General features: G+C 72.8%; 54 protein-coding genes (1 of these 54 running past the window's edge). 36 read left to right on the forward strand and 18 right to left on the reverse strand.

All coding sequences use genetic code 11. The annotated features are described in order from the left end of the window. Positions 1–90 precede the first annotated feature (90 nt). The 3 genes from ACZ4VW_RS31065 to ACZ4VW_RS31075 all read right to left on the reverse strand — a co-directional run bounded on the left by ACZ4VW_RS31065 (position 91) and on the right by ACZ4VW_RS31075 (position 2,524). A complete protein-coding gene (locus ACZ4VW_RS31065) occupies positions 91–1,023 on the reverse strand; it encodes an ADP-ribosylglycohydrolase family protein (protein WP_467968221.1) in 933 nt (310 codons plus the stop codon). Between the two features lie 83 nt (positions 1,024–1,106). Further along, a complete protein-coding gene (locus ACZ4VW_RS31070) occupies positions 1,107–1,538 on the reverse strand; it encodes an ABA4-like family protein (RefSeq protein ID WP_467968223.1) in 432 nt (143 codons plus the stop codon). Next, a complete protein-coding gene (locus ACZ4VW_RS31075) occupies positions 1,535–2,524 on the reverse strand; it encodes a hypothetical protein (RefSeq protein WP_467968225.1) in 990 nt (329 codons plus the stop codon). The genes ACZ4VW_RS31070 and ACZ4VW_RS31075 overlap by 4 nt, the downstream gene beginning before the upstream one ends. 114 nt (positions 2,525–2,638) lie before the next feature. On the opposite strand from ACZ4VW_RS31075, the gene ACZ4VW_RS31080 reads away from it, so the two are divergent. Beyond that, positions 2,639–3,271 carry a MerR family transcriptional regulator gene (locus ACZ4VW_RS31080; RefSeq protein WP_467968227.1) on the forward strand — a complete coding sequence of 211 codons (633 nt, stop codon included), beginning with the start codon at positions 2,639–2,641 and terminating at the stop codon, positions 3,269–3,271. A gap of 52 nt (positions 3,272–3,323) precedes the next feature. Here the strand turns inward: ACZ4VW_RS31080 and ACZ4VW_RS31085 are convergent, their stop codons facing one another. Together ACZ4VW_RS31085 and ACZ4VW_RS31090 are read right to left on the reverse strand one after the other, a co-directional pair. Then, complete coding sequence (locus ACZ4VW_RS31085) at positions 3,324–4,160, reverse strand: siderophore-interacting protein (RefSeq protein WP_467968229.1); 837 nt, start codon at positions 4,158–4,160, stop codon at positions 3,324–3,326. A 290-nt stretch (positions 4,161–4,450) separates the two neighbouring features. Beyond that, entirely contained in the window at positions 4,451–5,383 is a 933-nt protein-coding gene (locus ACZ4VW_RS31090) for a 5'-3' exonuclease (RefSeq protein ID WP_467968231.1), read from the reverse strand. A 245-nt stretch (positions 5,384–5,628) separates the two neighbouring features. Here ACZ4VW_RS31090 and ACZ4VW_RS31095 point away from each other — a divergent pair, with 245 nt between their 5' ends. The 4 genes from ACZ4VW_RS31095 (at position 5,629) to ACZ4VW_RS31110 (ending at position 9,987) form a co-directional block, all read left to right on the forward strand. Continuing rightward, on the forward strand, positions 5,629–6,702 hold the full coding sequence (locus tag ACZ4VW_RS31095) for a quaternary amine ABC transporter ATP-binding protein (RefSeq protein WP_467968233.1): 1,074 nt from the start codon (positions 5,629–5,631) through the stop codon (positions 6,700–6,702). Then, the gene (locus ACZ4VW_RS31100) at positions 6,695–8,500 is read left to right on the forward strand and encodes an ABC transporter permease/substrate binding protein (protein ID WP_467968235.1); all 1,806 of its coding nucleotides are present in this window, start codon (positions 6,695–6,697) and stop codon (positions 8,498–8,500) included. Before ACZ4VW_RS31095 ends, ACZ4VW_RS31100 begins: the two co-directional genes overlap by 8 nt. 166 nt (positions 8,501–8,666) lie before the next feature. Further along, a complete protein-coding gene (locus ACZ4VW_RS31105) occupies positions 8,667–9,218 on the forward strand; it encodes a helix-turn-helix domain-containing protein (RefSeq protein ID WP_467968237.1) in 552 nt (183 codons plus the stop codon). 37 nt (positions 9,219–9,255) lie between these two features. Continuing rightward, positions 9,256–9,987: a helical backbone metal receptor gene (locus ACZ4VW_RS31110; RefSeq protein WP_467968239.1), complete on the forward strand. Its 732-nt coding sequence runs from the start codon at positions 9,256–9,258 to the stop codon at positions 9,985–9,987. Here the strand turns inward: ACZ4VW_RS31110 and ACZ4VW_RS31115 are convergent. Then, positions 9,914–11,083 carry a TDT family transporter gene (locus tag ACZ4VW_RS31115; RefSeq protein WP_467968241.1) on the reverse strand — a complete coding sequence of 390 codons (1,170 nt, stop codon included), beginning with the start codon at positions 11,081–11,083 and terminating at the stop codon, positions 9,914–9,916. The genes ACZ4VW_RS31110 and ACZ4VW_RS31115 overlap by 74 nt on opposite strands. A 70-nt stretch (positions 11,084–11,153) precedes the next feature. On the opposite strand from ACZ4VW_RS31115, the gene ACZ4VW_RS31120 reads away from it, so the two are divergent. After that, positions 11,154–12,089 carry a LysR family transcriptional regulator gene (locus ACZ4VW_RS31120; RefSeq protein WP_467968243.1) on the forward strand — a complete coding sequence of 312 codons (936 nt, stop codon included), beginning with the start codon at positions 11,154–11,156 and terminating at the stop codon, positions 12,087–12,089. Between the two features lie 107 nt (positions 12,090–12,196). On the opposite strand, the gene ACZ4VW_RS31125 is transcribed toward ACZ4VW_RS31120, so the two are convergent. The 3 genes from ACZ4VW_RS31125 to ACZ4VW_RS31135 form a co-directional block, all read right to left on the reverse strand. Next, positions 12,197–12,886, reverse strand: coding sequence for a gamma-glutamyl-gamma-aminobutyrate hydrolase family protein (locus tag ACZ4VW_RS31125; protein ID WP_467968245.1), 690 nt, complete (start codon positions 12,884–12,886; stop codon positions 12,197–12,199). 29 nt (positions 12,887–12,915) lie between these two features. After that, positions 12,916–14,358, reverse strand: a complete 1,443-nt coding sequence (gene eat / locus ACZ4VW_RS31130) for an ethanolamine permease (protein WP_467968248.1) — start codon at positions 14,356–14,358, stop codon at positions 12,916–12,918. Positions 14,359–14,522: 164 nt separating this feature from the next. Next, positions 14,523–15,251 carry a FadR/GntR family transcriptional regulator gene (locus tag ACZ4VW_RS31135; RefSeq protein WP_467968250.1) on the reverse strand — a complete coding sequence of 243 codons (729 nt, stop codon included), beginning with the start codon at positions 15,249–15,251 and terminating at the stop codon, positions 14,523–14,525. Between the two features lie 78 nt (positions 15,252–15,329). Here ACZ4VW_RS31135 and ACZ4VW_RS31140 point away from each other — a divergent pair, with 78 nt between their 5' ends. The 5 genes from ACZ4VW_RS31140 to ACZ4VW_RS31160 all read left to right on the forward strand — a co-directional run bounded on the left by ACZ4VW_RS31140 (position 15,330) and on the right by ACZ4VW_RS31160 (position 21,390). Continuing rightward, entirely contained in the window at positions 15,330–16,700 is a 1,371-nt protein-coding gene (locus ACZ4VW_RS31140) for a glutamine synthetase family protein (RefSeq protein WP_467968252.1), read from the forward strand. Positions 16,701–16,708: 8 nt separating this feature from the next. Continuing rightward, positions 16,709–18,082 carry an aldehyde dehydrogenase family protein gene (locus ACZ4VW_RS31145; RefSeq protein ID WP_467968254.1) on the forward strand — a complete coding sequence of 458 codons (1,374 nt, stop codon included), beginning with the start codon at positions 16,709–16,711 and terminating at the stop codon, positions 18,080–18,082. Between the two features lie 5 nt (positions 18,083–18,087). After that, positions 18,088–18,873 (forward strand): 3-oxoacyl-ACP reductase, encoded by a 786-nt coding sequence (locus tag ACZ4VW_RS31150; protein ID WP_467968256.1) that lies wholly within the window; start codon positions 18,088–18,090, stop codon positions 18,871–18,873. Positions 18,874–19,178: 305 nt separating this feature from the next. Further along, positions 19,179–20,435 carry a haloacid dehalogenase-like hydrolase gene (locus ACZ4VW_RS31155; protein WP_467968258.1) on the forward strand — a complete coding sequence of 419 codons (1,257 nt, stop codon included), beginning with the start codon at positions 19,179–19,181 and terminating at the stop codon, positions 20,433–20,435. Between the two features lie 22 nt (positions 20,436–20,457). Next, positions 20,458–21,390 (forward strand): DUF2510 domain-containing protein, encoded by a 933-nt coding sequence (locus ACZ4VW_RS31160; protein WP_467968260.1) that lies wholly within the window; start codon positions 20,458–20,460, stop codon positions 21,388–21,390. A gap of 7 nt (positions 21,391–21,397) precedes the next feature. Here ACZ4VW_RS31160 and ACZ4VW_RS31165 read toward each other — a convergent pair whose 3' ends face one another. Further along, positions 21,398–22,600, reverse strand: a complete 1,203-nt coding sequence (locus tag ACZ4VW_RS31165; RefSeq protein ID WP_467968262.1) for an amino acid deaminase/aldolase — start codon at positions 22,598–22,600, stop codon at positions 21,398–21,400. Between the two features lie 139 nt (positions 22,601–22,739). Here ACZ4VW_RS31165 and ACZ4VW_RS31170 point away from each other — a divergent pair, with 139 nt between their 5' ends. The 3 genes from ACZ4VW_RS31170 to ACZ4VW_RS31180 all read left to right on the forward strand — a co-directional run bounded on the left by ACZ4VW_RS31170 (position 22,740) and on the right by ACZ4VW_RS31180 (position 26,181). Beyond that, positions 22,740–24,194 (forward strand): hypothetical protein, encoded by a 1,455-nt coding sequence (locus ACZ4VW_RS31170; protein WP_467968264.1) that lies wholly within the window; start codon positions 22,740–22,742, stop codon positions 24,192–24,194. Further along, on the forward strand, positions 24,191–25,372 hold the full coding sequence (mycP, locus tag ACZ4VW_RS31175) for a type VII secretion-associated serine protease mycosin (protein ID WP_467968266.1): 1,182 nt from the start codon (positions 24,191–24,193) through the stop codon (positions 25,370–25,372). The genes ACZ4VW_RS31170 and mycP overlap by 4 nt, the downstream gene beginning before the upstream one ends. A gap of 74 nt (positions 25,373–25,446) precedes the next feature. Next, entirely contained in the window at positions 25,447–26,181 is a 735-nt protein-coding gene (locus ACZ4VW_RS31180; RefSeq protein WP_467968268.1) for an SseB family protein, read from the forward strand. A gap of 75 nt (positions 26,182–26,256) precedes the next feature. Here ACZ4VW_RS31180 and ACZ4VW_RS31185 read toward each other — a convergent pair whose 3' ends face one another. Then, positions 26,257–26,625, reverse strand: coding sequence for a DUF1844 domain-containing protein (locus ACZ4VW_RS31185; RefSeq protein ID WP_158985620.1), 369 nt, complete (start codon positions 26,623–26,625; stop codon positions 26,257–26,259). Positions 26,626–26,942: 317 nt separating this feature from the next. On the opposite strand from ACZ4VW_RS31185, the gene infC reads away from it, so the two are divergent. The 10 genes from infC (at position 26,943) to ACZ4VW_RS31235 (ending at position 38,036) form a co-directional block, all read left to right on the forward strand. Further along, positions 26,943–27,659, forward strand: a complete 717-nt coding sequence (gene infC, locus ACZ4VW_RS31190; protein WP_467968333.1) for a translation initiation factor IF-3 — start codon at positions 26,943–26,945, stop codon at positions 27,657–27,659. Between the two features lie 122 nt (positions 27,660–27,781). Beyond that, positions 27,782–27,976, forward strand: a complete 195-nt coding sequence (rpmI, locus tag ACZ4VW_RS31195) for a 50S ribosomal protein L35 (protein ID WP_019884943.1) — start codon at positions 27,782–27,784, stop codon at positions 27,974–27,976. Positions 27,977–28,083: 107 nt separating this feature from the next. Beyond that, on the forward strand, positions 28,084–28,470 hold the full coding sequence (rplT, locus tag ACZ4VW_RS31200; protein WP_043227974.1) for a 50S ribosomal protein L20: 387 nt from the start codon (positions 28,084–28,086) through the stop codon (positions 28,468–28,470). A 154-nt stretch (positions 28,471–28,624) separates the two neighbouring features. Continuing rightward, positions 28,625–29,464, forward strand: coding sequence for a TrmH family RNA methyltransferase (locus ACZ4VW_RS31205; protein ID WP_467968270.1), 840 nt, complete (start codon positions 28,625–28,627; stop codon positions 29,462–29,464). A gap of 81 nt (positions 29,465–29,545) precedes the next feature. Further along, entirely contained in the window at positions 29,546–30,703 is a 1,158-nt protein-coding gene (locus ACZ4VW_RS31210; protein WP_467968272.1) for a sensor histidine kinase, read from the forward strand. Between the two features lie 135 nt (positions 30,704–30,838). Continuing rightward, entirely contained in the window at positions 30,839–31,966 is a 1,128-nt protein-coding gene (gene pheS / locus ACZ4VW_RS31215) for a phenylalanine--tRNA ligase subunit alpha (RefSeq protein ID WP_467968274.1), read from the forward strand. Continuing rightward, complete coding sequence (gene pheT, locus ACZ4VW_RS31220; RefSeq protein WP_467968275.1) at positions 31,966–34,479, forward strand: phenylalanine--tRNA ligase subunit beta; 2,514 nt, start codon at positions 31,966–31,968, stop codon at positions 34,477–34,479. The genes pheS and pheT overlap by 1 nt, the downstream gene beginning before the upstream one ends. Before the next feature lie 285 nt (positions 34,480–34,764). After that, complete coding sequence (locus ACZ4VW_RS31225) at positions 34,765–35,850, forward strand: PP2C family protein-serine/threonine phosphatase (protein ID WP_467968277.1); 1,086 nt, start codon at positions 34,765–34,767, stop codon at positions 35,848–35,850. Between the two features lie 260 nt (positions 35,851–36,110). Continuing rightward, complete coding sequence (locus ACZ4VW_RS31230) at positions 36,111–37,454, forward strand: transcriptional regulator (RefSeq protein ID WP_467968279.1); 1,344 nt, start codon at positions 36,111–36,113, stop codon at positions 37,452–37,454. 51 nt (positions 37,455–37,505) lie between these two features. Next, the gene (locus tag ACZ4VW_RS31235) at positions 37,506–38,036 is read left to right on the forward strand and encodes an NUDIX hydrolase (RefSeq protein WP_467968281.1); all 531 of its coding nucleotides are present in this window, start codon (positions 37,506–37,508) and stop codon (positions 38,034–38,036) included. Positions 38,037–38,103: 67 nt separating this feature from the next. Here the strand turns inward: ACZ4VW_RS31235 and ACZ4VW_RS31240 are convergent, their stop codons facing one another. Further along, on the reverse strand, positions 38,104–38,964 hold the full coding sequence (locus ACZ4VW_RS31240; protein WP_467968283.1) for a 3-hydroxybutyryl-CoA dehydrogenase: 861 nt from the start codon (positions 38,962–38,964) through the stop codon (positions 38,104–38,106). A 169-nt stretch (positions 38,965–39,133) separates the two neighbouring features. Between ACZ4VW_RS31240 and ACZ4VW_RS31245 the strand changes: the two genes are divergently transcribed. Further along, positions 39,134–40,453: a glycoside hydrolase family 10-like protein gene (locus ACZ4VW_RS31245; RefSeq protein WP_467968285.1), complete on the forward strand. Its 1,320-nt coding sequence runs from the start codon at positions 39,134–39,136 to the stop codon at positions 40,451–40,453. 10 nt (positions 40,454–40,463) lie between these two features. On the opposite strand, the gene ACZ4VW_RS31250 is transcribed toward ACZ4VW_RS31245, so the two are convergent. Then, complete coding sequence (locus ACZ4VW_RS31250) at positions 40,464–40,658, reverse strand: DUF1918 domain-containing protein (RefSeq protein WP_467968287.1); 195 nt, start codon at positions 40,656–40,658, stop codon at positions 40,464–40,466. An 85-nt stretch (positions 40,659–40,743) separates the two neighbouring features. After that, positions 40,744–41,676, reverse strand: coding sequence for a DMT family transporter (locus tag ACZ4VW_RS31255; RefSeq protein WP_467968289.1), 933 nt, complete (start codon positions 41,674–41,676; stop codon positions 40,744–40,746). On the opposite strand from ACZ4VW_RS31255, the gene ACZ4VW_RS31260 reads away from it, so the two are divergent. From ACZ4VW_RS31260 to ACZ4VW_RS31275, 4 genes are all read left to right on the forward strand, one after another. Continuing rightward, positions 41,675–43,111: an aminotransferase-like domain-containing protein gene (locus ACZ4VW_RS31260; protein ID WP_467968291.1), complete on the forward strand. Its 1,437-nt coding sequence runs from the start codon at positions 41,675–41,677 to the stop codon at positions 43,109–43,111. The genes ACZ4VW_RS31255 and ACZ4VW_RS31260 overlap by 2 nt on opposite strands. A 178-nt stretch (positions 43,112–43,289) precedes the next feature. After that, the gene (locus ACZ4VW_RS31265) at positions 43,290–43,739 is read left to right on the forward strand and encodes a GNAT family N-acetyltransferase (RefSeq protein ID WP_467968293.1); all 450 of its coding nucleotides are present in this window, start codon (positions 43,290–43,292) and stop codon (positions 43,737–43,739) included. A gap of 83 nt (positions 43,740–43,822) precedes the next feature. Next, on the forward strand, positions 43,823–44,401 hold the full coding sequence (locus tag ACZ4VW_RS31270; RefSeq protein WP_467968295.1) for a histidine phosphatase family protein: 579 nt from the start codon (positions 43,823–43,825) through the stop codon (positions 44,399–44,401). Positions 44,402–44,693: 292 nt separating this feature from the next. Continuing rightward, entirely contained in the window at positions 44,694–45,866 is a 1,173-nt protein-coding gene (locus ACZ4VW_RS31275; protein ID WP_467968297.1) for a methyltransferase, read from the forward strand. On the opposite strand, the gene ACZ4VW_RS31280 is transcribed toward ACZ4VW_RS31275, so the two are convergent. Next, positions 45,838–46,278: a VOC family protein gene (locus ACZ4VW_RS31280; RefSeq protein WP_467968299.1), complete on the reverse strand. Its 441-nt coding sequence runs from the start codon at positions 46,276–46,278 to the stop codon at positions 45,838–45,840. The two genes, ACZ4VW_RS31275 and ACZ4VW_RS31280, sit on opposite strands and share 29 nt — an antisense overlap. 259 nt (positions 46,279–46,537) lie before the next feature. Here ACZ4VW_RS31280 and ACZ4VW_RS31285 point away from each other — a divergent pair, with 259 nt between their 5' ends. From ACZ4VW_RS31285 to ACZ4VW_RS31310, 6 genes are all read left to right on the forward strand, one after another. Continuing rightward, the gene (locus tag ACZ4VW_RS31285) at positions 46,538–47,278 is read left to right on the forward strand and encodes a VOC family protein (RefSeq protein ID WP_467968301.1); all 741 of its coding nucleotides are present in this window, start codon (positions 46,538–46,540) and stop codon (positions 47,276–47,278) included. 484 nt (positions 47,279–47,762) lie between these two features. After that, the gene (argC, locus tag ACZ4VW_RS31290; protein WP_467968303.1) at positions 47,763–48,791 is read left to right on the forward strand and encodes an N-acetyl-gamma-glutamyl-phosphate reductase; all 1,029 of its coding nucleotides are present in this window, start codon (positions 47,763–47,765) and stop codon (positions 48,789–48,791) included. 180 nt (positions 48,792–48,971) lie between these two features. Then, the gene (gene argJ / locus ACZ4VW_RS31295) at positions 48,972–50,123 is read left to right on the forward strand and encodes a bifunctional glutamate N-acetyltransferase/amino-acid acetyltransferase ArgJ (RefSeq protein ID WP_467968305.1); all 1,152 of its coding nucleotides are present in this window, start codon (positions 48,972–48,974) and stop codon (positions 50,121–50,123) included. A gap of 20 nt (positions 50,124–50,143) precedes the next feature. After that, positions 50,144–51,067, forward strand: a complete 924-nt coding sequence (argB, locus tag ACZ4VW_RS31300; protein WP_467968335.1) for an acetylglutamate kinase — start codon at positions 50,144–50,146, stop codon at positions 51,065–51,067. After that, positions 51,064–52,263: an acetylornithine transaminase gene (locus ACZ4VW_RS31305; RefSeq protein ID WP_467968307.1), complete on the forward strand. Its 1,200-nt coding sequence runs from the start codon at positions 51,064–51,066 to the stop codon at positions 52,261–52,263. The genes argB and ACZ4VW_RS31305 overlap by 4 nt, the downstream gene beginning before the upstream one ends. Before the next feature lie 7 nt (positions 52,264–52,270). After that, positions 52,271–52,810, forward strand: coding sequence for an arginine repressor (locus tag ACZ4VW_RS31310; RefSeq protein WP_467968309.1), 540 nt, complete (start codon positions 52,271–52,273; stop codon positions 52,808–52,810). Positions 52,811–52,824: 14 nt separating this feature from the next. Here ACZ4VW_RS31310 and ACZ4VW_RS31315 read toward each other — a convergent pair whose 3' ends face one another. Genes ACZ4VW_RS31315 through ACZ4VW_RS31325 form a run of 3 tightly spaced genes read right to left on the reverse strand, consistent with a single transcriptional unit; the run spans position 52,825 to position 55,437 of the window. Further along, entirely contained in the window at positions 52,825–53,523 is a 699-nt protein-coding gene (locus tag ACZ4VW_RS31315) for a L,D-transpeptidase family protein (RefSeq protein WP_467968311.1), read from the reverse strand. A 37-nt stretch (positions 53,524–53,560) separates the two neighbouring features. Continuing rightward, on the reverse strand, positions 53,561–54,157 hold the full coding sequence (locus ACZ4VW_RS31320; RefSeq protein ID WP_467968313.1) for a pyridoxamine 5'-phosphate oxidase family protein: 597 nt from the start codon (positions 54,155–54,157) through the stop codon (positions 53,561–53,563). A gap of 5 nt (positions 54,158–54,162) precedes the next feature. Beyond that, positions 54,163–55,437, reverse strand: a complete 1,275-nt coding sequence (locus ACZ4VW_RS31325) for a hypothetical protein (protein WP_467968315.1) — start codon at positions 55,435–55,437, stop codon at positions 54,163–54,165. 293 nt (positions 55,438–55,730) lie between these two features. Here ACZ4VW_RS31325 and ACZ4VW_RS31330 point away from each other — a divergent pair, with 293 nt between their 5' ends. After that, positions 55,731–55,826: the 5' end (the start) of an argininosuccinate synthase gene (locus tag ACZ4VW_RS31330; protein WP_467968317.1), read on the forward strand. The gene runs 1,098 nt beyond the window's last position; only the first 96 of its 1,194 coding nucleotides appear in the window; it begins with the start codon at positions 55,731–55,733; its stop codon lies beyond the right edge, outside the window.

The following is a 55,826-nucleotide window of genomic DNA, read 5'->3' on the forward strand; positions in this document are numbered from 1 at the left end:
AGCGGCTCGATCCGGTCCCACATCGCATCAGTGATCACTAACCGGACAGACACATCCGATCAACTGATCAACCCATCAAAGAGACACGGCCTAGGAGGCGGGGGCGTTCAGGCCGGTTGCCAGGTCCCGCAGGTCCTCGGAGCGCAGGACGCGGTCGTCGAAGCCCGGCAGGGGGACGTGGAGGGAATCCGTCCAGCGTGTGGGGATGGCGCAGCCGCCGTACACCGCGCCGGCGAGCATGCCGGTGACCGCGGCGACGGTGTCCGTGTCGCCGCCCAGGTCGATCGCCACGCCGACGGCGTCCTCGAACGAGTCCGTCGTCCGCAGGGCCCAGACCGCGGAGCCCAGGCAGGGCCAGACAGCGCCGTTGAACTCCGTGGCGTCGTCCGGGTGCCAGTCGGGGGAGAGGACCGTCGACCAGCGCTCACGGTGGGGCGCGGCGACGGCGGCGAGCGCGGCCGGTACGGCCGCGAGCGGGTCGTCGCCGAGGAGGGCGACCCGGACGAGGTCGTGGAGGACGGCCGTACCCTCCCACGCCGCGGCGTCGCCGTGGGTGAGGGCCGCGATGCGGCGGGCGGCCTCCATGGTGGCCTCGCGCCCGGCCGCCGCGAAGTACACCGCCGAGGTGGACGCCCGCATCAAGGAACCGTTGCCCGCCGCGCGGTTGTTGACCTGAAAGTGGAGGGCGGCCGCCCTGTCCCAGGGGTCGCCGCTCGTCAGGACGTCCTCGGTCTGCAGGCCGATGTCCTTCGGCTCCGACACCGCCCAGCGACGGAAGCGGTCGAAGACGTCCGGCAGGTCCAGGCCGCCCCGGTCGAGCAGCGACTCCCCGACCAGAACGGCCATCTGCGTGTCGTCGGTGGCCTCACCCGGGTCCCAGCCGCCGCCCCCGCACATCACGCCGACGCCGTCGGGAAAGCGCTCCCGGAAGACACCCGGCAGCCCGAACTCGAAGGGAGCGCCCAGCGCGTCGCCCACGGCGGAGCCCAGCACGGCGCCGACGGCGCGGTCGATCGTTCGCATCCCGACACCCTAGGGTCTCATGTCGATCTTGACGATCTTGACGATCTTGCCGGGCTCGCATGCCGGGGCAGGGCGGCCGGATCTCACGCCGGCACCGGAACCGGCTTCCTCGTGGCCCGTAGCGCCAGGAAGACGAGCAGCCCGAGCGGGGACAGCAGGATCGTCAGGATCAGCAGCGGGCCCATCACCAGCGGCGAGACGCCCAGCCTGCGCGCCTCCCGGTACATCCACTGGCCGAGCAGCAGGTCCCAGGCGATGACCTGCGCCCAGATCGCTCCCGCGCCGTTCGCCAGCGCCGTGAGGTCGCGGAACGTGTCGATGTCGGGGCTGCTCACCGCCGCCCACAGCTCGGGGACGACGGGGACTGCCATGACCAGGTAGACCGCCAGGATGGGTACGACGGTCAGCGGCGAGGCCGCGAGCCGCTCCGTTCCCCGCCACCTCGGCGCGAAGATCATCAGGAGCCAGACGGGTGCGGCGAGGATGAAGCTGAGCTCGAAGAGGAAGCCGGTCATGCGGTGAACTCCTTGTCGCGGAGGCGGGTTTCGGTGTGAGCCGAGGTCGTGGAGGGGGACGGGCCCGGGCTGCGCAGGGCCGCCCAGGTCGCCGCCGCGGAGAAGAGCACGGTCGCGCCGGCCGCGGCGAGCGTCGTGCCGTCGGGGTCGAGCAGCGCCTGCCCGCGCAGCGCCTGCCAGGTGGTCAGGGCGAACACCGCCGCGTACGTCCCGGAGGCCACGAGCGTCAGCCGCAGTCGCACCCGCTCGTCGCCCAGCCGGGCGAACCTCGGAGCGAGGGCGACCAGCGCCAGCAGCAGGAGCGGGATCACCTGCAGGGCGTGCATGCCGAAGAAGTGGGCGATGCGCAGGTCGCCGCCGGTGGTGGACCAGCCCGTCACGGGCATGGACGGTCCGCCGTCGGGCACGCCGACGCTGTGCGCGCCGACGATCCCCGCGTCGTCCCCGGACGCCCGCTGCTCGGGGGTGGGCTGGACCATCAGGAAGCCGACGGCGGCTCCCGCGAGGGCGATCAGCGAGCCGAGGCGTACGGACCAGGCGGTGGCGCGGTCCAGGATCCTGGCGCGCAGCAGCAGGACCGCGATGACCAGGGCGGCCAGCCACAGGACGACGACCGTGATGCCCATCGCCTGGAAGAGGGCGCTGTCGAAGGGGGTCTCGTTGTTGAAGTGGCTCTGCCTGCCGCGGACGACCTGAGTGGTGATCAGCACCATCTCCACGGCACTGGCCGCGGCCAGTACGGTGCCCGCCCACCAGCCGGCGCGCCGGCCGCGGGGCAGCAGGGTGAGCATCCAGGCGAGCGTCATGCAGTACGCGACGAAGGAGACCGCGAACTTGAACGGCTTCGTCCAGATCGGTACGCCGACCAGCATCCGGTCGTCGAAGATCAGGCCGCCGACCGAGACCAGGGCGAGTAACGCCATGGAGGCGGAGAACCAGACCAGTGGGCGGTGCAGGTCACGGACCCGCGGAAACGTTGAGGACATGGGTACCCCCGTTTGAAATAGATAGTGGCGCTTGCTGCTATCTGATAGCGCCACTATCTATGATGGAGGGGCCGGTCGGCAAGACCGAAGCAGGATCGGGAAGGTGAACGCGGAGTGCGCATCGGAGAGTTGAGTCGCCGGACCGGAGTGTCCGTGGCGACGATCAAGTACTACGTACGGGAAGGGCTGCTGCCGGCCGGGCAGTTGACCAGCCCGAACCAGGCCTCGTACGACGAGACGCACGAGCGGCGCCTGCGGCTGATCCGGGCGCTGCTGGATGTCGGGGGGCTCTCGGTCGCCGCGATCGGCGAGGTGATCGGCGCGATCGACGACCAGGAGCGGTCGGTGCACACGATGCTCGGCACGGCCGCGAACCGGGTGGTGCCGCGCTACACCGAGGAGCCGGGGGAGGGCGTCGTCGAGGCGCGGAAGACGGTGACCGAGCTGATCGCGCGGCGCGGCTGGCACGTACACCCGGGCAACCCGGCCGGGGAAGCGCTAGCGGTGGCCCTGGCGGCGCTGGAGGCCGTGGGGCACGGGGGCTTCGCCGAGGTGCTCGACGCGTACGCGGCGGCGGCGGAGCAGGTGGCGGGAGCGGATCTGGAGTACGTGGCGCGGAAGGTGGAGCGCGAGGACCTGGTCGAGGGCGTGGTGGTGGGGACGGTGCTGGGGGACGCGGTCTTCGGGGCGCTGAGGAGGCTGGCGCACGTGGACGCCTCGGAGCGGATCTTCGGCACCGGCGAGTGACCTCGATCGTCGGGTGGGAGGCGCCCTGCGGCGGCTCCCACCCGACGAGCGCTCACTTCTCCTGTTCGCGTTCCACCTGGTCGTTCCACTCGCGCTTGATCGCGCGCCATGCCTCGTCCGTCTTGCCCAGGCGCCAGTAGCCCGAGATCGACAGGCGCTCGCGCGGCACCCCGCGCTCCAGGCGCAGATGGCGGCGGAGGTCCTTCACGAAGCCCGCCTCGCCGTGGACGAAGGCGTGGACGTCGCCCGCCGGGAACTCCAGGCCCTTCACCGCGTCCAGCAGAGCCTCGCCGGTCGGACGGTCGCCCCGGTGGAGCCAGGTCACCTCGACGCCCGCGGCCGTCGCGAACTTCTGCTCCTCCGTCGCGTCCGCGACCTCCAGGAACGCATGCACCGTCGTGCCCTCCGCCAGCCGCTCCAGGGCCACCGCGATCGCCGGCAGCGCGCTCTCGTCGCCCACCAGCAGGTGCCAGTCCGCCGCCGGGTCCGGCGCGTAACCGCCGCCCGGGCCGAGCAGGTGGATCGTGTCGCCCGCCTGGGCCCGCGCCGCCCACGGCCCCGCCAGGCCCTCGTCGCCGTGGACCACGAAGTCGACGGTCAGCTCGCGCTGCTCCGGGTTCCAGTCCCGCACCGTGTACGTCCGCGTGGTGGGCCACTGCTCGCGCGGGAACTCCTCGCGGATCCGGTCCATGTCGAACGGCTCCGGATAGCTCACGCCCTCCGGCGCGAACAGCAGCTTCACGTAGTGGTCGGTGTACTCGCCCAGCTCGAACGCACCGAGGCCGTCCCCGCCCAGCACGACCCGCACCATGTGCGGCGTGATCCGCTCCGTGTGCAACACCCGCGCCTCGTGGGCCTTCGGTGCCTTGCGCGCCGGCTGCTCTGCCACGACGGTCTCCCCTGACTCTGCGAACTTAGGTATGCCTAAGCTAGCATCCCGGCGCGTCCAGGGCCCATGACGCTCTCAGTGGCCCGGGCAGCCTCGGCGACCCGGAACGGCTCGGCGAGGCTGCCCGGAACGGCTCGGCGACGCGGAACGCCTTCGCGGTCCCGAACGCCTCCCGGACCCAAACCCTCCGCGACCCGAACCCCTCCGCGACCCGAACCCCTCCGCGACCCGAACCCCTCCGCGACCCGAACCCCTCCGCGACCCAGAACGGGGCAGAGCTCCGGAACGGCTCAGCGCTCCAGTACCGGCAGCAGCCGGCCGACCGCGCCGCCCAGGCCCCACCGCGTCACGAGCGCCGCCAGCATCTCCCGGTCCCGCGGCCCGCTCGGCAGTGCCGGGTCGAAGTCCGGCAGCGGTACGTCCCCGGCGACCCGGACGACCTTCGGCGCCACGTCCAGGTACTCCGCCGCCTCCACGATCCCGCGCCGCTTGGCCGGGGTCAGCTTCGACGTCCGGTCCACGGCGGCCGCGCGCACGCCCGCCAGATCGCCGTACTCCGTGATCAGCTGCGCGGCCGTCTTCTCGCCGATGCCCTTCACCCCGGGCAGTCCGTCGCTGGCGTCGCCCCGCAGGGCGGCGAAGTCGGCGTACTGGTCGGCCCGCACCCCGTACTTCGTACGGATCAGCTCGCCGTCGACCAGATCGCAGTCGCCGACGCCCTTGCGCGGATAGAGCACCCGCACGCCGCGCTCGTCGTCCACCAGCTGGAAGAGGTCCCGGTCGCCCGTGACGATGTCGACCGGCCCCTTCGCCTGCCCGGCCAGCGTGCCGATGACATCGTCCGCCTCGTAGCCCGCCACACCGACCCGGGCGATACCGAGGGCGTCAAGGACGGCCTCGATCACCGGCACCTGAGGGGCGAGCGTGTCGGGGATCTCCTCCTCGTCCGGCCCGGTCACGGTCTCCACGGCGACCCGGTGCGCCTTGTAGGAGGGGATCAGGTCCACCCGCCACTGCGGCCGCCAGTCGGCGTCCATGCAGGCGACGAGGTCGTCGGGGTGGTGGTCCTGGACGAGCCGGGTGATGAAGTCGAGCAGCCCGCGCACGGCGTTCACCGGCGTGCCGTCGGGCGCGCGGACCGAGTCCGGCACACCGAAGTACGCGCGGAAGTAGAGGGAGGCGGTGTCGAGGAGCATCAGGCGTCGCGTCACACCCCCGATCATGCCGCACCCCCCCGACAACGCACGCGATCGGTGGTGACCCCCGTCACCTTTCGGTTTGCGCCGGGAGGCCAAGGGCAGGCGCGGGCCCGGAGCGGACCCGGTACGGGATTCAACAATGAATCGTCGTACGTCAACGGGAGTCGCGGGCCGAATCCGCCCCGCTCCACGGCCCGGCTGCGGGGTGGGTGTCCCCAGGACGACGTCCTGGGGCGTGGGCCGTTCTCGTTCCAACACGTGAGGTATATGTGTCCAGGCTCCAGGCCGACCATCTCTACAAGGTGTTCGGCAGACGACCCGACGAGGCCGTGAAGAAGCTCGCCGACGGCGCGGACCGCGACGAACTGCGCGCCGACGGCACGACGGCCGCCGTGATCGACGCGTCCTTCGTCGTCGAGCCCGGTCAGATCTTCGTCGTGATGGGGCTGTCCGGATCCGGCAAGTCCACCCTGCTGCGGATGCTCAACGGCCTGCTCGAGCCCACCGCGGGCCGCGTCCTCTTCGACGGCAAGGACCTCACCGCGCTCAGCCCCCGCGATCTGCGCACCGTGCGGTCCACGAAGATCAGCATGGTCTTCCAGCACTTCGCGCTCTTCCCGCACCGCAGCGTCCTCGAGAACGCGGCGTACGGCCTGGAGGTCCAGGGCGTCCCGCGCGCCGAGCGCGAGACGCGGGCCGCCGAGGCCCTGGAGATGTGCGGACTCGCCGGCTGGGAGAAGTCCTGGCCCGACGAGCTCTCCGGCGGCATGCAGCAGCGCGTGGGCCTCGCCCGCGCCCTCGCCACCGACGCCGACCTGCTGCTCATGGACGAGTCGTTCAGCGCCCTCGACCCGCTGATCCGCCGCGACATGCAGGACCAGCTCCTCGAACTGCAGAAGCGCCTGAAGAAGACCATCGTCTTCATCACCCACGACCTCAACGAGGCCATGCGCCTCGGCGACCGCATCGCGGTGATGCGCGACGGCCGGATCGTCCAGCTCGGCAGCGCCGAGGACATCCTGGTGCGTCCCGCCAACGACTACGTCGCCTCCTTCATCCAGGACGTCGACCGCTCCCGCGTGCTCACGGCCGCCGCCGTGATGACCACCCCCGAGCATCCCGCGCCCGACGCCTGCGACTGCGAGACCGTCGGCCCCGACACCCTCGTCGCCGACCTGTGCGCGGTCAGCGCCCGCGTCCCGCACCCGGTGGCCGTCAAGGACACCGACGGCGCCGTCCTCGGAGTCGTACCGCAGTCCCGGCTGATCGGCTTCATCGGGGACGAGCAGCGCCCGCCCCTTGCCTGCACCACCGGCACCGAGGAGGTGGCCACCCATGCCTAGGCTTCCTCTCGGCCAGTGGGTCGACAGCTCCGTCGACTGGCTCCAGGCACAGCTCTCCTGGCTCTTCGACGCCATCAGCGCCGCCGTCACCGGTCTGTACGACGGCATCGACGCGGTCCTCGCCGCGCCCGAGCCGCTGCTCTTCGCCGGCATCCTCGCCGTCGTCGCCTGGTGGCTGCGCGGCCTGACCGCCGGTGTCCTCGCCTTCGCCGGATTCGCGCTCGTCGACTCCATCGAGCTGTGGGACGACGCCATGTCGACCCTCTCCCTGGTGCTCGTCGCCACCCTGGTGACGCTGGCGATCGCGGTCCCGCTCGGCATCTGGGCGGCCCGCTCCAAGCCGGTCAGCGCCGTGCTGCGCCCCGTACTGGACTTCATGCAGACCATGCCCGCCATGGTCTATCTGATCCCCGGCATCATCTTCTTCGGCGTCGGCGTGGTCCCCGGCATCATCGCCACGATCGTCTTCGCCCTGCCGCCCGGCGTCCGGATGACCGAGCTCGGCATCCGCCAGGTCGACGGCGAACTGGTCGAGGCGGCCGAGGCGTTCGGCACCACCCCGCGCGCCACACTGCTGCGCGTCCAGCTGCCGCTCGCCCTGCCCACGATCATGGCCGGCATCAACCAGGTCATCATGCTGGGCCTGTCCATGGTCGTCATCGCCGGCATGGTCGGCGGCGGCGGACTCGGCGGCGCCGTCTACCGCGCCATCGGCAACGTCGACATCGGCCTCGGCTTCGAGGCCGGCATCTCCATCGTCATCCTCGCCATGTACCTGGACCGGATGACCGGCGCGCTCGGCCACCAGGTCTCGCCGCTCGGCCGCCGGGCGCTCGCCAAGGCGCGGGCCGCCCTCGCGGCACGCGCCGGGGCGAAGCTCTGGGGCCACCGCCCGCAGCCCGTCACCGCGCTCGTCGGCGTGGTCGTCCTCGCGCTCGTCGCGGGCGGCATGGGCTTCCTCGGCGGCGGCAAGGCGTCGACGGCCGCGGACGGCAAGGACATCGGCCACGGCAAGAAGATCAGCCTCGGCTACATCCCCTGGGACGAGGGCATCGCCTCCACCTTCCTGTGGAAGGAACTGCTCGAGCGGCGCGGCTACGAGGTCGACACCAAGCAGCTGGAGGCCGGCGCGCTCTACACCGGTCTCGCGGGCGGCCAGATCGACTTCCAGACCGACTCCTGGCTCCCCGTCACCCACGCCCAGTACTGGGAGAAGTACCGGAACAAGCTCGAGGACCTCGGGTCCTGGTACGGCCCCACCTCCCTGGAGCTGTCCGTGCCCTCCTACATGAAGGACATCGACTCGCTCGACGACCTCAAGGGCCGGAGCGACACGTTCAAGGGCCGGATCATCGGCATCGAGCCGAGCGCCGGAATGATGGGCATCCTCAAGGACAAGGTCCTGAACGACTACGGCCTCAAGGGTGAGTACAAGGTCGTCGACGGCTCGACGCCCGGCATGCTCGCCGAGCTGAAGCGCGCCTACGACAAGAAGGAACCGGTCGTCGTCACCCTCTGGTCGCCGCACTGGGCCTACGCCACCTACGACCTGAAGAAGCTCAAGGACCCCAAGGGCAGCTGGGGCACCGGCGACGGCGTCCACACCCTCGCCCGCAAGGGCTTCACCGCCGACAACCCCGAGGTCGGCGCCTGGCTGAAGAACTTCGAGCTGACCGAGAAGCAGCTCACCGATCTCGAAGCGGCCATCCAGGCCACCGGCAAGGGCAAGGAGCAGGAGGCGGTCCGCGGCTGGCTGGACGAGAACCCCGGCCTCGCCGAGAAGCTGGCTCCGCAGTAGGGCGCGCGAACAAAGGGAATCCCGACTCCTGTCCGAAAAGGGGTGGTCGCCGAGCGTGTTCGGCGGCCACCCCTTTTCGCCACGACGCGAAACCCCGGCCGAAAGCTGCGTAAGGTTCAGGTAACCGACCAGTACACAGGGACGAGGCACGAGGGAGGGAGCCGACATGGACGACAAGGAATCACTGCGCGTGGGCGCGGCCGTCAAGAGGCGCCGCAGAGCGCTCAAGCTCACCCTGGCCGTCGTCGCCTCGCGCTGCGGCCTGTCCGTGCCCTTCCTCAGCCAGATCGAGAACGAGCGGGCCCGCCCCAGCACGCGTTCCCTGCAGCTCGTCGCCGGAGCCCTGGAGACCACGGCCGCCGAACTGCTGGCCGCGGCGGAGGCGGCCCGTACCGTCGACGTCGTACGGGCCGACGAGCAGGTGCACGAGATGCCCACCGGGGTACGCCCCCTGGTCCGCGGCCGGCAGCAGCTGCACGCGCTCGAGTTCACCGGCGAGCGCGACGCGGGCCGCGAATTCCAGCACCGCAACGACGAGTTGCTGTTCGTCGCCGACGGCGCCGCCGAGGTCGAGGCCGAAGGCCGGGCGTACCGCCTGGAACGCGGGGACACGCTGTACCTCTCCGGGGGGGTACGGCACCGGTGGCGCGCCACGGAGTCCGGCACCCGCCTGCTCGTCGTGGCCGTCGCCGAGCACATCGAGGCCGACGACACGTGACGGAGAGCGGCCGGCGACACGTGAGGGAGACCGGCACATGAGTGCGGCGCTCCGGGTCGTCTCCCTCGTCCCCTCGCTGACCGAGGCGGTCGCCGTCACCGCCCCCGGCCTGCTCGTCGGCGCCACCGACTGGTGCGACCGTCCGGCGGATCTCGACGTCGTACGGATCGGCGGCACCAAGAATCCCGACGTGGCCGCGATCATCGCCCTGCGACCCGACCTCGTGATCGCCAACGAGGAGGAGAACCGCGCCCCCGACCTGGCCGCGCTGCGGGCCGCCGGGATCGAGGTCCTGGTCACCGAGGTCCGTACCCTCGACCAGGCGTTCCACGAGCTGGACAGGACGCTCCGGGCCTGCGGCGTCCCCGGCCGGCCGCGCTGGCTGGACGAGGCGGAGCGCGCATGGGCCGCCGTCGAGACGCCGGGCCCGCCGCTGACCGCCGTCGTACCGATCTGGCGCCGGCCCTGGATGGTCCTCGGCCGTGACACCTTCGCCGGTGACCTGCTGGCCCGTCTCGGCGTACGGCACCTGTACGACGGCCACGTCGAGCGCTATCCGCGCGTGCCGCTCGACGAGCTCCGGGCCGCCGGAGCCGACCTGGTCGTCCTGCCCGACGAGCCGTACCGCTTCACGCCCGACGACGGCCCCGAGGCGTTCCCCGGGACCGCCGCCGCACTCGTCAGCGGGCGTCATCTCACCTGGTACGGGCCGTCGCTGGCCGAGGCCCCGCCGGTGCTGTCCCGGGCGCTGCGAGCAGCGCGCCGCTGAACAGCCCGCGCACGGTGTGGAAGCCGGCCACCAGCCAGGCCGCGAGCAGGAACCCGTACAGCGCGATCGCGAGCCCGCCGAAGGCGGCCACGCCCGTGTGCCGGGCGAGCCCCTCCGCGCCGGTCACACAGGTTCCGACGGGGAAGGTGAGGGCCCACCAGGTCATGGTGAAGCCCATGCCCCGCCGCCGCGCCCGCAGGATCAGCGCCCCGGCGAGCGCCAGCCACAGCAGGGCGAAGCCCATGACCGGCACGCCGTAGAGGACCGCGAAGGCGGCGAAGCCGTGCGCGTACGGGGCGGGGAGCACGCCGGGGGCGGCGTCGGCGAACGCGTTCGCGGCGGTGGTCGACTGGCCCAGCGGGCCGAGGACCAGGAAGAGGGTGGGGGTGAGCGCGAGCGGCAGAGGTCCGCCGGTGACGAGCCGGCCGAAGACCAGGGGCAGCATCACGAGGGTCGCGAGCAGGCTGACGCCGAACATCGCGTAGCAGGTGATCAGCAGCGTCTGCTGCGCCTGCCCGGCCGGCAGATGGGGCACCAGCAGCGGGCCGAGCGCGGCGGAGACCATCGGGGCGACGACCGGCAGGAGCCAGACCGGCGACGCGCTCTCGATCCTGTGGTGCACCACCATGAGGTACGGGATCGCCACCGCGGCGGCCAGACCGACGACCGTACCGGCGGCGAACAGGACGGTGTCGACCACCACCGCGGCCGGCAGCCCGATCCAGTCCCGGCCGACGAGCAGGGTGCCCCCGCCGACCGCGAGCAGCGCCATCGACAGACAGCCGTAGAACGGGGCCACGGCCGGGTCCATGAGGTGCTCCCTGGCCCGGTCGCGGTGGTGGATCCAGTGCAGGGAGCGGGCGGTGAGCACGGCGAGCAGCATCGCGAAGGAGAGTGCCCAGAGCGCCGCGCAGGCGGTCCGCAGCCCCGGAACGTGCACGGAGAGGGCGCCGGGGAGGGTCGCTCCCGCGTTGGCGACGATGGCGGTGCCCATGACCGGGGCGTACCAGTTCGGGCCGAGATGACGGACCGCGGCCGCCCGGACGCCGGGGGTGGTGGCGAGGGGGGCCGGACGGGGAGGAGCGAGGGTTGCCATGGTTCCACCGTCGTGCGGATCGGTCGCCTCGACCAGGGATCTTGGCGCTATGACGTCATAAGCTGACTTTATGAGCAGCGAGCCGACGGAATCCTCACCCCTGTCCCACCGGGTCCCCGACCTCGGCGCGCTCGAACTGCTCCTGGCCGTCGCCCGGCACGGCAGCCTGGGCCGGGCCGCCCGCGAGGTGGGCATCACGCAGCCCGCCGCCAGCAGCCGGATCCGGTCGATGGAACGGCAGCTCGGAGTCGCCCTGGTGGACCGCTCGCCGCGCGGCTCGCGCCTCACCGACGCGGGGGCGCTCGTGACCGACTGGGCGCGGAGGATCGTGGAGGCGGCGGAGGCGTTCGACGCCGGGGCGCAGGCGCTGCGGGGCCGGCGGGACTCGCGGCTGCGGGTGGCCGCGTCGATGACCATCGCCGAGTACCTGCTGCCGGGCTGGCTCATCGCCCTGCGCGCGGAGCGGCAGGACACGGCCGTGTCGCTGATGGCGGGAAACTCGGCCGCGGTGGCGGAGCGGCTTCTCGCCGACGAGGCGGACCTGGGATTCGTGGAGGGCCTGGCCGTGCCCGACGGACTGGACGGCGCGGTCGTCGCCCGGGACCGGCTCGTCGTGGTCGCGGCGCCGTCCCACCCGTGGGCCCGGCGCCGGCGGCCGCTGGACCCGGGCGAACTGGCGGCGACCCCGCTGATCCTGCGCGAACGCGGTTCGGGCACGCGTCAGGTCCTCGACTCCGCGCTCTCCGCCCACGGCGGCCTCGCCCAGCCGCTCCTGGAACTCGCCTCCACCACCGCCGTGAAGGCGGCGGCGGTCAGCGGTGCGGGCCCCGCCGTCCTGAGCGAGCTCGCCATCGCGGAGGAACTGGCCTCGCGCCGCCTGGTCGAGATCCCCGTCGAGGGAGTCCTGCTCCGCCGCGACCTCCGCGCGGTCTGGCCCACCGGCCACCGCCCCACGGGTCCCGCCCGCGACCTGCTGTCGCTGACGAGGGCGAGGCCGACGGGGTGAGGGGCGGGCCGGGCGGGCCGGTGCGGCGAGTTCCGCGCGCGCGTCGTGGCAGTGTCCGGCCCTGATGTCCGGCGGGTCCGTCGCGCCTACGCCGCCGCCCGGCGCCCCTACGGGGCCTCAGGCATCGCCGCCGTGACCAGGCCCCGCATCACCCGCAGGTCCTCGCCCATCTCCGGGTGCCACTGCACGCCCAGCACCCAGTCGGGCTCGGTCAGCTCGATCGCCTCGACCGTCCCGTCCTCCGCGTACGCCGAGGCCGTCAGGCCCGCGCCCAGACGGTCCACGGCCTGGTGGTGATAGGTCGGCACCGAGGTCAGCTCGGGGACCAGGGAGGCGTACCGCGTGCCCGGGACCGGCTTCACCGCGTGGCGGCCGATCACGCCGATCTCCTCCACGTGGCCGTCCAGGTGCTGGACCAGCGTGCCGCCGAGCGCCACGTTGAGCAGCTGCATGCCCCGGCAGATCCCGAGCACCGGGGTGCCGGACGCCAGCGCCGCCTCGATCAGCGCCAGCTCCCACGCGTCCCTGGCGCGGGCGGGCGGACCGGTCCGGGGGTCGGGCGCGGCCCCGTACCGTACGGGCTCGACATCCGCGCCGCCCGCGACCACCAGACCGTCGAGCCGGGCCACCACCGCGGTCGCGGCGGACGGCTCGTCCGGCGGGAGCATCGCCGCGAGCCCCCCGCTCGCCTGGACCAGGCGCGGGTACTGCGCGGGCAGCAGGGCCGCGGGCATGTCCCACACCCCCCACCGGGCCTGGTCCAGGTAGGTCGTCACGCCGATGAGCGGCTTGGACACGGAGCACTCCTCCTGCAGGACGGGTGTGGTCAGTCGCGTTCGAGTTCGGCCTCGGCCGCCGCCAGCGCCGCGAACTCCTCCTCCGGCGCCTTGGCCACCAGATGGTGCCGACTGTAGAACGCGAAGTAGGCGAGGGCGATCACATAGACACCCAGCGCGATGAACGCCGCGTCCTTGTCGACCAGGAAGGTCGCCACCAGCGCCGACAGCGCGAGCACGAAGGCGACGGACGAGGTCACCACACCGCCCGGCGTCCGGTACGGGCGGTGCAGCTCCGGCTCGCGGCGGCGCAGCACGATGTGGGAGAGCGCCATCAGCGCGTACGAGATGGTCGCGCCGAACACCGCGATGTTCAGCATCCGCGCGCCGTTCCCGGTTCCCGCGGCGAGCGCGAAGCCGATCGCGCCCGGGATCAGCAGCCCCAGGTACGGGGACTTGCGGCGGCTGGTCAGGGAGAGGAACCGGGGCAGATAGCCGGCCCGGGACAGGGCGAAGAGCTGGCGCGATCCGGCGTAGATGAGCGAGAAGAAGGAGGCCACCAGGCCGGCGAGCCCCGCGTAGTTCACGAAGCGGCTCAGGGTGGTCGGCTCCCCGTCGCCCTGCAGCGCCACGACCAGCGGGTTTCCCGCCTCCTGGAGGGCCGCCGAGCCGCGCGCCCCGGTCGAGGCCAGGAAGGTCATCACGGCGAGCAGCACCAGGATGCCCATCGAGATCGCGAGCGCCTTCGGCATCGAGCGGACCGGGTCCTTGGCCTCCTCCGCGGCGAGCGGCACGCCCTCGACCCCGAGGAAGAACCACATGCCGAAGGGGAAGGCCGCCCAGATGCCGAGGAGACCGTAGGGCAGCCAGGAGTTGGCACCGAGGGCCTCGCCGTCGACCGGGATGTCGTTCAGGCCGTCGACGTGGAAGTCGCTGAGCGCGCCGAGCGCGAAGATCACGAGCGCGGCGACCGCGATCGCGGTCACGATCAGGCTGAAGCGCAGCGCCTCGCCCACGCCGTACAGATGGATCCCGATGAAGATCACGAAGCAGGCGAGATAGACGGGCCAGCCCGACTCCAGGCCGAAGAGACCGAGCGACTCGACGTAGTCGCCGATGAAGATGGAGATCGCGGCGGGCGCGAGGATGTACTCGATCAGGATGGCGGTGCCGGTGAGGAAGCCGCCCCAGGTGCCGAGCGCCCGGCGCGCGAAGCCGTAGCCGCCGCCCGCGGTGGGCAGGATCGCGGAGAGCTCGGCGAGCGCGAAGACGAGACAGGCGTACATCGCGCCCATCAGGACCGTCGCCACGGCGAGCCCGCCGAATCCGCCCTTGGACAGGCCGATGTTCCAGCCGGAGAAGTCGCCGGAGACGACATAGGCGACGCCGAGTCCGGTGAGCAGCAGCCAGCCGGCGCTGCCGCGGCGCAGGGCCCGGCGTTCGAGATAGTCGTCGGGCGCGGTCTTGTCCCCGGTGGTGTCTTCGAGCGTCATGGCAGCGTCAGCTCCCGCGTCGGGCCCAATGGATTGGCCCCATACCTTTGCGCCGGGTCGGCTGTAACGCAACCCCCGTGCGTTACTTTCGCGTTACGGCGGCCCCTTCTCTCCGGGCTCGGGGTCCCCTCCCGTGCTCGGCGTGGACGGCCTGCGACGGAGCCCTACGTCAGGAAGCCCCGCAGCAGCGCCGCGGTGCCGCCGCAGTGTTCGCGCATGACCTCGCGGGCCGCGTCCGCGTCGCCGTCGAGGACGGCCTCCACCAGCGCGGTGTGCTGGTGCTGGGAGTGCTCCAGGTTCCGTACGAGCAGCGGGATGCAGTCCAGGAGGTCGTTGACCGTCGCCCGTACGGCGGCGTACTGGGCGGTCAGCGTGGGGGAGCCCGAGAGCTGGGCCAGGGTGAGGTGGAGCAGCGTGTCCTGGCGGCGGTAGTCGGCCAACGGGGCGTCGTGCGTGGCCGTGAGCGCCGCCCGCAGCCGCTCCGCGCCCTCCTCCGTCAGCCCGTGCGCCGCGCAGAGCCCCGCCGCGCCGACCTCCAGGACCTCACGGAAGCGCAGGGTGTCCTCGACGTCGATCGTGGCGATCCGGCGGCGCAGCTCGTCCTCGTCCGCCGTCTGGGGGCGGTGGAGCACGAACGTTCCGCCGTACCGGCCGCGCCGGCTCTCCACGAGCCCCTGCTCCTGGAGCACCTTGAGGACCTCGCGCAGGGTGACCCGGCTGATCCCCATCCGGTCGGCGAGCTCCCGCTCCGCGGGCAGTCTCTCCCCGCCGGGGACGAGTCCGAGCCGCACCACCTGCAGGATCTGCTGCAGCGCCTCCTCGAAGCCGTTGCCCGCGCGGACCGGCCGCAGCACGGGCGTCAGCCGGTCCGCCGGTTCACTCGTCCTGGACACGTTCTCGTTTCCCCTTCCCAAGCAATGGTCTTCCGCAATACCTTATGGCTCCCGGCTGGCCGAAGGAGGAGTAATCCCGTGGCAGACCGCCAAGCCCCGCTCTCCGTCGAGGAGCTCCGTGCCCTCGTCGCGAGCGGTGAGATCGACACAGTCGTCCTGGCCTTCCCCGACATGCAGGGACGGCTCCAGGGCAAGCGGTTCGCCGCACCGTTCTTCCTCGACGACGTCCTCGACCACGGCACCGAGGGCTGCAACTATCTCCTGGCCGTCGACGCCGAGATGAACACGGTCGACGGATACGAGATGTCCTCCTGGGACCGCGGCTACGGCGACTTCGCCATGCTCCCCGACCTCTCCACCCTGCGCCGCGTCCCCTGGAACGAGGGTACGGCGATGCTCATCGCCGACCTCGCCTGGAGCGACGGCTCGCCCGTCGTCGCCGCGCCCCGCCAGATCCTCCGCCGCCAGCTGGAACGGCTCGCCGAACACGGCTTCACCGCCCACGTCGGCACGGAGCTGGAGTTCATCGTCTTCAAGGACACCTACGAACAGGCCTGGGACGCGAACTACCGGGGCCTGACCCCCGTCAACCAGTACAACGTCGACTACTCCGTCCTCGGCACCGGCCGCGTCGAGCCCCTCCTGCGCCGCATCCGCAACGAGATGGCCGGCGCCGGGCTGACGGTCGAGTCCGCCAAGGGCGAGTGCAACCCCGGCCAGCACGAGATCGCCTTCAAGTACGACGAGGCCCTCGTCACCTGCGACCAGCACGCCGTCTACAAGACGGGCGCCAAGGAGATCGCCGCCCAGGAAGGCGTCTCGCTCACCTTCATGGCGAAGTACAACGAGCGCGAGGGCAACTCCTGCCACATCCACCTCTCGCTCCAGTCCCTCGACGACCCGGGCACCAACGTCATGGCCGGCGACGGACCCGGCGGCATGTCGGACGTCATGCGCCACTTCCTGGCCGGCCAGCTCGCCGCCCTGCGCGAGTTCTCGCTCCTCTACGCCCCCAACATCAACTCCTACAAGCGCTTCCAGCCCGGCTCCTTCGCCCCCACCGCCGTCGCCTGGGGCGTCGACAACCGCACCTGCTCCCTGCGCGTCGTCGGCCACGGCCGCTCGATGCGCTTCGAGAACCGCCTCCCCGGCGGAGACGTCAACCCCCACCTCGCCGTCGCGGGCCTCGTCGCCGCCGGCCTGTACGGCATCGAGCAGCGGCTCGAACTGCCTCCGGCCTGCGACGGAAACGCCTACACCGCCGAGTACGCCCACGTCCCCACCACCCTGCGCGAGGCCGCCGAGCTCTGGGAGACCAGCGAAATCGCCAAGGCCGCCTTCGGCGACGAGGTCGTCTCCCACTACCGCAACATGGCCCGCGTCGAACTGGACGCGTACGACGCCGCGGTGACCGACTGGGAGCTGCGCCGCTCCTTCGAACGCATGTGAGGAAAGAGTTGCTCCAGGAACTCCAGGTACTCAACCCGGCGACCGAAGAGGTCGTCGCGACCGTCCCCGCCACCACGCGGGCCGACGTCGACGCCGCCGTCGTACGGGCCACCGTCGCCCAGCGGCACTGGGCCGCCGCCGCGCCCGCCGACCGGGCCCGGCTGCTGCGCCGCTTCGCCACTGTCGTCGACACCCACCTCGAGGAGCTCGCCCTCCTCGAAGTGCGCGAGGCCGGCCACACCCTCGGCAACGCCCGCTGGGAGGCGGGCAACGTCCGCGACCTGCTCGACTACGCGGCCGGGGGAGTGGAGCGGCTGAGCGGCCGCCAGATCCCCGTCGCCGGCGGCCTCGACGTCACCATCCTCGAACCGCTCGGCGTCGTCGGCGTGATCGCGCCGTGGAACTTCCCCATGCCGATCGCCGCCTGGGCCACCGCCCCGGCCCTCGCCGCCGGCAACGCCGTCCTCCTCAAGCCCGCCGAGACCACCCCGCTCACCGCCCTCCGGCTCGCCGAACTCGCCCTGGAGGCCGGACTCCCCGAGGGCCTGTTCCAGGTCCTCCCGGGCGAGGGCGCCGTCGCGGGCGACGCGCTCGTCGAGCACCCCGGCATCGCCAAGATCGTCTTCACCGGCTCGACGCGGGTCGGCAAGAGCATCATGGCGAAGTGCGCCGACCAGGTGAAGCGGGTGACCCTCGAACTCGGCGGCAAGAGCCCGAACATCGTCTTCGCCGACGCGGACGTGGCGGCCGCCGCGGCCGCCGCACCGATGTCCTTCCTCGACAACAGCGGCCAGGACTGCTGCGCCCGCACCCGCATCCTCGTCCAGCGCTCCGTGTACGACCGCTTCCTGGAGCTGCTCACCCCCGCCATCGAGGAGATCGTCGTCGGCGACCCGGCCGCCGAGACGACCCAGATGGGCCCGCTGATCTCGAAGGCCCAGCTGGAGCGCGTACGGGCCTACGTCCCCGACGCCCTCCCCGGCATCCGGGGCAAGGCTCCCGAAGGCCCCGGCTTCTGGTTCCCGCCGACCGTCCTCACCGACATCGCCGAGGACGCGCCCTGCGCCGTCGAGGAGGTCTTCGGACCCGTCGCCGTCGTCCTGCCCTTCGAGGACGAGGCCGACGCCGTCCGCCTCGCCAACGCCACCGAGTACGGCCTGTCCGGCTCCATCTGGACCCGCGACGTGGGCCGCGCCCTGCGCGTCTCGCGCGCCGTCCGGGCCGGCAATCTCTCCGTCAACTCGCACTCCAGCGTCCGCTACTGGACCCCGTTCGGCGGCTACCAGCAGTCCGGCCTCGGCCGGGAGCTCGGCCCCGACGCACTCACCGCCTTCACCGAGACCAAGAACGTCTTCATCAGCACGGAAAGCACGGAGGCCTGAACCGCATGAGCACCGAAGAGATCGTCTGCCGCCGTCTGGTCGGCCGCACCGCCGTCATCACCGGGGCCGGCAGCGGCATCGGCCTCGCCACCGCCCGTCGCCTCGCCTCCGAGGGCGCGAACGTCGTCTGCGGCGACATCGACGAGACCGCGGGCAAGGCCGCCGCCGAGGAGGTCGGCGGGACCTTCGTGAAGGTGGACGTCACGGACCCGGAGGAGGTCGAGAACCTCTTCAAGGTCGCCTTCGACACCTACGGTTCCGTCGACATCGCCTTCAACAACGCGGGCATCTCCCCGCCCGACGACGACTCCATCCTCACCACGGGCCTGGAGGCGTGGAAGCGCGTCCAGGACGTCAACCTCACCTCGGTCTACCTGTGCTGCAAGGCCGCCCTGCCCTACATGCGGCGACAGGGCCGCGGCTCCATCATCAACACCGCCTCCTTCGTGGCCGTCATGGGCGCGGCCACCAGCCAGATCTCCTACACCGCCTCCAAGGGCGGCGTGCTCGCCATGTCCCGCGAGCTCGGCGTCCAGTTCGCCCGCGAGGGCATCCGCGTCAACGCGCTCTGCCCGGGCCCCGTGAACACCCCGCTCCTGCGGGAGCTGTTCGCCAAGGACCCGGAGCGGGCCGCGCGCCGGCTCGTGCACATTCCGGTCGGCCGGTTCGCCGAGGCCGACGAGATCGCCGCCGCCGTGGCGTTCCTCGCCAGCGACGACTCCTCCTTCATCAACGCCACCGACTTCCTGGTCGACGGCGGCATCGCGGGCGCGTACGTGACCCCGCTCTAGGCCGTGTCCGGAAAGTAGCGCCGTCTGCCCGCAGGGCAGGGCCCGCGGCGTCTGGTGCGTGCGATCGCAAGGCGGAGGGCTGCCCTCGTACTGGGCGTACTGGGGCGATCCGACAACGCGGCGTGGGGGCACCTCCCGTGCCCGAAGGGCTACGGGGGAGGGCGTGCCAGGCGTCGCGTGCCAGGCGGGACTTTCCGGACACGGCCTAGGACTCCGCCTCACCCCCCACCCGGCAGCCGGGCGTCGCAAGGCGCCCGGCTGTCGCGCATCCGAACGTCCGGACCTTCCCCGTCAGGAGCGCGCCCATGAACCCCCGACTCCGCCGGATCGCGGCCACCGCCGCCGCGGTCCTCGCCCTCGCCGGCCTGGTCACCGCTTCTCCCGCCCAGGCGAAGCCAGAGAAGTGCCCCACGTTGAGGATCTCCGAGGGCTGGTACGGCGACAACCGCGCCCGACTGCAGCGGCTCATCGACGCCCACTGCGGCGACCGGGGCGCCGACCGGCCCGTCGCCGTCTTCGACTGGGACAACACCGTCATCAAGAACGACGTCGGCGACGCCACCTTCTTCTGGCTCCTGCGCAACAACGGCATACGCCCGCCCGAGAACGACGACTGGAGCACCACCAGCCGTCATCTGACCCCGCACGCGGCCGCCGCCCTGCGCGCCGCCTGCCCCACCGGCGTCCGTACCCTGCCCACGGCCACCGACACCCGCTGCGCCGACGAGATCCTCTCCGTGTACGCGGAGGGCGCCACCACCACCGGCGGCGAGGCGTTCACGGGCTTCGACCACCGCCGCATGGAACCGCAGTACGCCTGGCTCGCCCAGCTCCTGCGCGGCTGGACCACGCGCCAGGTCGAGTCCTTCGCAGCGGCCGCCCGCACCGAGAACCTCGCCGCGCCCGTCGGCGCCACCCAGCGGGTCGGCACCAGGGAGGTCACCGCCTGGGTCCGGTACTACGAGCAACAGCGCGACCTGCTCCGTACCCTCCGGCAGGTCGGCTTCGACGTCTGGATCGTCTCGGCCTCGCCCGAACCGGTCGTCGACGTCTGGGCCCGGGGCGTCGGCATCGCGCCCTCGCACACCCTCGGCATCCGCAACACCACCGAACACGGCCGGCTCACCGCCCGGCTGAGGGGCTGCGGCGGTGTCCGGGACGGCGAGGACACGATGATCACGTACATCGACGGCAAGCGCTGCTGGATCAACCAGGAGGTCTTCGGCGTGCGCGGGCCCGACGCCGAGCGCGTCCGACCCGCCTCCCAGCGGCAGGTGTTCGCGGCCGGCGACTCCGACACCGACATCTCCTTCCTGCGCGACGCGACCGGTCTGCGCCTGGTCCTCAACCGCAACAAGAACGAGCTGATGTGCCGGGCGTACGACAACAGCGACGGCCGGTGGATCGTGAACCCCATGTTCGTCGAGCCGAAGCAGCGGAAGCCGAGCCCGTACCCCTGCGCCACGACGGGGTACACCGCCGCCGACGGCACGCGGCAGCCCGTCCGGCGGGCCGACGGCAGCGTCGTGCCCGACCAGTGGGACTCCGTGTCCGGCTCCTGAACCCGCCCTCTAGGCTTGCGGAATGAGCATGACGACCCCGGCCGGCTGGTACCCGGACCCGGCCACCCCCACCGTCGAACGCTGGTGGGACGGTACGAACTGGACCGCGCACACCCGGCCGGTGACGGCGCCCACCACTGCCTTCGCCGCTCCTCCCGCCACCACGGCCTTCGCCGCTCCCGCCACCGGCGGGCGGAGCCGGGCCGTCGTGATCGGCGCGGGCGCGGTGGCCGTCGTCGCGGCGATCGTCGCCGGTGTCCTGGTCGTCGGCGGCGGGGACGAGGAGGACGGCACGGACACGGCCGGTCCGGCCGCCGCGACCACCAGCACCTCGGCGCCGACGTCGTCCGCCACCACCGGCAGCCCGCCCGCCGAGGACCCCACGAAGGTCGTCGACCAGCTCAACGGCATCACGCTCCCGGTCATCCAGGGCTGGGAGAGGCCGACGTACCGCTCGGGCGGCGTGCCGACGGTCACGACCGTCGGCGAATATCCCTGCCCCGGCGCCACCAACCAGGACTGCCGGCACGGCACGGTGGAGTCCCGCACGGCATCGAGCACGGACGCCACCTCGCCCGAGGCCCTCGCCAAGGAGGACATCGCCCGGGCCGCCGACGCCTTCTACGAGGACGACGTCCTCGGAACCCAGCTGTACGGCGGCATCCTCTCCCACAAGGAGATCGCCGCCCGCCCCACCGTCGTCGCCGGCCGCACCGGCTATCTGGTCCGGTGGCAGGTCACCACCGCCAAGGGCCCCGGCGCCTACGTCCAGTCGCTCGCCTTCCCGTCCCCCACCGGCAGCGAGTCGCCGGTCGTCGTGCGCTTCGCCTTCGACGCCGGCCCCGCGGGCCCGCCGCTCACCGCGATGGACGAGATCACGAAGGGCATCCTCCCCATCGGCAGCGCGACGGGCGGGGGAGTGGGCAGCTCGCTCACCCCGGGCCCCGGTTCCTGACCGGCGGTCACAGGAAGGTGCGGCCCTCACCCCGGTACGTCGGGACGGTCGCCGTGATCCGGTCGCCCTCGATCAGCCGGAGGCTGTCGAACCGCTCGCACAGCTCCCCGGCCTTCGCGTGCCGGAACCACACCTTGTCCCCGATGAGCAGATCGTCGGCGGGCGACCCGAGCAACGGCGTCTGCACCTCGCCCGGACCCTCCTGCGGGTCGTACCGCAGCCCTTCCGGGAGGTAGGGAACGGGCAGCCGGTCCACGCCCGCCGCACCGGACGCGGGATAGCCGCCACCGAGCACGGTCACCACACCGACCCCCGGCCGCCGCACGACGGGCTGGGCGAAGAGGGCGGCGGGGCGACCGGTGAAGGACGTGTAGTTGTCGAAGAGACGCGGCACGTAGAGACCCGAACCGGCCGCGATCTCGGTCACCGCCTCCTCGGCCGCCGTGTGCTGCACGCTGCCCGTGCCGCCGCCGTTGACGAACTCCAGGTCCGGCGCCACCGCCCGTACGGCACGGACCACCGCCGCGCGCCGGGTCTCCAGCTCCTTGCGCGCCGCCGACTGCATCAGCCGGATCGCCCGGGACCGCAGCGGCCGCCCGGCCACCGCGTCTCCCACACCGGCGACATGCCCCTCGTACGCCATGATCCCGACGAGCCGGAAGCCCGGCCTGCGGGCCACCGAGCGGGCCACCTCGGCAAGCTGGGCGGGCTCGCGCAGCGGCGAACGCAGGGCGCCGATCCGTACCCGACCGCCGAGCAGCCGCAGCGAGGTGTCCAGCTCCAGACAGACCCGGATCTCCTCGGCGCCGCCGGCGCGGGCCCCGTCGATCAGGTCCAGCTGCGCAGGGTCGTCGACCATGACGGTCACGGCGGCGGCGAGCTTCGGGTCGTTCGCCAGCTCGCCGAAGGCCGTACGGTCGGCGGACGGGTAGGCCAGCAGGACGTCCTCGAACCCGGCCCGGGCCAGCCACAGCGACTCGTCGAGCGTGAACGACATGATCCCCGCGAAGCCCTCGCGCGCCAGCACCCGCTCCAGGAGCGCACGGCACCGCACGGACTTGCTCGCCACCCGGATCGGCTTGCCGCCCGCGCGGCGCACGAGATCGTCGGCGTTGGCGTCGAACGCCTCCAGATCGACGATTGCCACGGGCGCGTCGAGATGGGCGGTGGCCCGGTCGTACCGGGCCCGGTCGGCGGCGCGGGGAGTCATGGCCCGAGCTTGCCAGACGGGTTTACGGGTGGGTAGCCCCTGAGTTCCCGCGCCACGGGGAACAGCCCGTAGAGTGGCGGGCATTGCCGGGACCGGCGGCACGACGGAACAACCGGTCGGGACGACCAGGGGGACGGGGATGAGCACCGACGCGCACCACCCCACGTCCCGCATCACCGACGCGCTGCTCCCGCCCCCGGCACCGAGGAGCGAGGCCGCCGCCCCCGCCGGCCCCCGCGCCGCGAGCGCCCCCGCGCCCTCGGACGCCTCGCCGGAGGGCGGCCAGGACCGTCCGACAGCGGCCGCACCCGGCCGGGACACCAAGCCCGCCGCACCGCCTCCGCCGGCCGGCCGGCCGGGCGGAAAGACCGCTGCCCGCCCGAGCGTGGCACCGCCCCGGCCTCCCGCGTCCCCGCCTGCCCAGGCCCCCCACGCCCGGCCCCCGCACGGCGTCCCCCCGAGTCCGCCCGAGGCGCCCCGCACGCCGGCCGCGCCCGCGCCCCGCACGCCTGCCGCGCCCGCGCCCCGCATGCCGGTCGCCACCCCGGCCCCGGCCGCCCCTGCCGCGCCCGCGCCCCGCACGGCGAACGTCCGGCCCCCGCACGGCTCCGACGTGCCCGCGGTCGAGACGACCACCCGCCTGCGACCCATCCGCGGCACCGAGCCCGCGCGCCCCCCGGCACCGCGCCCCCCGGCACCGCGCCCCGCAACACCCCGCCCCGCTGCGGCACCGGGGCCCCTCCCGCCGGCACGTCCTCCGGCGGACCACGGCGCGTACCGGCCCTACACCGTCCCGCCCGAGACCCCCGCCGAGACCACCACCCGGCTGCGCCCCGTCCGCGAGCGCCGCACCGGGCGTCTCGTCGCGGCCGGAGCCTGCCTCGTCCTGGGGCTCGGCCTCATCGGCGGGGCCGTCGCCGGAGCCGTACTCGCCGCCACGGACGCCGGCGAACCGGCCCAGCCTCCGGGGTACGAGGAGGCCGGGACCCTCTGGCACGACGTGCCCGTCGACACCCTCTTTCCCCGCACCCTCGCCGGCCCGGGCACCGGCCCCGGCGCGGCCGACCGCACCTGGACCCGGATCGTCGTCGCCCCCGACGCCCCCTGCTCCGCCGCCGTCCTCCAGAAGAGCCTCCTCACCGCCGTGCGGACCGTCGGCTGCGCCCGCGTCCTGCGGGCCACGTACACCGACGCCACGGCCAGCAGCGTCGTCACCGTCGGCCTCGTCTTCACCCAGGCCGACCCCGAGGCCACCCGCTCCCTGGCCGGCGAAGGAGCCGCCCGGATCGCCACCGACGTCCCCCCGGCGCTCGCCGCCCCCGGCACCGTGGCCGCCCGCTTCGGCGCCGCGCAGCGCGCCAGCTGGTTCACGCGCCCCCTCACCGACCTCCCCGTCGTCGTCACCTCCGTCGCCGGATTCGCCGACGGCCGCCCCGTCGACCGCCCCGAGCCCGCCGCACGCGCCATGGCCGCAGGCCAGACCAGTGCCCCGGCGCAGGCCGGTCTCGGCCACGAGGCGAAGGGCGTCGCCGACCGCATCGAACGCGGGCTGCGCACAGCCGTCACCGCGGCCGCGAAGGACGGTGACGTGTGACCCGCCCCCGTGCGCTCGCGGCCCTCCTCGCCGCCTCCTTCGCGGTCCTCCCGGCCCTCACCACCCCCGCGTACGCCGACACCATCCGCGCCCGCCAATGGGGCCTCGAAGCCCTGCACACCACGCAGGCATGGCGCACCACCGAGGGAGAGGGCATCACCGTCGCCGTCCTCGACACCGGGGTCGACGCCGACCACCCCGACCTCGCGGGATCCGTCCTCACCGGCAAGGACCTCGTCGGCTTCGGCGCCGAACGGGGCGAGCGCGCCTGGGCCCGGCACGGCACCGCCATGGCCGGCATCATCGCCGGCCACGGCCACGGCCCCGGCCGCCAGGACGGCGTCCTCGGTGTGGCGCCCAAGGTCAAGATCCTGCCCGTCCGCGTCATCCTCGAAGGCACCGACAAGGCCCGGGACAAGGCCCGCAAGACCCGGGGCACCGCCCTCGCCGAGGGCATCCGCTGGGCCACCGACCACGGCGCCGACGTCATCAACCTCTCCCTCGGCGACGACTCCAAGTCCGCCCACCCCGACGCCGGCGAGGACGCCGCCGTCCAGTACGCCCTCGCGAAGGGCGTCTCCGTCGTCGCCTCGGCCGGCAACGGCGGCGAGAAGGGCGACCACATCTCGTACCCCGCCGCCTATCCCGGCGTCGTCGCCGTCACCGCCGTCGACCGCTACGGCACGCGGGCCTCCTTCTCCACCCGCCGCTGGTACGCCACCGTCAGCGCCCCCGGCGTCGACATCGTCATCGCCGACCCCGACCGCCGCTACTACGAGGGCTGGGGCACCAGCGCCGCCGCCGCCTTCGTCTCCGGGGCCGTCGCCCTGGTCCGCGCCGCCCACCCCGACCTGACCCCCGCCCAGGTCAAGCGGCTCCTGATCGACACCGCCCGCAACCGGCCCAAGAACGGCCGCAGCGACGCCAAGGGGTACGGCACCGTCGACCCGGCCGCCGCGATCGAGGCCGGGCACCGGCTCAAGGGCGCCGACCCCAAGAGCGCCTCCTCCGGCTACACCGGCCGGTACTTCGGCCCCGGACCGCAGGCCGCCCCCGAGGACAGCGAACCGGTCGGTGTGCTGGCCCCCGTCGCCGGCGGCCTGGGGGCGGTGCTGCTCGCCGTGGCGGTGGTCCTCTGGCGCGGCGGCCGCGCCACCCGGCCACGCCCGCCTCGGTGACTTCCGCGGGCCGTCCGCAGCCCGCGGGCCACCCGCCGGGCGGGCGGCCCCGGAGCGGCGGTTAGGCTCGGGGCGTGGCGCTCAAGAACATCCCTGACCCCGGTTTCTCCGACGACGACGGCACCGCCGACCCGCGGCTCGCCGCGGCCCTCGCGGCCTGGGCGGAGGACAGAACCGCCCACGGCCCGGTCCTGGCGGCCCTGCGGGACGCGCGCCTGCTCGTCCCCGTCGTCGCCGTCCTCGGCGAGGTCGAGGAGGACCCCGAGACGGGTCTGCGCCGCGAGAAGACCAGCGACATGGCCGTGCCCACGCTGACCGCGGGCGACCGGCGGGCGCTCCCCGCGTTCACCTCGATCGCCTCGCTCGCGCTCTGGGACCCGGCGGCCCGGCCCGTCGCCGTCCCCCTGCACCAGGCGCTCCAGGCCGCCGCGCACGAGAAGGCCGACACCGTCGTCCTCGACCTGGCCGGCCCCGTCCCGTACCAGCTGAGCGGCCCCGCCCTGCTGGCCCTCGCCGAGGGCCGCACGAGCACGGACCCGCTGGACGACCCGGCGGTACGGGAGGCGGTACGCAACGCGGTCGCGTCCGAGCCCGCGGTCCTGCGCGCCCATCTCGGCCCCGGCAGCGCGGACGGCACCCTCGCGCTCGTCCTGGCCGGAGACGCGGCGCCCGCCGAGGCGGCCCAGCGGGTGGCCCGCTCGCTCGCGGCCGACGAAACACTGAGGGCCCGCCTGGTGCGCGGCCTCGACCTGGCACTCCTGCCGGCCTCGGCCACGCCACCCGGCGAGCCCTTCTACGTCAAGCGATGAGCGGGGGCCGGGGGAACGTGCGGTCTCCCGGGGGGCGACCCCCGTACTCCCGTACTCCCGTACCCCCGTGCGGCCTTATCCGTACACCGGACCCGTGTACTTCTCGCCCGGGCCCTGGCCCGGCTCGTCCGGGACGAAGGATGCCTCACGGAAGGCCAGCTGCAGGGACTTCAGGCCGTCCCGCAGCGGGGCGGCGTGGAAGGAGCTGATCTCCGTCGCGCCGGCGTCCAGCAGACCCGCCAGCGCGTGGATCAGCTTGCGGGCCTCGTCGAGGTCCTTGTGCTCGTCGCCCTCCTCGGTGAGTCCGAGCTTCACCGCGGCGGCGCTCATCAGGTTGACGGCGACCGTCACGATCACCTCGACCGCCGGGACCTCCGCGATGTCGCGGGTCATGGCGTCGAAGTCGGGGGAGTCCGCGGACTCGGTGTGGGGCGTTTCGCTCATGCCCCACACGATAAGCGGCGACGGCGCGAGGAGCGGTGCGGGCCTCCGTTAGCGAACCGGCGCGGTCGGTGCTAACCTTGTGTAACGACCGGCCGGACACGTGTGTGCCCGGCCCACAAGTGGAGGCTCCGATCTCCCACCTGGCCGCCCTCGCGGGCGGCGGGTCACCGGTCAGGTGGCGCCCATCGTTCCGTACGGACGATGGAGCCACCCGATGTGCGCCCCGCGGTTGACCGCGGCGGTGCTCCGGTATTTCCGTGGAGCCCCGCCTGTGTCCCGTCCGGGGCATTTTTGATGTACCGGCGCGGTTGGTCTCACTGTCACAGACATACGCGTCCGTCCGCCAGGCGGTCGCGTGGTGCTACCGAGGAGGATCCATCAGCGCCGAGCCCCGCATCAACGACAGGATTCGCGTTCCCGAGGTGCGACTTGTCGGACCCAGCGGCGAGCAGGTCGGGATTGTTCCGCTTGCCAAGGCCCTGGAGCTCGCACAGGAGTACGACCTCGACCTTGTCGAGGTGGCGGCGAACGCCCGTCCGCCCGTGTGCAAGCTCATGGACTACGGGAAGTTCAAGTACGAGTCGGCCATGAAGGCCCGTGAGGCGCGCAAGAACCAGGCGCACACGGTCATCAAGGAGATGAAGCTCCGGCCGAAGATCGACCCGCACGACTACGACACCAAGAAGGGTCACGTCGTCCGGTTCCTCAAGCAGGGCGACAAGGTCAAGATCACGATCATGTTCCGTGGTCGTGAGCAGTCCCGCCCCGAGCTTGGATTCCGGCTGCTGCAACGGCTGGCGTCGGACGTCGAGGAGCTTGGCTTCATCGAGTCCAACCCGAAGCAGGACGGCCGGAACATGATCATGGTTCTCGGCCCGCACAAGAAGAAGACCGAGGCCATGGCCGAGGCGCGTGAGGCCCAGGCCGCGCGCAAGGCGGAGCGTCAGGGCGTCTCGTCCGACGACACCGCCGAGGCTCCGGCCGAGGACACTTCGACCGAGGCTGTCGCCGAGGCCGAGAACCCCGAGGCGTGATCCGAGGGGCTGCCACCCAGGCAGCCCCGGGCCCGCCCGGACCACCAAACGAAGATCTGACGCTCCCGGATGCCCGGTGTCCGCACCGGGCGGGAGCGCCACTGACGAGGAGATACGGCGCGATGCCGAAGAACAAGACGCACTCCGGTGCCAAGAAGCGCTTCAAGATCACCGGCTCCGGCAAGGTGCTGCGCGAGCGCGCCGGCAAGCGCCACCTGCTCGAGCACAAGTCGTCCAAGCTGACGCGTCGCCTCACCGGCAACGCCGAGATGGCCCCGGGCGACGCGGCCAAGATCAAGAAGATGCTGGGCATCTGAGCTTGATCTCCCGCTCTCGGCGACGAGGGCATCCGGCCAAGTCCGGGACCCATCCGATTTCCGGGTCGTGTGAGTACCCCCACGGCCCCGCTACAAGGAGTTAAGAAGTGGCACGCGTCAAGCGGGCAGTCAACGCCCACAAGAAGCGCCGGGCGATCCTCGAGGCGGCCTCCGGCTACCGCGGTCAGCGTTCGCGCCTGTACCGCAAGGCCAAGGAGCAGGTCACCCACTCCCTGGTCTACAACTACAACGACCGCAAGAAGCGCAAGGGCGACTTCCGTCAGCTGTGGATCCAGCGCATCAACGCCGCTGCCCGCCAGAACGGCATGACGTACAACCGCCTCATCCAGGGTCTGAAGGCCGCCAACATCGAGGTGGACCGCAAGATCCTCGCCGAGCTGGCCGTCAACGACTCGAACGCGTTCGCCGCGCTCGTCGAGGTCGCGCAGAAGGCCCTTCCGGCCGACGTCAACGCGCCGAAGGCCGCTGCCTGATCTTCAGGCCGCAGATCTTCCGCACCGGACCCGCAGGCCCTCGGGCCTGCGGGTCCGGTCGTGTGCGGAGCGCGCCCGCCCCGTCCGGGCCCGCTCCGCCGGACGGCCGCCTGCCCCTCACCCGCCCGGATCCCCGAAAAGAGCCGCCGACCCCATGGGCACCCCCGAGCTGATCTCCCCGCGTTCCCCGCGCGTCGTCGCCGCCAAGCGGCTCGCCAAGCGCAACTTCCGGGGCAAGGACCGCCTCTTCATCGCCGAGGGCCCGCAGGCCGTGCGCGAGGCCGTCCAGCACCGCAGCGGAACAGGTGAGCCCACCCTCGTCGAGCTCTTCACCACCGTCGAGGCGGCCGAGCGGTACGCCGGGATCGTCGACGCCGCCCGGTCGGCCGGGGCCCGGGTCCACCACGCCTCCGACGCCGTCCTCGCCGAGGTCTCCCAGACCGTCACCCCGCAGGGTCTCGTCGGCGTCTGCCGCTTCCTCGACTCGCCGTTCGAGGAGGTCCTCGCCGCCCGGCCCAAGCTGGTCGCCGTCCTCGCCCACGTCCGCGACCCCGGGAACGCCGGCACCGTCCTGCGCTGCGCCGACGCGGCCGGTGCCGACGCCGTCGTCCTCACCGACGCCTCCGTCGACCTCTACAACCCCAAGTCGGTCCGCGCCTCCGTCGGTTCCCTCTTCCACCTCCCGGTCGTCGTCGGCGTCCCGGTCGAGCAGGCCGTCGCCGGCCTCAAGAGCGCGGGCGTACGGATCCTGGCGGCCGACGGGGCCGGACAGAACGACCTCGACGACGAACTGGACGCCGGCACCATGGGCGGGCCGACCGCATGGGTCTTCGGCAACGAGGCATGGGGGCTCCCGGAGGAGACCCGCGCCCTGGCCGACGCGGTGGTCCGCGTGCCGATCCACGGCAAGGCCGAGAGCCTCAACCTCGCGACGGCCGCCGCCGTGTGCCTGTACGCCTCCGCGCGGGCCCAGCGCCCCCGAACCTCCGCCTGAGGGGTCCATTCCGCCACCTCCACCTAGTAGGGTGACGGGCTCGGGGGCCCACTGCGCTACACGGAGGGGTGGGGAACGGGGATGACGGTCGGCACGGACAGTCCCACACACGCACGGAGTGCCGAACCGCCTGCTCCGAAGGAGCCGGCGGAGCCCGGGGAGCCCGCCTCCCCGGCGCCGGGGAGCCCCGGGATCGATCCCGACGAGCTGCCCGACGGAATCGTCGTCGCGGACGCCGCCGGCCGGGTCGTGTGCTTCAACGCCGCCGCCGGCCGCATCACCTCCGTGCCCCCCGAGCAGGCCCTCGGCCTCCCGCTGGAGCAGGCCCTGCCCCTGGAGGACCTCAAGGGCCGGCGCTGGTGGAGCCTCACCGACCCGTACGGCGGCCTCGCCACCCGCCGCGGCCAGCCGGAACGCAATCTGCTGCTGCCCGGCGGCCGCGAGGTCCTCGTCTCCGCCCGCTACGTCCGCGAACACCCCACCGGGCCCGTCCGCCGTGTCGTCGTCTCGCTGCGCGGCACCGAGGCCCGGCGCCGTACGGAACGCAGCCACGCCGAACTCATCGCCACCGTCGCCCACGAGCTGCGCTCCCCCCTCACCTCCGTCAAGGGCTTCACCGCGACGCTGCTCGCCAAGTGGGAACGGTTCACCGACGACCAGAAGCGGCTGATGCTGGAGACCGTCGACGCCGACGCCAACCGCATCACGCGGCTCATCGCCGAGCTCCTCGACATCTCCCGGATCGACTCAGGCCGGCTGGAGGTGCGCCGTCAGCCCGTCGACATCGCCGCCGCCGTCGGCCGCCACATCCAGGCCCACACCGCCGGCGGCCAGTCCCCTGACCGCTTCTTCGTCCGCGTCCGGCCCGGGCTGCCCGATCTGTGGGCCGACCCGGACAAGGTCGACCAGATCCTCGGCAACCTGCTGGAAAATGCGGTGCGCCACGGCGAGGGAACCGTCACCATCGAGGTGGCACCCACCTGCGCCACCACCGACGGAGAGAAGGGAACGGCGGTCACCGTGAGCGACGAAGGCCCCGGCATCCCCGAGGAGTCGATGGGACGCGTCTTCACCCGCTTCTGGCGGGGAAGCAAGCGCGGCGGCACCGGACTCGGCCTCTACATCGTCAAGGGCATCGTCGAGGCCCACGGCGGCACCATCACCGTCGGCAGGGGCCCCCGCGGCGGCGCCGAGTTCCGATTTATCCTGCCCGTCGGCGCCCCGGCCTATCTCGCCTGACGAGATCACCAGCCGCCCGGCCCGCCCACGGGCTCATTCGCGTCCCCGCGCCCCGTTAGACTCGACCTTTGGCACGTTTGCGCCCTTGTCGTCGAGCGGGGCCGCCCAGCCAGCCGAACGGAAGCACGGGAAGAGATGTCCGCACCCAATAAGTCGTACGACCCGGTCGAGGTCGAGGCCTTGAAACCGGAAGAGATCGAGCGCATGCGGGACGAGGCGCTCGCCGCCTTCGCCGCCGCGGGTGACCTCGACGCGCTCGCGCACGCGAAGGTCGCGCACACCGGTGGCACCTCGCCGCTCGCGCTGGCCAACCGGGAGATCGGCGCGCTGCCGCCGCAGGCCAAGGCCGCGGCGGGCAAGCTCGTCGGCCAGGCCCGCGGCGCCGTCTCCAAGGCCCTCGCCGCCCGGCAGACCGAGCTGGAGGCCGAGCGTGACGCCCGCGTCCTGGTCGAGGAGGCGGTGGACGTCACCCTGCCGTACGACCGCGTCCCGGCCGGTGCCCGCCACCCGCTGACCACGCTCATGGAGCGGGTCGCCGACGTCTTCGTCTCCATGGGCTACGAGGTCGCCGAGGGCCCCGAGGTCGAGGCGGAGTGGTTCAACTTCGACGCCCTCAACTTCGTGCCGGACCACCCGGCCCGCCAGATGCAGGACACCTTCTTCGTCCAGGGCCCCGAGGGCACCACCGGTGACGAGTCCGGTGTCGTGCTGCGGACGCACACCTCCCCGGTGCAGGCCCGCACGCTCATCGACCGGGAGCCCCCGGTCTACGTGGTGTGCCCCGGCCGCGTCTACCGCACCGACGAGCTCGACGCCACGCACACCCCGGTCTTCCACCAGATCGAGCTCCTCGCCGTCGACGAGGGCCTGACGATGGCCGACCTCAAGGGCACCCTCGACCACATGGTCCAGGCGCTCTTCGGCGCCGACATGAAGACCCGGCTCCGCCCGAACTTCTTCCCGTTCACCGAGCCGTCCGCCGAGATGGACATGCTCTGCTACGTCTGCCGCGGCGAGTCCGTCGGCAACGCGGACCGGCCCTGCCGCACCTGCGGCAGCGAGGGCTGGATCGAGCTGGGCGGCTGCGGCATGGTCAACCCCAAGGTGCTCGTCGCCTGCGGTGTCGACCCCGAGAAGTACAGCGGATTCGCCTTCGGCTTCGGCATCGAGCGGATGCTGATGTTCCGCCACAACGTCGATGACATGCGAGACATGGTCGAGGGTGACGTCCGTTTCACCCGGCCGTTCGGGATGGAGATCTGATGCGGGTCCCGCTTTCTTGGCTGCGGGAGTACGTCGACCTGCCGGCGACGGAGACCGGACGCGACGTCCAGGCCAAGCTCATTTCGGCAGGACTCGAGGTCGAGACCGTCGAGCAGCTCGGTGCCGGGCTGACCGGCCCGCTGGTGGTCGGCAAGGTCCTCACCATCGAGGAGCTGACGGAGTTCAAGAAGCCCATCCGCTTCTGCACCGTCGACGTCGGCCAGGCCAACGGCACCGGCGAGCCCCAGGAGATCATCTGTGGCGCCCGGAACTTCGCCGAGGGCGACAAGGTCGTCGTGGCGCTGCCCGGCGCCGTGCTCCCCGGTGACTTCCGGATCGCCGAGCGCAAGACGTACGGCCGGGTCTCCCGCGGCATGATCTGCTCCGGCGACGAGCTGGGCATGGGCGACGACGGCACGCACGGCATCATCGTGCTGCCGCCGGAGCACGAGGTCGGCATCGACGCCACCAAGCTGCTCGAGCTGTACGACGAGGTCCTCGACATCGCCGTCACGCCCGACCGCGGCTACTGCCTGTCGATGCGCGGTGTCGCCCGTGAGACCGCCATCGCGTACGGCCTGCCGCTGCGCGACCCGGCGCTCCTGGACGTGCCCGCGCCGAACTCGTACGGCTACCCGGTCCAGATCGCCGACCCGATCGGCTGCGACCGCTTCACCGCCCGTACGGTCGTCGGCCTGGAGCCCGAGGCCCGCTCGCCGATCTGGCTGCGCCGCCGCCTCCAGAAGGCCGGGATGCGCCCGATCTCGCTCGCCGTCGACGTCACGAACTACGTGATGCTGGAGCTGGGGCAGCCGCTGCACGCCTACGACCGCTCCCGGCTCGTGGGCGCCATCGGCGTCCGTCGCGCCGCGGCCGGTGAGAAGATCACCACCCTCGACGGCACCGTCCGCGTCCTGGACGCCGCCGACCTGGTGATCACCGACGACCGCGGCCCGATCGGCATCGCGGGCGTCATGGGCGGCGCCAACACCGAGATCGCCGACCACACCGACACCGACGGCGGCAGCACCGAGGTCGTCATCGAGGCCGCGCACTTCGACCCGATCTCGATCGCCCGCACCGCCCGTCGGCACAAGCTGTCCTCCGAGGCGTCCAAGCGCTTCGAGCGCGGCGTCGACCCGCAGGCCGCGGCGGCCGCCGCGCAGCGGACCGTCGACCTGCTCGTGCTCCTCGCGGGCGGCACCGCCGAGGCCGGTGTCACCGAGGTCATCGCGCCGTCCGCGCCCCGCACGGTCGTCATGCCGGCGAACCACCCGGACAAGGTCGCAGGCGTCGACTACGGCCGCGAGACCGTCGTCCGCCGTCTCCAGGAGATCGGCTGCGACGTCTACGGCCAGGACGAGCTCGTCGTCACCGTCCCGTCGTGGCGGCCCGACCTCAACGTGCCGAACGACCTGGCCGAAGAGGTCATCCGGCTGGAGGGGTACGAGAACCTGCCCTCCACGCTGCCCAAGCCGCCGGCCGGACGTGGCCTCACCGAGCGCCAGCGCACCCACCGCCGGGTCGGCCGCGCGCTGGCCGGCGCCGGCTACGTCGAGGCGCTTAACTACCCGTTCATCGGCGAGCAGGTCTTCGACCAGCTCGGTCTGGACGCGGACGACACCCGCCGCCGCACGGTCGCGCTGGTCAACCCGCTCTCCGACGAGGAGCCGGCGCTCCGCACGACGCTGCTGCCGGGCCTGCTCGGCGCGCTGCGCCGCAACGACGGCCGGGGCAGCCACGACCTGGCGCTCTTCGAGACCGGTCTGGTCTTCCGGCCGGGCGAGCGGCCGGGCGTCGCCGTCCGGCTGCCCGTCGACCGCCGTCCCACCGACGAGGAGATCGCCGGCGTCAACGCCGCGCTGCCCGCGCAGCCGCGCCGGGTCGCCGTCGTCCTCGCCGGCGCCCGCGAGCAGGCCGGCTGGTGGGGCAAGGGCCGCCCGTCCGACTGGGCCGACGCCATCCAGGCGGCGCGCACGGTGGCCGCCGAGGCCGGTGTCGAGCTGCTCATCAGCGCCGACCAGCACGCCCCCTGGCACCCCGGCCGCTGCGCCGCGTTCCATGTCGTGGTGAACGGCGAGAAGGTCCTCGTCGGACACGGCGGTGAGCTGCACCCGCGCGTCGTGAAGGCGCTCGGACTGCCGGACCGCACCTGCGCGATGGAGCTGGACCTGGACCTGGTGGAGCAGGCGAACGAAGGCCCCCTGAAGGCCCCGTCCATCTCCTCCTTCCCGGTGGCCACGCAGGACGTCGCCCTGGTCGTCGACGCGTCGGTCCCGGCCGCCACGGTCGAGTCCGCGCTGCGCGACGGCGCCGGTGAACTCCTCGAGTCCATCCGGCTGTTCGACGTGTACACCGGCGACCAGCTCGGCGAGGGCCGCAAGTCCCTGGCGTACGCGCTGAAGTTCCGTGCCACGGACCGCACCCTCACGGTCGACGAGGCGAGCGCCGCGCGTGACGCGGCGGTGTCCCTCGCGTCCGAGCGCACGGGCGCCGTCCTGCGCGGCGCCTGACCGCGAAACCCCCCAAGGGGGCCGCCCCGGACACCCCGGGCCGGCCCCCTTCGGCGTTCCCGTCCCGCCGACGGACCCTGCGCACCCGTGCGGGAGTCCCGCGCCTGTGCGGGTGGCGGACGGGTGGCCTGCGGCGGCGGGGAGGGGGCGCTCACTCCTTCGGGTGAGATGCCCGGTCGGTGTTCCCCCGCGCCGGGCGCGGTCGGGAGAATCGACGCGGCCACAGGGGCGGGCCTGTGAGCCGCAGGGCCTTCGGGCGCTGCAGGGCCTCAGGAAGGGCCGTGCATGATCCGTACCAGGACGTTGCTCTCCGACGAGTCCCGGCTGCGCCGGCTGGCTCCCCTCGCCCTTCCCACCCTCTGGGGTGCCGTCGCCGTGACCTGGAAACTCGGCTGTCCCCTGGCCCAGCAGCCGGGCCTGCCCATGCGCATCGCGACCAGCGTGGTGTTCTTCACCGTCGGCACCGGGCTGATCCTCGGCATCCGCCACGGCCTCTCGCGCGAGCTGAAGCGGATGCGGGCCATCGCGCACGCCACCCAGCGCGTGCTGCTGCGCCCGCCGCCGCCCCGGCTCGACGGTCTGTCCGTCGCCGCCGGCCAGCTCTCCGCCTCCCGGGGCGCGGCCGTCGGCGGCGACCTGTACGAGGCGGTGGCCACGCCCCATGGCGTACGGATCGTCATCGGCGACGTCCGCGGCCACGGTCTCGCCGCTCTCGGTGCCGTCGTCGCCGTGCTCGGCAGCTTCCGCGAGGCCGCCCACGACGAACCGGCACTCGACGGCGTCCTGCGGCGCCTGGACCGGGCACTCGCCAGGCATCTGCGGGACCGGGCCCGGGACGAGCATCCGGCGGTCTGCGACGGACGCGAACCGGAACACCCCGCGGCCGAGGAGTTCGTCACCGTCCTGCTCCTGGAGATCCGTCCGGACGGGGAGGTGTACGCGCTCGACTGCGGGCACCCCGGCCCGTACCGGATCGGCCGCCACCGGGTGGAGAGCGTCCCGGTCGGCGACCCCTTGCCGCCGCTCGGCGCCTTCCCGCTCCCGGCCGACCTCTCCCCGTACGCCTGCGCCCGGCTCCTGCCGGGGGAGGTCCTCTTCCTGCACACCGACGGCGCAGAGGACGCCCGCGACCGGGCGGGCCGCTTCTTCGCGCTCGAATCGGTCCTCGCCGAGGCCGCCCGTGACGTGCCACCCGTCTCACCCGCCGCGCTCGTCCGCCAGGTGCACACCGCGCTCCTGCGCCACACCCGTGGCCGACTCGCCGACGACGTCGCCCTGTTGGTCGTCCGCAACGACCGGGTGCGGGTTCCGGCGCAGCCCGCCGAACCCGGGCTGCGCCGTACCCGACCGGCACCCTCCCCTCACCGGTGAGTGAGGGTGGGACGGTCGTGCCGCCCGCCCTGCCATGGAGTGCCGGGCAGGTCGGCAGGGCGGGCGGCGAGGGCCGCCGTACTGTTGAGGGGGAGCGGGCGGCCCGGTCGCCTTGCGGCGAGGCGCTCAGTCAACCGGCCCGCGGGAGACCGCGGCAGAGCGCGCGGGCCGCGAGTGCGGGCACTTCATTCACACCCCGTGCGAATCCACCCGCGGCTACGCTGGTGGCGCCCACGGAGCGAGCGACCCCGGAGGGGCCCGTGCAGCAGCCCAACACCCTGCTTGACGCCCTGCTCGACGAGGCGGGCTTCTCGCACGCCGGCCTGGCCGCCCAGGTGAACCGGGCGGGCCGCCCCCGGGGTCTGACCCTGCGCTACGAACACACGGCCGTCGCCCGCTGGTTGAAGGGCCAGCGGCCGAGGGGGCAGGTCCCCGACCTGATCTGCGAGGTGCTGGCCGCGCGGCTGCGCCGGCCGGTCACCCTCGACGACATCGGCCTGGGCGTGGCGGGTGACGACATCGGCGCGCACGGCTCGCCGCTCTCGGGGTTCGTCGAGCGGGCCACCGCCCTGTGGCGCTCCGACGAACAGCAGCGGCCGCACGTCCTCGCCGCGCAGGCCGTCACCGGCACCCCCGCCGTGATGCCGGTCTGGGAGTGGGAGAACCCGCCGGAGGACTCCGACGTGTCCCGCGACGGCCGGACCCGGGTGTCGATGGCCGACATCACGATGCTCCGCGCGGCCCGGGCGCACTACGAGCAGATGTACCGCAAGGCCGGTGGCATCGCGACCCGCGCACGGGTCGTGGGCTTCCTCAACGCCGAGACCGCGCCGCTGCTGCGGGGCGCGTACAGCGACGACCTCGGCCGGCAGTTGCACCGCGCCACGGGCGGTCTGGTGGCGGTGGCCGGGATCTGCGCGTACGACTCCGACGCGCACGGACTGGCCCAGCGGTACTTCCATCAGGCGCTGCGCCTCGCGAAGGCGAGCGGCGACCGGGGCCTGGGCGCCTATGTGATCGCTCTGCTCGTCAACCAGTCGCTGTTCATGGGGCAGTACCGGCAGGCGGTCGCCTTCGCCGAGGCGGCGCTGCGGGCGGCCGGGCGGCAGATCACCCCCGCGCTCGCCGCGGATCTCTCCGCGATGCAGGCGAAGGCGTACGCCCACCTCGGCGACGGGACGGCGGCCCTGGCCTGCATCCGGCGGGCGGAGGCGGAGGCGGAGCGGATCAGCCCCGGACACGAACCGGCCGAGACCGGCTATGTGCAGCCGGGCCTCGTCAATGTGCAGGTGGCAGAGGCGCTGCTGAGTCTGGGGGATCTCCCGGCGGCACGGGAGCACGCCCGGGCGGCCGTGGACACGCCGGCGCACGACAGGGGCAGGGTGCACCGGCTGGCGATGCTGTGCCAGATCGAGCTGCGGCAGGGGGAGGCCGACGAGGCGGCGCGGACGGCCGTGGAGATGACGGAGCGGGCGCGCGGCATGGAGTCGCAACGCCTGCGCGACCGGCTGCGGCTCGTACGGGAACACCTCCTGGCGAGCGACTGCGGTGACGCGCGCGAGGCTGCCGAGCTCATCGACGGGGCGCTGCGCGTTCCCCTGTGAGCCCCAAACTGCTGCCATATTGCCACCGACCAATCGGAAGGTGGCAGAAACGTGCAGTGGACGAAAGTAAGCGAACAGCCCGTATATGAGAACCGCTGGTTCCGGGTGAACCTCGCGGACGTCGAACTCCCGGACGGCCGCCATCTCGACCACTATCTGATCCGGCTCCGCCCGGTCGCCGTCGCGACGGTCGTCAACGAGGCCAACGAAGTCCTCATGCTCTGGCGGCACCGCTTCATCACCGACAGCTGGGGCTGGGAGCTGGCCGCCGGTGTCGTGGAGGACGGCGAGGACCTGGAGACGGCCGCGGCCCGCGAGATGGAGGAGGAGACGGGCTGGCGCCCGGGGCCCTTACGGCATCTGCTCACCGTCGAGCCCTCCAACGGCCTCACCGACGCCCGGCATCACCTGTACTGGGCGGAGGAGGCCACCTACATCGGCCCGCCCGAGGACGACTTCGAGTCCTCGCGGCGGGAGTGGATACCGCTCAAGCTGATCCCCGACATGATCGCCGGGGGTGTGATCCCGGCGGCCAACATGGCCGCCGGTCTGCTGATGCTGCACCATCTGCGGCTCGGCTGAGCCGCGGGGAGAACGCCGAACGGCCCGTACCTGTGCGGGTGTACGGGCCGTTCGGACGGCGGGGGGCTCAGGCGTACGGGTAGAAGCCCGAGCCGGTCTTGCGGCCGAGCCGGCCGGCGTCGACCATCCGCTGGAGCAGCGGGGGAGCGGCGTACAGCGGCTCCTTGTACTCGGTGTACATCGAGTCGGCGATCGAGGCGATCGTGTCCAGGCCGATCAGGTCCGCGAGCTTCAGCGGGCCCATCGGGTGGGCGCAGCCGAACTCCATGCCGTTGTCGATGTCCTCACGGCTCGCGATGCCCGACTCGAACATACGGATCGCGGAGAGCAGGTACGGGACCAGCAGGGCGTTGACCACGAAGCCGGACCGGTCCTGGGCGCGGATGGCGTGCTTGCCCAGCACCTTCTCGGCGAAGACCTGCGCGCGGCTGATCGTGCCCTCGGAGGTGGTGAGGGCCGGGATCAGCTCGACGAGCTTCTGCACCGGGGCCGGGTTGAAGAAGTGGATGCCGATGACCTGGTCGGGGCGCGAGGTCGCCACGGCGAGCTTCACGAGGGGGATCGAGGAGGTGTTGGAGGCGAGGATGGCGTCCTGCCGGGTGACCACCTGGTCGAGCACCTGGAAGATCTCGGTCTTGACCTGCTCGTTCTCCACGACGGCCTCGATGACGAGGTCACGGTCGGCGAACTCGCCCAGGTCGGTGGTGAAGCTGAGGCGCGCCAGCGTCGCGTCGCGCTCCTCGTCGCTGATCTTGCCGCGTTCGGCGGCCTTGGACAGCGAGTTGTAGAGCCGGGTGCGGCCGATCTCCAGCGCCTCGCCGGTGGTCTCGGCGACCTTCACCTCGAGGCCGCTGCGGGCACACACCTCCGCGATGCCCGCGCCCATCTGGCCGCAGCCCACCACTCCGACGCGCTCAATGTCGGCCATGGAGTCCGTCACCTCGTGCCTTTCGCTTTTCTCTGGCGGCGGGCCCGTGTGATTCCGGTGCGTCCGCCTCGACCCCACGACGTTACCGCTCATTAACCGATGATCGATCGCCCGGGCCGGGCATCATCTGCTCATGCGTGTGACGTATCCAACAGCTGAGGGGTGACGTATGGGACTGATCGGTAGAAGAGGGTTCGTGGCGGGCACCGCGCTGACGGCACTTTCCGCCGCCGCGGCGGGTGCGAGCGCGTCCGCGTCGGCGCGGGCGTCGGAGTCGGCGCGGGCGTCGGCTTCGTCACAGGCGTCGGCTTCGCCACCCGGCGGACAGTCCGAGCCGGATCCGGTGGGGGAGGAGGCGCGGGCGGTGCCCGAGTTCCGCGGCATGTGGCTGGCGACGGTCGCCAACCGCGACTGGCCCTCCCGCCCGGGCCTGACGCCCGCGCAGCAGCGGACCGAACTCCTCGCCCATCTGGACAAGGCCGTCGAGCGGCGGCTGAACACCGTGATCCTGCAGGTGCGGCCGAGCGCCGACGCCCTCTGGCCGTCCCCGCATGAGCCGTGGTCCGAATGCCTCACCGGGGTGCAGGGCCGCGATCCCGGCTGGGACCCGCTGGGCACGGCCGTGGCGGAGGCCCATGCGCGGAGCCTGGAGCTGCACGCCTGGTTCAACCCGTACCGCGTGGCACGCCACACCGATCCCGGCCGGCTGTCCGCCGGCCACCCGGGCCGGCGTCACCCCGACTGGATCGTCCCGTACGGCGGGCAGCTGTACTACAACCCCGGACTGCCCGAGGTCCGCCGCTTCGTCCAGGACGCGATGCTCGACGCCGTCCACCGCTACGACCTCGACGGGGTGCACTGGGACGACTACTTCTACCCCTACCCGGTCGCCGGGGAGGCCTTCGACGACGACGAGGCGTACGCGCGGCACGGCGGGGGCTTCCGGGACCGGGCGTCCTGGCGGCGGAACAACATCGACCTGCTGGTCTCCGAGACGGCCGCCCGGATCAAGGAGACCGACAGGCGCCCCCGGTTCGGGATCAGCCCCTTCGGGGTCTGGCGCAACGCCGGCACCGATCCGGAGGGGTCGGACACCCAGTCGGCGCAGACCTACGACGACCTGTACGCCGACACGAGGAAGTGGATCAGGGAGGGCTGGATCGACTACGTGATGCCGCAGCTGTACTGGAACATCGGCTTCGCCGCGGCCGACTACGCCAAGCTCGTGCCCTGGTGGGACAAGACGGTGCGGGGCACGGGCGTCCGCCTGTACATCGGCGAGGCGCTGTACAAATGCGGTGACTCCGCCCAGCCGGCCGCCTGGCAGGACCCGAAGGAGCTCTCCCGGCATCTGACGCTCGCCGGTCGCCATCCCGCGGTGGGCGGCCACTGCTACTTCTCGGCACGGGAAGTCGCATCGGACCGGATCGGGGCGCTGGCCGCCGTCGTCGCCGACCACTACCCGACCCGGGTCCGCCCACCGGGCTAGGAGATCCCGTTCACCTCTTGTCGTGGTGACGTACGACGGTGTCGGGGCCCGGTGACATCAGGGCCTCGTGACCGTCGTCGTCGAACTTGACGCGGTACGGCGGATTGCCGTTCTCGCCCAGCACCTGCAGGACCTCGGCCGTACGGTCGTGCTGACCGACGGTCCGGCCGTGCACCAGCAGCTTGTCGCCCACTGTCGCTTGCATCGGGGGTGACCTCCTCGCGACCGCGCTTGCCCTACTTCGGAGCCTATGTCCGCCATTGTGACCCGCCTCACTCCCGTGCGCGCGCTCAGCTCTTCGCGCGCTGCGTCACCGCGATGCAGACCAGTACGGCGACGGCGGCGAGCGGCGCGGCGGGGGACAGGGACTCGCCGAGCAGCGAGACCGACCAGACGAGGGTCAGCAACGGCTGCGCGAGCTGGAGCTGGCTCGCCCTGGGGATGCCGATCGCCGCCATGCCCCGGTACCAGACGTACAGGCCGAGGAAGGTGGACCCGGCCGCGACCCAGACCAGGCCGACGACGCCGTGCGCGCCGAGGCTGACGGGCTCGAAGGAGAGCGCGACGGCCGAGCCGGCGACCATCAGCGGCAGGCAGAGGATCAGCGCCCAGCCGATGACCTGCCAGCCCGGCATCTGCCCGGCGAGCCTGCCGCCCTCGGTGTAGCCGGCCGCGCAGACCAGGAGCGCGCCGAAGAGGTACAGGTCGCCGGAGGAGAGGGCGCCGCCGCTCTGCTGGAGCGTGAAGGCGATGACGACCGCCGCGCCGGAGAGGGCGGCGAGCCAGAACGTACGCGAGGGGCGACGGCCCGTGCGGATCGCCGCGAGGGCCGCCGTGGTGAGCGGCAGCAGGCCGACGACCACGGCGGCGTGCGAGGTCGTGGAGGTCTGCAGGGCCAGGGTCGTCAGGAGCGGGAAGCCGACCACGACACCGCCGGCGACGACGGCGAGCCCGGCCCAGTGGCGGCGCTCGGGCAGCGGTACGCGCAGGGCGAGCAGGAAGACGCCCGCGATGAGCGCGGCGAGCGTCGAGCGCAGGGCGACCAGCGACCAGGGGCCGAAGCTCTCCAGTCCCCAGGCGGTGGAGGGGAAGGTGAGCGAGAACGAGACCACGCCCAACGCGGCGAGAAGCGTTCCGCGTCCCTCGGGGGAGGCGGTGGAGGCGGTGGCGGGACCGCCGACCGCTATCGCCGATCGGGGAGTAGCGCTATTCTGTGCTGTCATGCATGAGCGTAGCAGCGTCGCGGAACTGGCCACATCCCTGAGGGCCGAGCTCGACCGCTACTCTCCCGGTGGAAAGCTGCCGTCGAGCCGCGCCCTCGTCGAGCGCTACCGCGTCTCCCCCGTGACGGTCACCAGGGCCCTCGCCCAGCTCGCGGCCGAGGGTCTCGTCGTCACGCGCCCGGGAGCCGGGGCGTTCCGCGCCGAGTCCCGCACGCGCACGCCCGTCGTCGGGGACACCTCCTGGCAGGAGGTGACCCTGAGCGCCGACAGCGCGACCGAGCTGGTCCCGCGCGCCGTCGACGCCTCCGGCGTGCTCGTGACCCTGTCGGCACCTCCGGCGGGCGTCGTCGAGTTCAACGGCGGCTATCTGCACCCCTCGCTCCAGCCTGAACGTGCCATGGCCGCCGCGCTCGCCCGCGCGGGCCGCCGCCCCGGGGCATGGGGCCGACCGCCCACCGACGGGCTGCCCGAGCTGCGCGAATGGTTCGCCCGCGAGATCGGCGGCACCGTCACCGCCGCCGACGTCCTGATCACCGCAGGCGGCCAGTCCGCCATCACCACCGCCCTGCGCGCCCTCGCCCCGCCCGGTACGCACGTCCTCGTCGAATCGCCGACCTACCCCGGGATGCTCGCGATCGCCCGCGCTGCCGGCCTGCGCCCGGTCCCCGTCCCCGCCGACGCCGACGGAGTCCGCCCCGATCTGCTGGAAGCCGCCCTCCGGGCCACCGGAGCCCGCGTCCTCGTCTGCCAGCCGCTCTTCCAGAACCCGACCGGCGCCGTCCTCGCCGCCCAGCGGCGGCGGGACGTCGTCCGGATCGCCCGCGCGGCCGGCGCCTTCGTCGTCGAGGACGACTTCGCCCGCCGGCTCGTCCACGAGGGCTCCGCACCGCTCCCCGCCCCCCTCGCCGCCGACGACCCGGACGGCGTGGTCGTCCACGTCCGTTCCCTCACCAAGCCGACCTCCCCGAGCCTGCGCGTCGGCGCCCTCGCCGCCCGCGGCCCGGTCCTCGAACGGCTGCGCGCCATCCAGGTCGTCGACAGCTTCTTCGTCGCCCGTCCCCTCCAGGAGGCCGCCCTCGAACTCGTCGGATCGCCCGCCTGGAGCCGCCATCTGCGCGCCGTCTCCCAGGAGTTGCGGAACCGACGCGACGTCATGGCCGGAGCCCTCGCCCTTCACCTCCCCGAACTCGCCCTGCCCCACCTCCCCTCCGGCGGCTACCAGCTCTGGCTCCGGCTCCCCGACGCCATCCCCGAGCCCGCGCTCGTCGCGGGCGCCCTGCGGGCCGGCGTCGCCGTCGCCCCCGGACGCCCCTACTTCTGCGCCGAACCTCCCGCCGGCCACATCCGGCTGAGCTTCGCGGGCGTGGCCGGACCCGCCGAGATCGCCGAAGGGGTACGCCGGCTGCGATCGGCCGTCGACGAGCTCACGCCCTGAGCCGGCCGGCCAGGGCCCGCCCGCTCAGCCCGCCGCCGGGACGGCCGGCCAGTGCCCGCCCGCTCACCCGCCCACCGCCGGGACGGCCGGCCAGGGCCCGCCCGTTCACCCGCCCACCGCCGGGACGGCCGCGGAAATCACCTGACAACGGCCGCCGCGGCCTGGAACGCTGCCCGTCATGAGCACCACGAACCCCGCACCGCTCCTGACGTACGGCGCGTACGAGATCTCCACCGACCCGGCCCGCCTCGACCGCACCCGGGTGCACCACTGGCTCTCCACCGACGCGTACTGGGCCCTGGACCGCCCCCGCGACACACAGGACCGGGCCATCGACGGCTCCCTCAACTTCGGCGCTTACCACCGTGAGACGGGGGAGATCGCCGCCTACGCCCGGATCGTCACCGACCGCGCCACCTTCGCCTGGCTCTGCGACGTCTACGTCGACCGGCCGGCCCGCGGCACGGGGCTCGGCACCGCGCTGGTGACCGCGGTGCGCGACCACCTGGCGCCGTACGGACTGCGCCGCATCCTTCTGGCCACGGCCGACGCGCACGGTCTGTACGAGAAGGTCGGTTTTGAGTCCCTGCGGAACCTGGACAAGTGGATGGCTCTCGGACTCCACTGACCGGCCGCCCCGCCCACGGCCGCGCGCGGAGTCCGCGCATATGCCTCTTGACCTGTCAGGCTTCCGGCCTCACGATCGCGGCCATGGGTCTTCGGGTCACGCTCGTCGCAGCGGCGCGCAGCTCCTCCCTGCTCGCCGAGCGGTTCGACGACGACCGGCCGCTCGACGAGGCCGGCTGGTACGAGGTGCAGCTCGCCGCGCACACACTGGTCCCGCTCGGCGCGGCCGAGCTGCGCTACTGCTCGCCGACGCCCCGCAGCCGCGCCACCGGCACGGCGCTCGGCTACGCACCCCTCGCCCAGCCCGCCCTCCGCGACTGCGACATGGGCCGCTGGCGGGGCCTGACCCTCGCCGAGGTCGCCGCCCTCGACCCGGCCGCCGTCGACGCCTGGCTGACCGACCCGCGGACCGCCCCGCACGGCGGCGAGACCCTCCTCGCGTTCATCTCGCGCATAGGGGGTTGGCTCGACACCCGGCCCGCCGAGGACGGCTCCATCGTGGCCGTCGCCGAACCAGCCGTCGTACGCGCCGCCCTGGTGTACGCGCTCAAGGCGCCACCCGCCACGTTCTGGAACGTCGACGTCCGCCCGCTCTCCACGGTCACCCTCACCGGCCGCCCCGGCCTGTGGCACCTCCACCTCCAGGCGGCCGTCGGAGGCTAGGCCGTGTCCGGAAAGTCCCGCCTGGCCCACGACGCCCGGCACGCTCCCCCGTAGCCCCACGGGCACGGGAGGTGGCCCCACGCCGCGTTGTCGGATCGCCCAAGTACACCCAGTACGAGGACGACCCTCCACCTTGTGAGCGCACGCACCGGACGCCGCGGACCCTGCCCTGCGGGCAGACGGCGCTGCTTTCCGGACACGGCCCAGGGGGCCTGTGGGTCAGGCCGGGCTCGCGTCTCCCGGCGGCCGGGCTCGCGGAGGCGCCCCCTCGACCGGCTAGCCTGGGACCACGATGAACCGTTTGAGCACGTCATGGGGCGAGTTCCCGCTCACCCGCTTTCCCGAGGACCCGCGCGACTCCCTCCGAGCGTGGGACGCGTCCGACGAGTACCTGCTGCGGCACCTGGCCGAGACGGACACCGACCTGTCCGGGGCGGTGGCCGTCGTCGGCGACCGCTGGGGCGCGCTGACCACCGCGCTCGCCGCCCGGCACCCCGCCGTACTCACACAGATCTCCGACTCCTACCTCGGCCGCCGGGCGACCGAGGAGAACCTGGCGCGGTCCGGGGCCGCGCCGGACGCGGTCACGCTGCTCACCACCCAGGAGCCGCCGCCCGCACGCGTCGACGTCCTGCTCGTCCGCGTCCCCAGGAACCTCGCGCTCCTGGAGGACCAGCTCCACCGGCTCGCGCCCGCCGTGCACGAGGGGACCGTGGTGGTGGGAACCGGCATGGTCAAGGAGATCCACACCTCCACCCTCCAGCTCTTCGAGAAGATCCTCGGCCCCACCCGGACCTCGCTCGCCGCGAAGAAGGCCCGGCTCATCTTCTGCACCCCGGACCCGGGGCTGCAGCGGGCGGCCAACCCCTGGCCGTACCGGTACGCGCTCCCCGCCGACGCCGCGACCGTCGCCGGGCGGACCGTCACCAACCAGGCCGGGATCTTCTGCGCCGACCGCCTCGACATCGGCACCCGCTTCTTCCTGCGCCACCTGCCGACCGGCCTCGGCCGTGCCCGGGTCGCCGACCTGGGCTGCGGAAACGGGGTCGTCGGTCTGGCCGTCGCGCTGACCGAGCCCGAGGCCGAGCTGGTCTTCGCCGACGAGTCGTACCAGGCCGTCGCCTCGGCCGAGGAGAACTTCCGCGCCCACGCCGCCCCCGGCCGCACGGCCGAGTTCGTGGTCGGGGACGGGCTGGCGGACCTCGCCCCCGGCTCCGTCGACCTCGTCCTCAACAACCCGCCGTTCCACAGCCACCAGGCCACCACCGACCGCACCGCGCGCCGGATGTTCACCGACGCGCGGCGCGCCCTGCGGCCGGGCGGAGAGCTGTGGGTCGTCGGGAACCGGCACCTCGGCTACCACGTCACGCTGCGCCGCATCTTCGGCTCCTGCGACCTGGTCGCGAGCGACCCGAAGTTCGTGGTCCTGCGGGCGGTCAAGCAGGCAGGCGGGCGGGCCCGGTAGAGGTCCCCTGGTTCTTCCAGGCGCGGGAGCAGAGGACGATCCGATAGCCGTCGGGGTCGGCGACCGTCACCCCGAACTCGTCCCAGTACGGGTTGTGCGCCGCCACCCGCGTCCCGCCCGCGGCGAGCAGCCGCGCCACCTGGGCCTCCTCGACGGGCGCGCCCAGATAGACCACGAACAGGTCGTCGACGGTCGGCGTCGGCTCCAGCGGGCTGTCCGGGTCCTGGGTGAGCTCGAAGTGCCAGGTGCCGCCCGCGGGGCCGACCATCAGCAGATCGTGCTCGCCGTGGACCCGCTCCGGGCTCCGCCACAGCACGTCGAGGCCGAGCCCCTCGACGTAGAAGCGTTCGGCGGCGACGAGATCCCGCGAGGGGCGGGCGACACGGACGGGCGTCTGCGCATGGATGATCATGGCCCGGAGCGTAGTCACCCCACGGCGTGGGCGCGGTGATCTGCCGCCGCCGGTCAGGAATCGGGGAAGACCAGGCCGAGTGCGCGCGACCGGTCCCGGTCGGACGTGAGGCCGAGCGCGGTGATCCGCTCGCCCCTGATCGTGAACGCCACCTGGAGCCCTCGTCGCTTCCGTCGTGTGATGACGGCTCCGGGACGGGATGTGACGGCGGCCCGGCAGCTCCTTCGGGTCCCGCGACGACGTACATAGGATCGCCGACATGGCTCTGCGACCTGTTCACGTCAACATCAAGGCTCTCGACGCCTCGGCGGTCGGCCGGTTCTGGGCGGAGGCACTCGGCTGGAGCGCGTACAGCCCCGGGGTGACCACCTACGTCGGGCCCCCCGGCGGCCTCGTGTGGCCGGACCCGGTCGTCCTGGGCGTCGACGTCGTTCCCGTCCCCGAACCCAAGACGCCCACGAAGAACCGTGTCCATCTCGACCTCGCCACCACCTCCACGGCTCACCAGGCGGAGTTGGTCGGGCGCCTCCTCGCTCTCGGGGCGGCGCCCGTCGACGTGGGCCAGGGCGATGTGCCGTGGACGGTCCTGGCCGACCCCGAGGGCAACGAGTTCTGCGTGCTGGAGCCCCGGGACATCCACCGCGACACCGGGCCGATCGCCACGGTGGTCGTCGACTGCACGGATCCCCGGGCGATGGCCCGCTTCTGGGGCGAGGCGACGGACTGGACCCTGCACGAGGTGACCGACGACCATGCGCTGCTGCGCTCCGCCCAGGGGGTCGGCCCGTATCTCGAGTTCCTCCGCAAGTCCGACGTGAAGACCGCACCGGACCGCGTCCATCTCGACCTGCTGCCGTGTCCCGGTGACGACCGAGCGGCGGAGGTGGCCCGACTGCGCTCCCTCGGGGCCACCGACCTCGACCTCGGCCAGGGCGACGTCCCGTGGACGTGCCTGACCGACCCGGACGACCACGAGTTCTGCGTGCTCGCCCCGTCCTGAGGCGCACCCGCCCTGCGATGCGTCGTGATCGAGTCCCGTGGGCAGCACCAGTCTCGCCCCCCCGGTCCGCCGCCGAAATCCCCCTCGACGTGCGCCCAGCGCCACCCGACGGTCCACCGGCCGTAGTGCTGGACGAGGGCGTAGGACATGGCGTCGGCCCAGGACCGGGCCTCGCCATGGCTCCAGGTCGTCATCGCAGGGTCCCCGAACGGGACGTCCGGGCGGACAGGCACACTGCGGGCCGGGCCGAGCGAGCGCACCGTCCGCGCTACGGACGCGCCGTCGAAGGCATGGCGGGCCGGGTCCACGTCCTCCCAGGTCAGGAAGGCAGGAGACAACTCGACGATGACCGCGCAAGCCTGCCACGCCCACCCGGCGCCCCCAAGCGGTTTTCCCCGCACGGCCGAGGACGGCAGCCGATGATCAGGCTTTGCATAAAACTGCGGTGCTGCGTATAGTCATGCCATCCAGGAGGAGGGTTCTGATGACGGTACGAGCAGCAGTGGCAGGCGCGAGCGGATACGCGGGAGGTGAGCTCCTGCGTCTTCTTCTCGGCCACCCCCAGGTGGAGATCGGCACGCTCACCGGCCACTCCAACGCCGGCCAGCGGCTCGGGGCGCTCCAGCCCCATCTCCTGCCCCTCGCCGACCGTGTCCTGGCGCCGACCACCGCCGAGGAGCTGGCCGGACACGACGTCGTTTTCCTCGCGCTGCCGCACGGCCAGTCCGCCGCCGTCGCCGAACAGCTCGGCCCCGACGTCCTCGTCGTCGACATGGGCGCCGACTTCCGGCTGAAGGACTCCGCCGACTGGGAGACGTTCTACGGGTCCCCGCACGCCGGCACCTGGCCCTACGGCCTTCCGGAGCTGCCGGGCGCCCGTGTCGCGCTGGAGGGGTCCAAGCGCATCGCCGTGCCGGGCTGCTACCCCACGGCCGTCTCCCTCGCGCTCTTCCCCGCGTACGAGAACGGGCTCGCGGAGCCCGAGGCCGTGATCGTCGCCGCCACGGGCACCTCCGGCGCGGGCAAGGCCCTCAAGCCCCACCTGCTCGGCAGCGAGGTGATGGGCTCCATGTCCCCGTACGGCGTCGGCGGCGGTCACCGCCACACTCCCGAGATGATCCAGAACCTCAGCGGCGCGGCCGGTGAGCGGGTCACCGTGTCCTTCACGCCGACTCTCGCCCCCATGTCCCGCGGCATCCTCGCGACCTGCTCCGCCTCGGCGAAGCCCGGGGTGACGGCCGGGGCCGTGCGCGCCGCGTACGAGAAGGCGTTCGCGGACGAGCCGTTCGTCCATCTGCTGCCCGAGGGGCAGTGGCCGGCCACGGCGTCCGTCCAGGGTTCCAACGCCGTTCAGGTCCAGGTCACGTACGACGCGGCCGCGAACCGGATCATCGCGATCAGCGCCATCGACAACCTCACGAAGGGCACCGCCGGCGGCGCGGTGCAGAGCATGAACATCGCTCTCGGGCTCCCCGAGAACACCGGACTTTCCACGATGGGAGTCGCTCCATGAGCGACGCGCGCGCAGCCGCCGGTCTGCAGATGATGACGAAGCCCGCACCTCTGCGCTGCGCGGGCGGAGAAGCGAACGGAGAAGCACTGTGAGCGACGCGCGCGCAGCCGCCGGTCTGCAGATGATGACGAAGCCCGCACCTCTGCGCCGCGCGGGCGGAGAAGCGAACGGAGAAGCACAGTGAGCGTCACCGCAGCGAAGGGATTCACGGCGGCGGGTATCGCCGCCGGGATCAAGGAGAACGGCAACCCGGACCTGGCCCTGGTGGTCAACAACGGGCCCCGCCACGCCGCCGCCGGCGTCTTCACCTCCAACCGTGTCAAGGCCGCGCCCGTGCTGTGGTCCCAGCAGGTCCTGACCACCGGCGAGCTGGCGGCCGTGGTTCTCAACTCCGGCGGCGCCAATGCCTGTACGGGCCCGCGGGGCTTCCAGGACACCCACGCCACCGCCGAGAAGGTCGCGGAGCTCCTGGACGTCGGCGCCGGCGAGGTCGCCGTCGCCTCCACCGGCCTCATCGGCCTGCTGCTCCCCATGGACAGGGTCCTCTCCGGCGTCGAGAAGGCCGTCGGCGAGCTCTCCGAGCACGGCGGCGAGAAGGCCGCCATCGCCATCAAGACCACCGACACCGTCCACAAGACCTCCGTGGTCACGAAGGACGGCTGGACCGTCGGCGGCATGGCCAAGGGCGCGGGCATGCTCGCCCCCGGCCTGGCCACCATGCTCGTCGTCGTCACCACGGACGCCGACGTCGCCTCCAAGGACCTGGACTCGGCGCTCCGGCAGGCCACCAAGGTCACCTTCGACCGGGTCGACTCCGACGGCTGCATGTCCACCAACGACACCGTCCTCCTCCTCGCCTCCGGCGCCTCGGGCGTCACCCCGGCGTACGAGGAGTTCGCCGAGGCGGTGACCGACGTCTGCCAGGACCTCGCCCGCCAGCTCATCGGCGACGCCGAGGGCGCCAGCAAGGACATCCGTATCGAGGTGATCAACGCCGCGACCGAGGACGACGCCGTCGAGGTGGGCCGCTCCATCGCCCGCAACAACCTCCTCAAGTGCGCCATCCACGGCGAGGACCCCAACTGGGGCCGGGTGCTCTCCGCCATCGGCACGACCGGGGCCGCCTTCGAGCCCGACCGGCTGAACGTCGCCATCAACGGCGTGTGGGTCTGCAGGAACGGCTCGGTCGGCGAGGACCGGGACCTGGTCGACATGCGCTTCCGGGAGGTCACCATCACCGCCGACCTCGCCGCCGGCGCCGAGTCCGCCGTCATCTGGGCCAACGACCTCACCGCCGACTACGTCCACGAGAACAGCGCGTACTCCTCATGAGCGATTCGACGAGCGACCCGATGAACGACGCGACGAACCAGACGCGCAAGCACAAGGCCCTGCCCAAGGCGCAGATCCTCATCGAGGCCCTGCCCTGGCTGACCCGCCACAACGGCAAGACGGTCGTCATCAAGTTCGGCGGCAACGCCATGATCGACGACGACCTCAAGGCCGCTTTCGCCCAGGACGTCGTCTTCCTGCGCCACGCCGGCCTCAAGCCGGTCGTCGTGCACGGCGGCGGGCCGCAGATCAGCGCCGCGCTCGACCGGCACGGCATCGTGAGCGAGTTCAAGGCCGGACTGCGCGTCACCACCGAGGACGCGATGGACGTCGTACGGATGGTGCTCGCCGGCCAGGTCCAGCGTGAGCTCGTCGGCCTGCTCAACCAGCACGGCCCGTTCGCCGTCGGTATGACCGGCGAGGACGCGCACACCATCACGGCCACCAAGCACCAGCCGGTCATCGAGGGCGAACAGGTCGACATCGGCCGGGTCGGCGAGATCACCGCCATCGACACCGGCGCCATCGAGGCGCTCCTGGAGGACGGCCGGATCCCGGTCATCTCCTCCATCGCCCGCTCCGAGGACGACGGACATGTCTACAACGTCAATGCTGATACGGCGGCTGCGGCTCTCGCTGCGGCGCTGGGCGCCGAGACCCTGATGGTCCTGACCGACGTCGAGGGCCTCTACGAGGACTGGCCGCACAGCGACGAGGTCATCAGCCGGCTCAGCGCGAGCCAGCTGGAGAAGCTTCTGCCCGAGCTCTCCAGCGGAATGGTCCCCAAGATGGAGGGCTGCCTGCACGCCGTGCGCAACGGGGTCACCACGGCCCGCGTGATCGACGGCCGGGTCCAGCACTCGATCCTGCTGGAGATCTTCACCGACGAGGGCATCGGCACGATGGTCGTGCCCGACGAGAACACGGCGCAGGGGGAGTCATGAGCAACGCGGAACTGAGGCAGCGCTGGCAGTCCTCGCTGATGGACAACTACGGCACGCCGAAGCTGTCCCTCGTCCGCGGCGAGGGCGCCAAGGTCTGGGACGCCGACGGCACCGAGTACCTCGACTTCGTCGGCGGCATCGCCGTCAACGCCCTCGGCCACGCGCACCCGGCGATCGTCGAGGCCGTGTCGCGGCAGATCGCCTCCCTCGGCCATGTCTCCAACCTCTTCGTCGCCGAGCCGCCCGTCGCCCTCGCCGAGCGGCTGCTCCAGCTCTTCGGTCGGCCCGGACGGGTCTTCTTCTGCAATTCCGGTGCCGAGGCCAACGAAGGCGCCTTCAAGATCGGCCGGCTGACGGGCCGGAGTCACATGGTCGCCACCCAGGGCGGCTTCCACGGCCGGACCATGGGCGCGCTCGCGCTCACCGGCCAGCCCGGCAAGCAGACCCCGTTCCTGCCGCTCCCCGGCGACGTCACGCACGTCCCGTACGGAGACGTCGAGGCGTTGCGCGCCGCCGTGACGGAGAGCACCGCCCTTGTGGTCATCGAGCCGATCCAGGGCGAGAACGGCGTCGTCGTCCCGCCCGTCGGCTACCTCCGGGCCGCCCGTGAGATCACCCGCGCCACCGGCACGCTCCTCGTCCTCGACGAGGTACAGACGGGCATCGGCCGGACCGGCCACTGGTTCGAGCACCAGGGCCACGACGGGGTCGACCCGGACATCGTGACCCTCGCCAAGGGCCTCGGGGGCGGGCTGCCGCTCGGCGCGACCATCGCCTTCGGCGAGGTCGCCGAGCTGTTCCAGCCCGGCCACCACGGCACGACCTTCGGCGGGAACCCGGTCGCCTGCGCCGCCGGCCTCGCCGTCATCGACACTCTCGCGACCGGCGGAACGCTCGACGAGGTCAAGCGGCTCGGCGAGAAACTGCGCGGCGGAATCGAGGGTCTGGGCCACCCGCTGGTCTCCCACGTCCGTGGTGCGGGCCTCTTGCTGGGTATCGTGCTCACCGAGTCCCTTGCGCCCCAGGTGCAGCAAGCGGCTCAGGACGCCGGTCTTCTGGTGAACGCGCCCGCCCCCGATGTCGTACGGCTCATGCCGGCACTGACCATCGGAGACGCCGAGGTGGATGCGTTCCTGGCAGCGCTGCCCGGTGTCCTCGACGAAGCGGTGAACGGGGAAGGACGAACCGGAGAATGAGACGACGATGACCGACGCGCAGGAATCCGAGCACGGAGGGCCGTCCGTTCCGCAGACCCGCACCGCCCGCCACCGCAGGATCGTGGACATCCTCAACCGGCAGCCGGTGCGCTCGCAGAGCCAGCTCGCCAAGCTCCTCGCGGACGACGGGCTGAGCGTCACGCAGGCGACGCTCTCCCGCGACCTCGACGAGCTCGGCGCGGTGAAGATCCGCAACACGGGCGGCGAGTTGATCTACGCGGTGCCCAGCGAGGGCGGTTTCCGCACCCCGCAGGCGCCGCTCGGCGAATCCGCCAAGGAGGAGCGGATGCGGCGCCTCTCCGGCGAACTGCTCATCTCCGCCGAGGCGTCCGCCAACCTGGTGGTCCTGCGGACCCCGCCGGGGGCCGCCCAGTTCCTCGCGTCGGCCATCGACCAGGCCGAACTCCACGCGATCCTCGGCACGATCGCGGGTGACGACACGCTGCTGCTGATCTCCCGCGACCCGGCGGGCGGCCAGGCTCTCGCCGACCACCTGCTGCGGCTCGCCCAGAACGACCGCTCGTAGACACGGGGCGCGCCTCAGGGGGTGTACCGGCTGATCGCCGTCGGTCCGCCCCGCGTGCCGATGGCGATCCGCGGGTGGCGCGCCGGATCCGCCCAGTCGAGGATCCGGCGCATGGCACCGGCCGGTACGGACACACAACCGGCCGTCGCCGCCCGCCCGTCGACGTGCAGGAAGATTCCGGCGCCGCGTCCGCGCACGGGCCGGTCGTAGTTGAAACCGATGACGAGCGCGTGCGCGTACTGCGTCCTGTACGCGGCGAGGCGCTCGGCCTCGGCGGCCCGGCAATCGCGCGGAAGACCCTCGACCCAGCGGTTGTACGCCCGGGAGTCGCCGTCTTGACACCACCAGGACCGGCCGGTCACCCGGGCGTACCGGTACGCGGTGCCCGGGGGCGCCTTCTTGACCCCGAAGGCGTACGGGAGCGAGTAGAGGCCCGTCGGCGTGGTGTTCGTACCCTGGCGGCGCTTCGCGCCCTCCACCAGCCCCCCGGTTCCGAAGCGGGCGGGAGCGGATCCCGCCTTCACCCCCCGCCCGCCCCGCCGGTCCCACCAGGTGACGGTCCCGGTGGTGGACCGCGCGGTGGCCGCCTCGGCGGTGATCAGCTGGGATCCCGGTCCCGCCGCGGCCGGAGCGGCCGCGGCGGGGGAAGGCATGGTCAGGAAAGGCGTGGCGAGGGAGGCCAGGGCGGCCCCCACGGCGAGAAGGGTGCGCATGGCGCGACGCTAGGCGCACCCCCGTACGGTCGCCAGGTCAGTGGGCCGGGCGGGGGAGCGGCGGCAGCGGAAGGGGCAGTCCCGGGAGGCCGTCCATGCTCGACGCGATGTGGTCCTTCTTCGTGAAGTAGGCGCTCAGCGAGGCGTCGTCCTCGCGCGCGAACCGCTTCCCGTGCAGATCGCGGTCCTCGCCGTACGTCATCAACGGCACCGCGTACCCGCAGGTGTCCCGTACCAGCTCCGCGGTGACGACGATGATGGCGCGCAGCCCGTGCTGGGTCACGTCGATCGAGGGGAAGTGCGCCATGAGCGACTCCCACCGCTCGTCGTCACGGAACACCGGCTCGCCGCGCCCGTGGACGCGCACGATGTTGGGCGGCCCCTGGAAGGCGCACCACATGAGGGTGATGCGCCCGTTCTCCCGCAGATGGGCCACGGTCTCGGCGTTGCTGCCGGCGAAGTCCAGGTAGGCCACGGTCAGTTCGTCGATGACGGCGAAGGAGCCGGTCAGTCCTTTGGGGGAGAGGTTGATGGTGCCCTCGCCGTCGAGCGGCGCGGTCGCGGTGAAGAACACCGGCTGGGCCTCGATGAAGTCGCGGAGTCGTCCGTCTATGCGTTCATGCGTCTTTCCCATGACGGTCATTGTCTCCCGGACGCCCCGGGCGGGGCGGCGCGCAGCAGATGCGAGCGGATCGTCGAGCGGGTCGACTCGGCCAAGGCGTTCCGGTGCCGTTCCAGCAGACCCAGCATCTCCTCGGCCTCCTCGCGGGACCGGTGGTCGGTGTTCCACCAGGCACGGTTGGCCGCCGGCGCGGCACGCGCGCGCAGGCGCGGATCCGGGTCGTCCATCATGCGCAGCGCGCACAGCAGCCGTGCGCCGTCACGGCGCTCCGAGGTCACCCGCAGGGCCGCTGCCCGCTGCGCGTACGGCCGGTGGGGCGCGGCCATGTCCAACAGTCCCTCCTCCGGCACCCGGGACGCGTGCGGGGCCAGCGTCCGCGCGGTCTCGCGGACCACGGCCGCCGACGGGTCGTCGAGCAGCGGCAGCACCCCGCGCCAGTCCTCCGGCTCCAGCACCCGCAGCCCCGCCACCGCCGACGCCCGCACCCGCGCGTCCCGATGGCGCGTCAGCGTCCGCAGCAGACCGGTGTCCTCGTCCTTCCGCTCCCGGCACTCCGCGAGACCCAGCGGCGCGTACGGCAGCGGCGCGTCCTCCTCGCACCGTGCCCGGCACCAGTCGGCCGGCTCTCCGCCGACCTGCCGCACCACCCACCGCGCGCAGGCTCGTACCGTCCCCGAACGGTCGGCGAGGAAGACCCACGCGTCCCCGTGGCGCCCGGCCCGGTGCAGGGCCGTCACCCCGGCCGACCGGACGCCGGGCCACCGGGCCTTCAGCAGGGGATCGAGGAGCGCGGGATCCGCGCCGCCGCGTACGGCGGCCCGCACCGTCTCCGTGCACTCCTCCCGTACCACCGGGTCGGGGTCGGACACGGCCGCTTGCACGTTCCGCGCCACGGGGAGCCGCCCGCCCGCGAGGGCCCTTCGGTACGCGAACCGGCGCGTCGGGGGGTGCGGGGCGCCGAGCAGCGCCTCCATGACCTTCGGGGCCGCCGTGTCCGCGGCGTCCTCGACCAGTGCGAGCGCTCTGCCGCCGCGCCGCCGCCCGGCGGCCTCCAGGACCACACCGACGGTGAGGGGCAGGGCCTCGGGGGAGACCGGCCGCCGCAGTCCCTCCGCCAGGATCTCCAGGGCTCGCTCCCGTACGGGCTCCACCCAGTCCGCACAGCGGACCGCCACCAGGGGCAGCATCTCCCCGAGCAGTTCCGGCGGCGCTCCGGAGAGCTGTCCCACGGCCGCCTCGCGCACGTGCCCCGAGCCATGACAGAGGGCCGGCGCGAGGTCGGCAGCGGACATCTCACCCCACCCTCCGCCTTGCCCGGGCCGCGTCGACGGCGGCTCGTACCGGCTGCGCGCGCGGACGGCGCGGTCGTACTCCAGCCATCGCCGTGGCCCGTCCGGCCCCCGAGGGCTCGTGTCCTGATCGTCGTGGTGCATGGAGCCTCCGTCTCTCCGCCGGCCGGGGGACTCCAGCGCCGTCGGCCCTCGTTCCCCGCCCGAATATCGGGAGGCGGCGAGACACCTTTGACGAATCATGCAGAGGAATGCATACTCATGCATGTTGGTGCTTGCAAGGTAAGGAGAACCCCGTGACCGAGCGCGTCGTACTCGCCTATTCGGGCGGTCTGGACACCTCCGTCGCCATCGGCTGGATCGCCGAGGAGACGGGCGCCGAGGTCATCGCC

It is taken from the genome of Streptomyces sp. NPDC029139 (assembly GCF_055564335.1).

Bases quoted from the DNA above. Each gene is read 5' to 3' on its own strand.
- ACZ4VW_RS31065 (WP_467968221.1), bottom strand. From the start codon at position 1,023: ATGCGAACGATCGACCGCGCCGTCGGCGCCGTGCTGGGCTCCGCCGTG.
- ACZ4VW_RS31070 (WP_467968223.1), bottom strand. From the start codon at position 1,538: ATGACCGGCTTCCTCTTCGAGCTCAGCTTCATCCTCGCCGCACCCGTC.
- ACZ4VW_RS31075 (WP_467968225.1), bottom strand. From the start codon at position 2,524: ATGTCCTCAACGTTTCCGCGGGTCCGTGACCTGCACCGCCCACTGGTC.
- ACZ4VW_RS31090 (WP_467968231.1), bottom strand. From the start codon at position 5,383: ATGATCGGGGGTGTGACGCGACGCCTGATGCTCCTCGACACCGCCTCC.
- ACZ4VW_RS31100 (WP_467968235.1), top strand. From the start codon at position 6,695: ATGCCTAGGCTTCCTCTCGGCCAGTGGGTCGACAGCTCCGTCGACTGG.
- ACZ4VW_RS31105 (WP_467968237.1), top strand. From the start codon at position 8,667: ATGGACGACAAGGAATCACTGCGCGTGGGCGCGGCCGTCAAGAGGCGC.
- ACZ4VW_RS31110 (WP_467968239.1), top strand. From the start codon at position 9,256: ATGAGTGCGGCGCTCCGGGTCGTCTCCCTCGTCCCCTCGCTGACCGAG.
- ACZ4VW_RS31115 (WP_467968241.1), bottom strand. From the start codon at position 11,083: ATGGCAACCCTCGCTCCTCCCCGTCCGGCCCCCCTCGCCACCACCCCC.
- ACZ4VW_RS31120 (WP_467968243.1), top strand. From the start codon at position 11,154: ATGAGCAGCGAGCCGACGGAATCCTCACCCCTGTCCCACCGGGTCCCC.
- eat (WP_467968248.1), bottom strand. From the start codon at position 14,358: ATGACGCTCGAAGACACCACCGGGGACAAGACCGCGCCCGACGACTAT.
- ACZ4VW_RS31150 (WP_467968256.1), top strand. From the start codon at position 18,088: ATGAGCACCGAAGAGATCGTCTGCCGCCGTCTGGTCGGCCGCACCGCC.
- ACZ4VW_RS31155 (WP_467968258.1), top strand. From the start codon at position 19,179: ATGAACCCCCGACTCCGCCGGATCGCGGCCACCGCCGCCGCGGTCCTC.
- ACZ4VW_RS31160 (WP_467968260.1), top strand. From the start codon at position 20,458: ATGAGCATGACGACCCCGGCCGGCTGGTACCCGGACCCGGCCACCCCC.
- ACZ4VW_RS31165 (WP_467968262.1), bottom strand. From the start codon at position 22,600: ATGACTCCCCGCGCCGCCGACCGGGCCCGGTACGACCGGGCCACCGCC.
- ACZ4VW_RS31170 (WP_467968264.1), top strand. From the start codon at position 22,740: ATGAGCACCGACGCGCACCACCCCACGTCCCGCATCACCGACGCGCTG.
- ACZ4VW_RS31185 (WP_158985620.1), bottom strand. From the start codon at position 26,625: ATGAGCGAAACGCCCCACACCGAGTCCGCGGACTCCCCCGACTTCGAC.
- rpmI (WP_019884943.1), top strand. From the start codon at position 27,782: ATGCCGAAGAACAAGACGCACTCCGGTGCCAAGAAGCGCTTCAAGATC.
- ACZ4VW_RS31205 (WP_467968270.1), top strand. From the start codon at position 28,625: ATGGGCACCCCCGAGCTGATCTCCCCGCGTTCCCCGCGCGTCGTCGCC.
- ACZ4VW_RS31210 (WP_467968272.1), top strand. From the start codon at position 29,546: ATGACGGTCGGCACGGACAGTCCCACACACGCACGGAGTGCCGAACCG.
- pheS (WP_467968274.1), top strand. From the start codon at position 30,839: ATGTCCGCACCCAATAAGTCGTACGACCCGGTCGAGGTCGAGGCCTTG.
- pheT (WP_467968275.1), top strand. From the start codon at position 31,966: ATGCGGGTCCCGCTTTCTTGGCTGCGGGAGTACGTCGACCTGCCGGCG.
- ACZ4VW_RS31225 (WP_467968277.1), top strand. From the start codon at position 34,765: ATGATCCGTACCAGGACGTTGCTCTCCGACGAGTCCCGGCTGCGCCGG.
- ACZ4VW_RS31240 (WP_467968283.1), bottom strand. From the start codon at position 38,964: ATGGCCGACATTGAGCGCGTCGGAGTGGTGGGCTGCGGCCAGATGGGC.
- ACZ4VW_RS31245 (WP_467968285.1), top strand. From the start codon at position 39,134: ATGGGACTGATCGGTAGAAGAGGGTTCGTGGCGGGCACCGCGCTGACG.
- ACZ4VW_RS31250 (WP_467968287.1), bottom strand. From the start codon at position 40,658: ATGCAAGCGACAGTGGGCGACAAGCTGCTGGTGCACGGCCGGACCGTC.
- ACZ4VW_RS31260 (WP_467968291.1), top strand. From the start codon at position 41,675: ATGCATGAGCGTAGCAGCGTCGCGGAACTGGCCACATCCCTGAGGGCC.
- ACZ4VW_RS31255 (WP_467968289.1), bottom strand. From the start codon at position 41,676: ATGACAGCACAGAATAGCGCTACTCCCCGATCGGCGATAGCGGTCGGC.
- ACZ4VW_RS31265 (WP_467968293.1), top strand. From the start codon at position 43,290: ATGAGCACCACGAACCCCGCACCGCTCCTGACGTACGGCGCGTACGAG.
- ACZ4VW_RS31270 (WP_467968295.1), top strand. From the start codon at position 43,823: ATGGGTCTTCGGGTCACGCTCGTCGCAGCGGCGCGCAGCTCCTCCCTG.
- ACZ4VW_RS31275 (WP_467968297.1), top strand. From the start codon at position 44,694: ATGAACCGTTTGAGCACGTCATGGGGCGAGTTCCCGCTCACCCGCTTT.
- ACZ4VW_RS31280 (WP_467968299.1), bottom strand. From the start codon at position 46,278: ATGATCATCCATGCGCAGACGCCCGTCCGTGTCGCCCGCCCCTCGCGG.
- ACZ4VW_RS31285 (WP_467968301.1), top strand. From the start codon at position 46,538: ATGGCTCTGCGACCTGTTCACGTCAACATCAAGGCTCTCGACGCCTCG.
- argC (WP_467968303.1), top strand. From the start codon at position 47,763: ATGACGGTACGAGCAGCAGTGGCAGGCGCGAGCGGATACGCGGGAGGT.
- argB (WP_467968335.1), top strand. From the start codon at position 50,144: ATGAACGACGCGACGAACCAGACGCGCAAGCACAAGGCCCTGCCCAAG.
- ACZ4VW_RS31305 (WP_467968307.1), top strand. From the start codon at position 51,064: ATGAGCAACGCGGAACTGAGGCAGCGCTGGCAGTCCTCGCTGATGGAC.
- ACZ4VW_RS31310 (WP_467968309.1), top strand. From the start codon at position 52,271: ATGACCGACGCGCAGGAATCCGAGCACGGAGGGCCGTCCGTTCCGCAG.
- ACZ4VW_RS31315 (WP_467968311.1), bottom strand. From the start codon at position 53,523: ATGCGCACCCTTCTCGCCGTGGGGGCCGCCCTGGCCTCCCTCGCCACG.
- ACZ4VW_RS31320 (WP_467968313.1), bottom strand. From the start codon at position 54,157: ATGGGAAAGACGCATGAACGCATAGACGGACGACTCCGCGACTTCATC.
- ACZ4VW_RS31325 (WP_467968315.1), bottom strand. From the start codon at position 55,437: ATGTCCGCTGCCGACCTCGCGCCGGCCCTCTGTCATGGCTCGGGGCAC.